The sequence below is a fragment of the Pseudoalteromonas sp. SG43-1 genome, from assembly GCF_014164415.1.
Lineage (GTDB): Bacteria > Pseudomonadota > Gammaproteobacteria > Enterobacterales > Alteromonadaceae > Pseudoalteromonas > Pseudoalteromonas distincta.
The window spans coordinates 115,343-155,850 of sequence record NZ_JACJFD010000006.1 but is presented as its reverse complement, the minus strand read 5'-3'; the positions used below and the strand labels follow the sequence as shown (position 1 = coordinate 155,850).

Annotated in this window: 37 protein-coding genes and 1 pseudogene (1 of these 38 cut by a window edge); 16 read left to right on the top strand and 22 right to left on the bottom strand. The window is 40.3% G+C overall.

What is annotated here, in order from left to right; all coding sequences use genetic code 11:
• The 5 genes and pseudogenes from H5159_RS07145 to H5159_RS07120 all read right to left on the bottom strand — a co-directional run.
• Positions 1 to 300: pseudogene (locus H5159_RS07145) on the bottom strand (transposase); the annotation flags it as partial.
• A 61-nt stretch (positions 301 to 361) separates the two neighbouring features.
• On the bottom strand, positions 362 to 670 hold the full coding sequence (locus tag H5159_RS07140) for an AAA family ATPase (RefSeq protein ID WP_182737735.1): 309 nt from the start codon (positions 668 to 670) through the stop codon (positions 362 to 364).
• Between the two features lie 632 nt (positions 671 to 1,302).
• Entirely contained in the window at positions 1,303 to 1,536 is a 234-nt protein-coding gene (locus tag H5159_RS07135) for a hypothetical protein (protein WP_007379016.1), read from the bottom strand.
• 344 nt (positions 1,537 to 1,880) lie between these two features.
• A protein-coding gene (locus H5159_RS07125) for an IS3 family transposase (RefSeq protein WP_182780082.1) occupies positions 1,881 to 3,426 on the bottom strand; the annotation gives its coding sequence in 2 pieces (ribosomal slippage) (positions 1,881 to 2,946 and positions 2,945 to 3,426; 1,548 coding nt in all).
• A 474-nt stretch (positions 3,427 to 3,900) separates the two neighbouring features.
• Positions 3,901 to 5,421 (bottom strand): aldehyde dehydrogenase family protein, encoded by a 1,521-nt coding sequence (locus H5159_RS07120; protein WP_182695372.1) that lies wholly within the window; start codon positions 5,419 to 5,421, stop codon positions 3,901 to 3,903.
• A 171-nt stretch (positions 5,422 to 5,592) separates the two neighbouring features.
• On the opposite strand from H5159_RS07120, the gene H5159_RS07115 reads away from it, so the two are divergent.
• Positions 5,593 to 6,486, top strand: coding sequence for an AraC family transcriptional regulator (locus H5159_RS07115; RefSeq protein WP_024596981.1), 894 nt, complete (start codon positions 5,593 to 5,595; stop codon positions 6,484 to 6,486).
• 80 nt (positions 6,487 to 6,566) lie between these two features.
• Entirely contained in the window at positions 6,567 to 7,598 is a 1,032-nt protein-coding gene (locus tag H5159_RS07110) for a LacI family DNA-binding transcriptional regulator (protein ID WP_182695370.1), read from the top strand.
• A 95-nt stretch (positions 7,599 to 7,693) separates the two neighbouring features.
• Here H5159_RS07110 and gtfA read toward each other — a convergent pair whose 3' ends face one another.
• Entirely contained in the window at positions 7,694 to 9,166 is a 1,473-nt protein-coding gene (gene gtfA, locus H5159_RS07105) for a sucrose phosphorylase (protein ID WP_002960098.1), read from the bottom strand.
• Between the two features lie 176 nt (positions 9,167 to 9,342).
• Between gtfA and H5159_RS07100 the strand changes: the two genes are divergently transcribed.
• The 3 genes from H5159_RS07100 to H5159_RS07090 all read left to right on the top strand — a co-directional run bounded on the left by H5159_RS07100 (position 9,343) and on the right by H5159_RS07090 (position 14,198).
• Entirely contained in the window at positions 9,343 to 10,569 is a 1,227-nt protein-coding gene (locus H5159_RS07100) for a sugar MFS transporter (RefSeq protein ID WP_039488390.1), read from the top strand.
• Between the two features lie 171 nt (positions 10,570 to 10,740).
• The gene (locus tag H5159_RS07095; protein WP_182692364.1) at positions 10,741 to 13,137 is read left to right on the top strand and encodes a TonB-dependent siderophore receptor; all 2,397 of its coding nucleotides are present in this window, start codon (positions 10,741 to 10,743) and stop codon (positions 13,135 to 13,137) included.
• A 113-nt stretch (positions 13,138 to 13,250) separates the two neighbouring features.
• On the top strand, positions 13,251 to 14,198 hold the full coding sequence (locus H5159_RS07090; RefSeq protein ID WP_039488389.1) for a carbohydrate kinase: 948 nt from the start codon (positions 13,251 to 13,253) through the stop codon (positions 14,196 to 14,198).
• Between the two features lie 45 nt (positions 14,199 to 14,243).
• Here H5159_RS07090 and H5159_RS07085 read toward each other — a convergent pair whose 3' ends face one another.
• The 3 genes from H5159_RS07085 to H5159_RS07075 form a co-directional block, all read right to left on the bottom strand.
• The gene (locus tag H5159_RS07085) at positions 14,244 to 14,633 is read right to left on the bottom strand and encodes a nuclear transport factor 2 family protein (RefSeq protein ID WP_182780081.1); all 390 of its coding nucleotides are present in this window, start codon (positions 14,631 to 14,633) and stop codon (positions 14,244 to 14,246) included.
• 82 nt (positions 14,634 to 14,715) lie between these two features.
• Positions 14,716 to 15,366 carry a DsbA family protein gene (locus H5159_RS07080; protein ID WP_182695368.1) on the bottom strand — a complete coding sequence of 217 codons (651 nt, stop codon included), beginning with the start codon at positions 15,364 to 15,366 and terminating at the stop codon, positions 14,716 to 14,718.
• 40 nt (positions 15,367 to 15,406) lie between these two features.
• Positions 15,407 to 16,285, bottom strand: a complete 879-nt coding sequence (locus H5159_RS07075) for an MBL fold metallo-hydrolase (RefSeq protein ID WP_024595728.1) — start codon at positions 16,283 to 16,285, stop codon at positions 15,407 to 15,409.
• Between the two features lie 119 nt (positions 16,286 to 16,404).
• On the opposite strand from H5159_RS07075, the gene H5159_RS07070 reads away from it, so the two are divergent.
• Positions 16,405 to 17,292, top strand: coding sequence for a LysR family transcriptional regulator (locus H5159_RS07070; RefSeq protein ID WP_024595729.1), 888 nt, complete (start codon positions 16,405 to 16,407; stop codon positions 17,290 to 17,292).
• 95 nt (positions 17,293 to 17,387) lie between these two features.
• Here the strand turns inward: H5159_RS07070 and H5159_RS07065 are convergent, their stop codons facing one another.
• From H5159_RS07065 to H5159_RS07055, 3 genes are all read right to left on the bottom strand, one after another.
• Positions 17,388 to 17,768: an STAS/SEC14 domain-containing protein gene (locus H5159_RS07065; RefSeq protein WP_002960091.1), complete on the bottom strand. Its 381-nt coding sequence runs from the start codon at positions 17,766 to 17,768 to the stop codon at positions 17,388 to 17,390.
• A 144-nt stretch (positions 17,769 to 17,912) separates the two neighbouring features.
• A complete protein-coding gene (locus H5159_RS07060) occupies positions 17,913 to 18,605 on the bottom strand; it encodes a cupin domain-containing protein (protein WP_182780080.1) in 693 nt (230 codons plus the stop codon).
• A 49-nt stretch (positions 18,606 to 18,654) separates the two neighbouring features.
• Complete coding sequence (locus tag H5159_RS07055; RefSeq protein WP_182695367.1) at positions 18,655 to 19,275, bottom strand: glutathione S-transferase family protein; 621 nt, start codon at positions 19,273 to 19,275, stop codon at positions 18,655 to 18,657.
• 389 nt (positions 19,276 to 19,664) lie between these two features.
• Between H5159_RS07055 and H5159_RS07050 the strand changes: the two genes are divergently transcribed.
• Positions 19,665 to 20,183, top strand: coding sequence for a TetR/AcrR family transcriptional regulator (locus tag H5159_RS07050; protein WP_182694099.1), 519 nt, complete (start codon positions 19,665 to 19,667; stop codon positions 20,181 to 20,183).
• A gap of 84 nt (positions 20,184 to 20,267) precedes the next feature.
• Here H5159_RS07050 and H5159_RS07045 read toward each other — a convergent pair whose 3' ends face one another.
• The 5 genes from H5159_RS07045 to H5159_RS07025 form a co-directional block, all read right to left on the bottom strand.
• A complete protein-coding gene (locus H5159_RS07045; RefSeq protein WP_004334688.1) occupies positions 20,268 to 21,737 on the bottom strand; it encodes a carbon starvation protein A in 1,470 nt (489 codons plus the stop codon).
• Positions 21,738 to 21,996: 259 nt separating this feature from the next.
• On the bottom strand, positions 21,997 to 22,914 hold the full coding sequence (locus H5159_RS07040) for a carbohydrate kinase (RefSeq protein WP_182780079.1): 918 nt from the start codon (positions 22,912 to 22,914) through the stop codon (positions 21,997 to 21,999).
• Positions 22,915 to 22,916: 2 nt separating this feature from the next.
• Positions 22,917 to 24,440, bottom strand: a complete 1,524-nt coding sequence (locus H5159_RS07035) for a mannitol dehydrogenase family protein (RefSeq protein WP_182780078.1) — start codon at positions 24,438 to 24,440, stop codon at positions 22,917 to 22,919.
• Positions 24,441 to 24,500: 60 nt separating this feature from the next.
• Positions 24,501 to 26,222, bottom strand: a complete 1,722-nt coding sequence (locus tag H5159_RS07030; protein WP_004334683.1) for a cytosine permease — start codon at positions 26,220 to 26,222, stop codon at positions 24,501 to 24,503.
• 372 nt (positions 26,223 to 26,594) lie between these two features.
• Positions 26,595 to 27,269, bottom strand: coding sequence for an HAD family phosphatase (locus tag H5159_RS07025; RefSeq protein ID WP_149593207.1), 675 nt, complete (start codon positions 27,267 to 27,269; stop codon positions 26,595 to 26,597).
• Between the two features lie 427 nt (positions 27,270 to 27,696).
• Here H5159_RS07025 and H5159_RS07020 point away from each other — a divergent pair, with 427 nt between their 5' ends.
• Positions 27,697 to 29,223: a catalase gene (locus H5159_RS07020; RefSeq protein ID WP_182716834.1), complete on the top strand. Its 1,527-nt coding sequence runs from the start codon at positions 27,697 to 27,699 to the stop codon at positions 29,221 to 29,223.
• A 98-nt stretch (positions 29,224 to 29,321) separates the two neighbouring features.
• Positions 29,322 to 29,837, top strand: coding sequence for an ankyrin repeat domain-containing protein (locus H5159_RS07015; RefSeq protein ID WP_004334678.1), 516 nt, complete (start codon positions 29,322 to 29,324; stop codon positions 29,835 to 29,837).
• Between the two features lie 56 nt (positions 29,838 to 29,893).
• Here H5159_RS07015 and yddG read toward each other — a convergent pair whose 3' ends face one another.
• A complete protein-coding gene (gene yddG, locus H5159_RS07010) occupies positions 29,894 to 30,814 on the bottom strand; it encodes an aromatic amino acid DMT transporter YddG (RefSeq protein ID WP_182724086.1) in 921 nt (306 codons plus the stop codon).
• A 447-nt stretch (positions 30,815 to 31,261) separates the two neighbouring features.
• On the opposite strand from yddG, the gene H5159_RS07005 reads away from it, so the two are divergent.
• The 7 genes from H5159_RS07005 to H5159_RS06975 all read left to right on the top strand — a co-directional run bounded on the left by H5159_RS07005 (position 31,262) and on the right by H5159_RS06975 (position 38,936).
• On the top strand, positions 31,262 to 31,915 hold the full coding sequence (locus H5159_RS07005) for a TetR/AcrR family transcriptional regulator (protein ID WP_004334664.1): 654 nt from the start codon (positions 31,262 to 31,264) through the stop codon (positions 31,913 to 31,915).
• 3 nt (positions 31,916 to 31,918) lie between these two features.
• On the top strand, positions 31,919 to 32,401 hold the full coding sequence (locus tag H5159_RS07000; RefSeq protein WP_024591947.1) for a putative 4-hydroxy-4-methyl-2-oxoglutarate aldolase: 483 nt from the start codon (positions 31,919 to 31,921) through the stop codon (positions 32,399 to 32,401).
• 409 nt (positions 32,402 to 32,810) lie between these two features.
• Positions 32,811 to 34,013 carry an amidase family protein gene (locus tag H5159_RS06995; protein WP_182780077.1) on the top strand — a complete coding sequence of 401 codons (1,203 nt, stop codon included), beginning with the start codon at positions 32,811 to 32,813 and terminating at the stop codon, positions 34,011 to 34,013.
• On the top strand, positions 34,010 to 35,593 hold the full coding sequence (locus H5159_RS06990) for a gamma-glutamyltransferase family protein (protein ID WP_182737718.1): 1,584 nt from the start codon (positions 34,010 to 34,012) through the stop codon (positions 35,591 to 35,593). Before H5159_RS06995 ends, H5159_RS06990 begins: the two co-directional genes overlap by 4 nt.
• A complete protein-coding gene (locus H5159_RS06985) occupies positions 35,581 to 36,405 on the top strand; it encodes a sulfite exporter TauE/SafE family protein (RefSeq protein ID WP_007378545.1) in 825 nt (274 codons plus the stop codon). The genes H5159_RS06990 and H5159_RS06985 overlap by 13 nt, the downstream gene beginning before the upstream one ends.
• A 3-nt stretch (positions 36,406 to 36,408) precedes the next feature.
• Positions 36,409 to 37,638, top strand: a complete 1,230-nt coding sequence (locus H5159_RS06980) for an alanine--glyoxylate aminotransferase family protein (RefSeq protein WP_182780076.1) — start codon at positions 36,409 to 36,411, stop codon at positions 37,636 to 37,638.
• A gap of 14 nt (positions 37,639 to 37,652) precedes the next feature.
• Positions 37,653 to 38,936, top strand: a complete 1,284-nt coding sequence (locus H5159_RS06975; protein ID WP_182780075.1) for an allantoate amidohydrolase — start codon at positions 37,653 to 37,655, stop codon at positions 38,934 to 38,936.
• 138 nt (positions 38,937 to 39,074) lie between these two features.
• On the opposite strand, the gene H5159_RS06970 is transcribed toward H5159_RS06975, so the two are convergent.
• The 4 genes from H5159_RS06970 to H5159_RS06955 all read right to left on the bottom strand — a co-directional run.
• Positions 39,075 to 39,377, bottom strand: a complete 303-nt coding sequence (locus tag H5159_RS06970) for a hypothetical protein (protein ID WP_007584337.1) — start codon at positions 39,375 to 39,377, stop codon at positions 39,075 to 39,077.
• A 43-nt stretch (positions 39,378 to 39,420) separates the two neighbouring features.
• Complete coding sequence (locus H5159_RS06965; protein WP_182780074.1) at positions 39,421 to 39,669, bottom strand: DUF1272 domain-containing protein; 249 nt, start codon at positions 39,667 to 39,669, stop codon at positions 39,421 to 39,423.
• Positions 39,663 to 39,962 (bottom strand): 2OG-Fe(II) oxygenase, encoded by a 300-nt coding sequence (locus H5159_RS06960; RefSeq protein ID WP_259399099.1) that lies wholly within the window; start codon positions 39,960 to 39,962, stop codon positions 39,663 to 39,665. Before H5159_RS06960 ends, H5159_RS06965 begins: the two co-directional genes overlap by 7 nt.
• A 300-nt stretch (positions 39,963 to 40,262) precedes the next feature.
• A protein-coding gene (locus tag H5159_RS06955; RefSeq protein WP_182780073.1) for a glucan biosynthesis protein crosses the window boundary here: on the bottom strand, positions 40,263 to 40,508 show its final stretch. The gene runs 1,293 nt beyond the window's last position; only the last 246 of its 1,539 coding nucleotides appear in the window; its start codon lies off the right edge, out of view; its stop codon occupies positions 40,263 to 40,265.

Sequence of the window (40,508 nt, the reverse complement as noted above, 5' to 3'; positions counted from 1 at the left end):
GTTCAGGGAGTCGGACATCAAGAGAGCGGTAGCCTTTTTTAATATATCCTTTTCTAATTCGATGCGTTGGATTTGCTTTTTAAGTTCGCGGATTTCAATTTGTTCGGGCGTCATTGGCGAAGCAGTTGGTGTCTGGCCACTCCGCTCTTGCTTTAATTGAGTAACCCACTTACTGACGGTTGATTTACCCACCCCCATTGCTTTGGCTGCTTCTTCTTGAGTATAACTTTGGTCAACTACAAGCTGAGCTGTTTCTAATTTTATTGCCGCAGAATACGATGCGCGTTTTAATTTCGTCATTTTTTCACCCAAATTTGTATGCTTATCAGCATAACATTTCTTTCTTAATGGGTGGCTAAAATCACTGTACCACTACAGTAATAATACGACCTTTAAAGCCAAGCCAACTGCTAGCTTCAATTGGCACATTATGATATTCAGCAATAACTTCTACTTCACTTTCATAGGAATAACTTTCTTCTTCCTCATTATATTCTTTAGAATAATCTTCTCTATCAAGGTTTGAGTTTTTGTGAAGGTGGTTTAATGCAGCAAAAACGCTGGATTTACCTGCATTATTTGGTCCGATAAGAAATGTTGTGTCTCTAAATTTAATGCAGCAATTTTTTAGTTTTCTGAAATTATTTATGTGTAACTCATGTAGTCTCATTTAAACATCCATATTTTAAGTCGGCTGAAGCCCTTTAACGAGCCTGTAGATTAACTCGTTTTTTATTTGTTTTTATTGATAAATAGACCATAGCTGAGTTCCTATTTTGATTCAATCGATCACTGTATTTTTCATAGAATATAAAAGCTGGTTTGGTATTGTTTTAACTGGCGTTTTGGAAGGATTTACGGGTGTTTGAGTGGCTTTTATTTAGAGTAAAAGGGCTTTCCCTTCTTAATGCATCGTATTTTGCAGTTTTTCTATATTATGAACAAGGCAATACAGTTGCCATTGGGCGTTCACTTTCGCTTGGCTGTGTCATGCCTTTGTTGACTGTAATATTGCACTTTTAACCTAAAGAAAAGCCGGTTCAATACAGCAAAATCGCTTGCCATTCTTTAATAAACAGCTGTCGTCGCCCTATTGGGCAGTCTATTTTTACTTTCATTTTGTCTACATTGCTCAGCTTTTTGCGTAGGGTGGGTGTGTTGCTTATTGTGCTTTGTGATTTATTTATCATTGCGTTCATACGAAAGCTGGTAGCGATCATGAATTTAATGGTGAGAGATGGTGTCATCTGGAACCCTAAATTGGTTTAAAATTAGGTATTGACACCAAACTTACTTTTTAACTTATAACTCATCCCGCGAAAAATCAGTTATACTATCTCCGAACTGACTGATGGCTCTCTCCTTCAAAGGATTTAGTAACAAGCGCAGCTCAATCAAATCATTGCCTACATCAGCAATCTCATCTGAGTCATCTGACGTTTCACATATTTTTGCCATTTCTTGTTCAAGTGCTATGAGACCCTCTAGCACGTATTTTAGCTCTGATCCTGCAAGTTCAAGCTTGAACTGACTCATACAATCTTTCCTTCTTTCTTAAATACTCGAGATGCTTTTAGGGCCATTTCCTCAAGAAGTCCCTTGAACTTGTCAACCGGCATATTCCGAGTGGGCGAAATACAGTAATGGTGTGGCTTATCCTGAACCATCTTCAATCCATGAGGCGGCTGGGTATTCGGTGGAAACCTCCAAACCCAACCAGTCATTGGTGCATTGTTGATACCTTCTATATCGAAAACGCTGATCCCTTTTCCGTTTGCGATAATAACCTTAATTCCATTTACGGTTGTAACATCAACATCACGAGCTCGAACATTCGATAGACGGAGTTTTTCAAGTTAGTTGTCGCATCAAATTAAATTTTATGCCGCCCGCATTGCTTCTTTTTTCTCTGGATTTAAATTTACTTCATTGATCATCGTCCAATCTCGAGACTTTCCTGACCAACGACTTGGGTTCTGTAATTTCGCCATCTCATTTACCTGATGACGTTTCGCTAGTATCGCTTCATCTAATCCTAAATGACGCTGGTTTGGCGTGACAAATTTAATACCGCTGTGCAAGTGCTCATCGTTGTACCAATCAACAAATCCGCTAACCCACTTTCTTGCGCTACCCATGCTTTCAAAGGCTTTCTCAGGGTATTCCGGGCGATACTTTGACGTCTTAAATAGCGATTCAGAATAAGGATTATCATTACTCACAGACGGTCGGCTAAATGAAGGAACAATACCTAACTCCTGCAATGTCGCTAATAACGTTGCCCCTTTCATTGGACTACCATTATCCGAGTGCAGCGTGACTTGCTCAGGCTTTACCTGCTCTCGCCTGCAAATATCTACCATTAAATCAGCCGCCAGTGTGCTTAGTTGTGTGTCATGAACCTGCCAACCAACTATTTTTCGACTATAAATATCCATCACTAAATATAAGTATAAAAACTGACCTTTAACAGCTGTTGGCAAATACGTGATATCCCATGTATAAATTTCGTTTACACGTGTTGCCCTGAGTGCTTTTGGCTTTTTTATCTTTTTATTTGGTTTAACTTTTTCTCTGTGTGTTAATAATTTATGCGATTTCATAACACGATAGAACGAACTTTCTGATGCTATCCACACACCTTTATCCAATAGTTTAGGGACTATCTTGCTAGGTGGTAAATGCCCATATTCTATTGAATTAACAGTCTTAATTATACGCTGTTGCTCTAATTCAGTTAGCCTGTTAGGTGGTCGCTTTATCGTACTTGTTCGCTTATCTGTCATATCATCAGCTTCAATCCAGCGTTGAATTGTTCTTGCCGTTAGACCAAGTAACTCACATGCTTTTTCTTGCCTTGCCCCTGATTTCTGCGCGTCGGTAATGAGCTTTATCAATTCATGACGCTCAGTTGAGCTGGTTAATCGTCCTCGTTGAAACCCCAGAGCGCATCGGCTTTTTTTTGAGTACGAGTAAGGCGGCTGTTTCTGCTAACGCTTTGTCTTTACGATTAAGCTCTTTTTGAAGCTGCTTAATTTCTTGTTTGAGCTGTTTACTGTCTGATTTTACGGGCTTCGTTGAAGACCCTTTAGCAAAATCTTGCTTCCATTGTTTAATATGATGCGGGTAAAGCCCCTTTGCACGGCAAAATTCATTAAGAGCTGCTTCATCTAAACTCGCACATTCAATAATGGCGTTAAGCCTTTCTTCTAAGCTCCAGTCATGAGGGCGTTTTTCTGTTGTCATGTGACTACCATTATTTTTAGTTTCAAGTTCATGGTTTTTAGCAAGCGCGATCCATCGTTGCAAGGTTAAATAACCGATGCTTAAATCAAGCGCAATATCTTCTAGGCGAACATCATCACATTGAGATAATGCTTTTTCAACAGCTTGAACTTTAAATTCTTGTGTAAATCGACGTCTCATTTTATCTGCCTCTATTAAAAGTTAGAGGCGACAACTATCCTGACACAGGGGGTAGACGAGGACTTGAAGCATTTCCGAGGCGGAAAAGCTCTTCGGGTAGGATGTAAAATTCTTTTGGGTACATAATGATCTCCATATCGTTGACAAAAAGTTAGTTACTCTCTCTGAGGCCTTTATCGTTTTATAGACCGTAAAGTTTCATAAATTACGATGTATTTATCTTAGCCATCAAATAATCTTATGTAAACAACTAGCTAACTATGAATCAGCTTTTTATAAAACTCATATTATTAAATCACTTTTTTAACGCAGTTAATGAATTATTTAAAGCCCTGAAGTTTCAACATTTTAATTCAATTAGTATCCTATTTATGTATTACAACAAGCAGTAAGTGGTGCAATGGACCCCTTAAAATGAAAAAGCGCCGCAAATATGCAGCGCTCATTACTGAGTGATTGTTGTATTAAAATTTTTTAAAAGAAGCCAAGCGGATCTTCGCTGTAGCTCACTAATAAATTTTTAGTTTGTTGGTAGTGATCAAGTGCCAGTTTGTGCGTTTCGCGCCCTATTCCTGATTTTTTATAACCACCGAATGCAGCATGTGCTGGGTACATGTGATAGCAGTTGGTCCACACTCGCCCTGCTTCTATTTTACGACCCATGCGATAAGCACGGTTCATGTTTCTGCTCCATACACCGGCGCCTAAACCAAACTCAGAGCTGTTGGCAAGCTCGAGTGCTTCGGCTTCATCTTTAAAGGTCGACATAGAAATAACAGGGCCAAAAATTTCTTCTTGGAACACACGCATGTCATTTGTGCCCTTTAATAACGTAGGTTGTATGTAGTAACCACCGTTTAAATCGCCACTTAGTTGCTCTACGTTTCCGCCAGTGAGCACTTCTGCACCTTCTTTTTTACCTATTTCAATGTAGCTGAGTATTTTATCAAACTGTGCTTTTGAGGCTTGTGCGCCAACCATAGTTTCGCTGTCGAGTGGGTTTCCGCGTTTAATTTGTTGGGTACGTTCGAGTATGCGCTCAATAAACTGCTCGTATATATCTTCTTGAATAAACAACCTTGATGGGCACGTACACACCTCGCCTTGGTTGAAGTAAGCAAGCACGGCGCCTTCAATAGCTTTGGATAAAAACGCATCGTCTTTTTCCATTACATCATTAAAAAATATATTAGGTGATTTACCACCGAGCTCGACCGTTGAAGGAATAATATTTTCAGCAGCGCATTTCAAAATATGTGAGCCCACAGGCGTTGAACCCGTAAATGCAATTTTAGCGATACGCTTGCTTGTTGCCAGTGCTTCACCCGCTTCTTTACCAAAGCCGTTTACTATATTTAATACGCCTGCAGGGAGTAAATCGCCAATTATCTCCATTAAAACTAAAATAGAAGCTGGTGTTTGCTCAGCCGGTTTTAAAATTACACAGTTACCTGCAGCAAGTGCTGGCGCTAGTTTCCAGGCGGCCATTAAAATAGGGAAATTCCACGGAATAATTTGCCCAACCACACCTAGTGGCTCGTGAAAATGATACGCAACGGTGGTTGCGTCTATTTCACCTATAGTGCCGTCTTGCGATCGTAGGCACCCTGCAAAGTAGCGAAAGTGATCTGCCGCTAGCGGAATATCAGCAGCGAGTGTTTCACGAATTGCTTTACCGTTATCCCATGTTTCGGCAACAGCTAGTAACTCTAGGTTTTGCTCAATTCGGTCGGCTATTTTTAGCAGTATGTTACTTCGGTCGGTCACCGACGTTGTGCCCCATTGCTCTCGCACTGCATGCGCTTTATCGAGAGCCAGCTCTATGTCGTCTTTGTCTGAACGCGGTATTTGGCAAAATACCTTACCGTTTACTGGGCTTATATTATCAAAATATTGGCCATTAACTGGCTTCACCCACTCTCCGCCAATGTAGTTCCCGTATTGTTGTTTAAAGTTTACGAGTGCGCCATCGCTACCTGGATTTGCATATATCATGTGTGTGCTCTCTTTATTGTTGTTAGCTAAAGGTCGAACATTTATATAAAACAAAATGCTTTATATTTAATCAATGTTGATTGACATTAAACTAACAAGTACCTAAAAACTTGATTAGCTGTCCACAAAAGTTGTCTGTGAGTCCAAACTAATAAAACCTAAAGGATTGATATGCACACATCTCAGTTAAACAAAAAACGCCAACAACTTGATGTATTAATAGAAAATAAAGTCACATTCGCTGCAGATAGCAGTGAGTTGAGTATTTACGACACGTATCAAAGCGCGCAAAAGGTAGCACTGCACTCAAACGAGCTGCTGTTTTGTGCCATGCTAAGCGGCAAAAAGGTAATGCACGTAGAAAGGAGCCAATACCATAAAGTATTTTTACCACACGAGTCGTTTGTATTAGCGCCAGAGCAAGGTGTTTTAATTGATTTTCCACAAGCATCAATGCACGCCCCAACCACCTGTTTAGCCATTGAAATTAGCACAGATAAAATAACGAGCGTGGCGAATGCACTAAACATGCAGCAAAATTTTGCACACGATGGCTTATTTGAATATGTACCTCAGTTAGTGCATACCCAACATAATATTCAAACGCAGCAATTATTAGAGCGCATGGTGCATTTATTTAGTGAGCAAGGCGCACAGCGACATTACTTGATTGATTTGTCGTTGAACGAATTGATCACCCGTTTATTACAACAACAAAGCCGCGAGCTATTGCTAGCTAGCTGCGATAAGCCACGCCTTAAAACAAAAGTGAGCGATGCCCTGCTTTATATTGAAGAACACTTAAGTGAAACGCTCGACATAAATACCTTATGCAAAATAGCATGTATGAGCCGAAGTAAGTTTTATCATCAATTTAAACTCGCATTTGGCACTACCCCAGCTCTTTGGCAGCAACAGTTAAGACTAAAAAAAGCGCGTACTCAATTACTACAAGGCCATGCAATTAGCCAAGTGTGCTTTGATGTTGGATTTAATAGCGCGAGCCACTTTAGTCGCCTATTTAAACAAACCTTTGGCATTGCGCCTAAAGAATGCCGACATTAGCCCTAAAATCTTATTTTTTTACTTTGCTAACGCCCTGAATATGTTAGTTTATTAACATGTGTATTGAGTAAAGAATTGGTATGAGTAAGCAAACCCGCTGGACCCTTAAAAGTATTGCTAAAGAGTTAGGTGTGTCTAACGCGACAGTATCTAATGCGTTTAATCGCCCTGATCAGCTATCGGCTAAACGCCGAGACGATATTCTTGCAGCGTGTAAAACTTTGGGCTATTACGGGCCCAATAAGGCCGCGCAATCTTTGCGTAATGGCACATTTAATATTGTCGCTTTAGTGCTGCCCGATAGTGTGGAATACATGGTGTCGGACCCTGTGGCTAGCAGCTTTATGCGCGGTGTTACCTCGGTGCTTGAAAAAAACGGCATTAATGTTTTATTGTTTTCAGGTAATAGCGGTAACCTTAACAACGTGGTCGACTTGGTAGATGGCTTTATTTGTTATGGCCGCCCTCGTAATAACGCGTTAGTTGAGCAGTTAAAAACAGTGTCTAAACATGTAGTGACAATTGATTTTGATATTGCTCGCAATGCCTCTGTAAATATTAATAACGAGCAAGCAAGTTACGAAATTGCTAAACACGTACTGCATAATCAAAGCGATAAAGTGGCTATATTAGGGCTTAGATTACTTGATGAAAACGTATTATGCCGCGTGTATGAACACCACGAATTTGAAACCGGACAATCTATTTCGCATCAACGTTTACGTGGTTATCAACGCGCTTTAAGCGAGGCAAATATTACGGTAGCTGACGATCGTATTTGGAACATTCCTGAAAGTAGCGAGCGTTTTGCTAATATTGCTGCTAAAGAGGTTTTAAGTGCCTCCCCTCGTCCTAACGTTATTATTTGTATGAGTGATTTAATTGCGCTTGCCACAATGCGAGAAGCAATAAAACAAGGCATAAAAATAGGTGAAGAACTGCGTATTGTGGGCTTTGATGGTATTGATGAAGCAGCCCGGTTTGTGCCTCGCCTCACCACCATTCATCAAAACAGCCAAGAAAAAGGCGTTATAGCCGCTGAATTATTTATTTCTAAAGAAGAAAAAACTCAGGAAGTCAGTTACGAATTAGAGATTGGTGCGAGTAGTTAGCTTACAAACCTTGTAATAGTTTTATGTGTTAAAAAGCCAAGCTACTTAAGCTTGGCTTTTGCTTTACATGGCGTTTGTAAATTACTTTTATAACATTAAGCTAAAAATGAATTTAAGTTAATCGTTGTTTCTTCATCACCATTTACCTGCGTAATAAGTGCATGGCGTAATTTAAAATCAACAGTAAGTGAAATAGTTTGCTCATCTAGTTGCCACGATAAACAACACATACTGCCTTCACCTTGGGCGCTAAATTCACCTGCAAATGCAGGGTGTGAATTGCGAATTTTAATTAATTCAATTAAACCTTTTACTACAGGCTTATTTAAGGCTTTGTCGATTATATTTGCATCTAAATATGGGCGGTTAATATCACGGCCTACATTTGTATTTGTCAGTAATTCCATGTCGTTTTCGCAAGCAAATAGGCCGCCGTAATAAACTTGTGGTACACCTGGAGCAAAAAATTGAATTGCACGCGACAGTAAGTAATCAAAGTCTTTAGCGCCTAATGCGTTGTAGTACGTACAGTTAACTTGATATAAGTCGACATTACTCGCCGCAGCGCCCGTAGCTTGGCGGCTTTGGTTGTTGCTGTTGGCGTGCATTGTTTCTACTAGGTTATCAATCTGCTGTGCATTTAATAGCCCTGGTTTGTCGCCCATTGGACCTGCGTCAATAATGCCAATACCGTCATGTGTATCAAGTACAGTTAAGCAATTACGTGGCGAAATTTGTAACCATTTGAGCAGTGCATCTACATCGTTGTTAAATAAGCTGTGTAAAATAAGCGGTGGTAACGCAAAGTCGTAAACCATATTTACGCGTTTTGCCACTTCTACCTGAGTTTGATAATGGCTATGAATTTCTGCAATGGTTTCCATGCCTAAATCGTTTGCTTGCTTAGATAAGTTATCTAGGTAGCCAAACGTTTCATCAAGCATAAAGCAGTTAGTGCCAGCTTGCTTAATAGCGTAACCCGCCGCATCTAAACGAATAATATTTACATTGTTAGCCGAAAATTTAGTGAGTACGTTATTTAAATACGCAACACCGGCTTCTACTTTTACGTTTATATCAATTTGGTTATCGGTAAAAGTGGTCCAGAAGTCATACGTTTTACCATCACCACATTTCATTGGGGTAAAGCAACTACCAGGACGTGGGCGGTAAATTGCTTTTTGCTCAGCTTCGCTCATACCATTTGGAAATACATCATCTTTGGTTAAAAACAAATCCCAAAATTCTGATTGCTTACCTTTAGCTAATACATCTTGAAACTGAAAAGACTGCGCCGATACATGGTTAACAATTAGGTCAGCCATTAAGTCGAGATCTTTACCTAATACTTGTATGTCTTCCCAAGTGCCTATTCTAGAATCAACTTCACTATGGTCAATAGGGTCAAAGCCAGCATCGCTGCCATCAATAGGATTGTAAAATGGCAATAAGTGCACACCACCAAATACGCCTTTTAAAGGGCCGTTTAAAAGTGTGGTTAGCGCGCCTATATTTTGGCCAGTGATTCGATCAGCATATGTGATCAATTGAACTTTATTCTTCATCATTGTGTGATTACCATGTTGAAACTTAATCGATTAAGATATATCTTTAACTAGCGAGTAAGAATTTACAAGTAATTTTTAATAATTTTACATACAAATTTCGTGTCTCACGTAATACTACAGTAAGCAACTGACTGACTTACGAAGTATTAATAGAGAATTTAACGAGGAATAAACACATGACAAAATCACACACTCACGTAAGCAGCGACCCACTGCAACAAATACGCTGGCTTACATACATGATGTTTTTTATGTTTGCCATGACCTCTGACGCAGTCGGCATGATAATCCCCGAACTTATAAAAGATTTCGGTTTGAGCATGACTCAAGCTAGTGCATTTCATTACGCTCCTATGGCACTCATTGCCTTTAGTGGATTATTTTTAGGCTTTTTAGCTGACAGCCTTGGCCGTAAAAAAACCATTATGCTAGGTCTATTAATATTTTCCGCGAGTTGTTTTTTATTTGCATTTAGCACCAGTTTTACTTTCTTTTTAGTATTGCTTTGCTGCATAGGCCTGGCCATTGGTTTATTTAAAACCGGCGCACTGGCATTGCTTGGCGATATTTCACATAGTAACGACGACCATACTAAAACTATGAACAAGGTTGAGGGCTTTTTTGGCATTGGCGCTATTGTAGGCCCTGCCCTAGTTGGTGTTTTATTAGTGCAAAACGTTAGTTGGACATACCTGTATATTACTGCGGGCGTAATGTGTTTAATCCTTGCTTTATTAGCATGGCGCGCAGACTACCCTGACGTAGTTAAAACAACTGAAAAGCCAGCCTCTTTGGCCACGACCATGAAAATGGTAAAAAACCCTTATGCACTTGGCTTTTCTTTAGCTATTGCACTTTATGTAGCGACTGAAGTGGCTATTTATGTATGGATGCCAACGCTATTAAAGGACTACACAGGCTCTTGGCCACTCCTTGCCACTTATGCACTTACTATATTTTTTATACTACGTGCTGCAGGTCGTTTTATTGCTGTATGGTTACTAAATCGTTATAGCTGGCAAGGTGTTATGGCTTATTTAAGCTTAGGTATTGCGCTTTGTTATGTGGGTACACTTATTGGTGGCGTTGACTGGGCTGTAGGGTTACTACCTCTTTCAGGTTTATTTATGTCTATGGTTTATCCAACTTTAAACTCTAAAGGTATATCGTGTTTTCCTGCTGAGCGCCATGGAGCCGTAGCCGGCGTTATATTATTTTTTACCGCATTATCGGCTGCTTTAGCTCCTTTATTTATGGGTATGATCAGCGATTACTTTGGCCATGTGCGCTATGGCTTTTACTTAGCAACAGGGTTTGCCGTGATTTTATTTGTAGCCATGTTGTTCAATTATTTACGCGACCCATCAATGAGTGCTTTACAAGAAAATAACCCAACAGCTTAATAAATTTGTATCTCAATACAATAAAAAATACTTTTAAAATCAACATATGAATAATAAAAGAGCAAATTAAACACAAAATAATTTGCTTATTGTAAAATATTTGTTATTTTTACTTAATCGATTAAGTGAAAATAACAAATCCTACTGGGTTCAACACAACGAGGCGTTCACATGACAACACACAATACACCTTTATATTTAATCAGCGCTTTAGCACTTGCCGTAAGTCAAGGCGTTAACGCACAAGAAACAGACCAAGCAACACCTGAAGCATCACAAAACAAAGGTCTTGAAACAATTGTTGTAACCGGCGTACCACGTCGAACAACAATCATGGCTTCAAGCGTTTCAGTTAGTAGCGTATCACTTGAACAAGTTCAGGTGTCTACTCCTCGCTCAACAGCCGAGGCTTTTAGAATCATTCCTGGTATTCGTGCAGAATCGACAGGTGGCGAAGGTAATGCAAATATTGCTGTTCGTGGCCTGCCAGTTGCTTCAGGCGGTGCAAAATTTTTACAATTACAAGAAGATGGTTTACCTGTACTGCAATACGGTGATATCGCTTTTGGTAATTCAGATATTTTTATGCGATTAGATAACACTGTGCAAACTATCGAATCGATTCGTGGTGGCTCAGCATCTACTGCAGCAAGTAATGCACCTGGTGGCATTATTAACTTTATCTCTAAAAATGGCGAAAACGAATCTGGCAGTGTATCTACAACACTTGGCTTAGATTACGACAGCGTTCGTACAGACTTTGAATACGGCACTTACTTAACCGATAGCGTGCGTTTTCATGTTGGTGGCTTTGTTCGACAAGGCGAAGGCCCGCGCGAAACAGGTTACACGTCTAATAAAGGTGGCCAAATAAAAGCTAATCTTACAAAAGATTTCGACAACGGTTACGTTCGCCTTTACTACAAACACTTAGACGATAAGAGTGTTGGCTACCTTCCAATGCCAATGTACTCAAATGGTGACTCTATTGCTGGCTTTGATGCGCAATCAGACACACCTCACTCAGCGTTATTTACTAAAACAGTACGTTTAAATGGTGAAAACCAAATCAGTAGCGGCGATATTCGCGATGGTATGAATCCAAAGGTTGACTCTGTTGGTTTTGAAGCTGTATTTGATTTAGATAACGATTGGCGTATCGAAAACCGTTTTCGTAAATCATCAATAAGCGGCAACTTTAACTCGCTTATTCCTGCAGAGGTTGGCAGCGCATCATCTATTGCACAGAGCATTGGTGGTGTAGGCGCAACACTCAGTAACGCAAACACGGGCGCTGCATTTAACGACGACCTTGCTATGCGAATTCATACGTTTGACGTAACAATGAACGACTTCGATTCATTAGTTAACGACTTTAAACTAACTAAATCGTTTGATGATGACACCAGCATTACCTTTGGTTATTACGCGTCAACACAAAACATTGCTATGTCGTGGTTATGGAATTCATACCTTATGGAGCTTAAAGGCGACAATGCTGCATTATTAAATGTTACTGCAGCTGACGGTACTGAATTTTCAGAAAATGGTTTATATGCATATGGCACACCTTACTGGGGAAACTGTTGCCAACGTGATTACGACACAGAGTACGACACCCGTGCACCATACGTTGCATTCTCTACTAAATTAGGCGACGTAAGCATTGATGCAAGTGCCCGTTACGACAGTGGCGAAGCTCGCGGTAACTATGCAGGTGCCGTAACATCAACTGTAGATATGAACCGCGACGGAGAAATATCAATCCCTGAGCAAAACGTTGCAGGTATTGATATTGCCAACGCCAGCCCAGTAAACTATGACTGGAACTATTCTTCTTATTCAATTGGTGCTAATTATCAAATTGACCCAAGCCTTGCTACGTTTGCACGTATTAGTAAAGGTGGGCGTGCAAATGCTGACCGTCTTTTATTTGGTAAAGTACGCGCCGACGGCTCTGTTGCAAAAGAAGACGCTGTTGATGAAGTAAACCAGTTTGAGTTTGGTGTTAAAAAGCGCTTTGATTCATTATCAGTGTTTGCTACTGCGTTTTTTGCCGAAACTGAAGAGCAAAATTTTGAAGCAACATCACAAACGTTTTTTGACCGTGAATACGAAGCAAAAGGGATTGAAATAGAATCTACTTACTTTATTGATGCATGGGATTTTCGCGGTAATTTAACTTGGACCGATGCAGAAATAGCAAAAGATGCGCTTAACCCAGATGTTGTAGGTAATACACCACGTCGTCAAGCCGATTTAATTTACTCATTAATGGCACGTTACAACTATGAAAAAGGCGCTGCAGGGGTAAGTTTCATTGGTACTACCGATGCATACGCTCAAGATAATAACGATCTACAATTTGACGGCTACACACAGGTAAATGGCTTTGTAAGCTATGACTTATCTGAAAACCTTAATATTGCGCTTAATGTGAATAACCTCTTCGATACAGTAGGTATTACAGAAGCAGAAGAAGGTTCAGTACCTGAAAATAACATTATTCGTGCCCGTACTATTAACGGCCGCACAACGTCGGTAACTTTAAAATACGCTTTTAACTAAATGTGTGTATTGCGCTGCGGTGAGTAGTCACTGTAGCGCCTTTTAAAGTATGAATAAATAACACCCTTCACGTTTTTTAGCCTAGCCTTGCTAGGCTTTTTAGGATATTCCAAATGACTAAACTCCTGTGCTTAGGCGAGCTATTAATTGATATGCTGCCACAAGATGCTAATAACTCAGCCTATTTACCTATACCAGGTGGCGCGCCTGCCAATGTAGCTGTTGGCTACGCAAAACTCGGCGCAGAGGCTGCATTTTGTGGTGGTAAAGGGGACGATCATTTTGCCAATCAATTAAGTAATGCATTAGCGCAATACAATGTAAATACAGACTATTTATTTACCATTGCAGGCTCACAAACCGCCATGGTTATAGTAAGCCTTGATGAAACCGGCGAGCGTAGTTTTGGCTTTTATCGCCATAACACAGCCGATGTACTATTAACGCAGGCGCATTTAGCGCATATAAATTGGCAAGAAATAAGCACACTACACTTTTGTTCAAACACATTAACCGAATCAGCAATTGCCAACACAACGGTTAAAGCGCTAGAACTTGCAAAAGCGAATAATAAGCTCGTCAGTTTTGATGTGAATTTACGCTACAGCTTGTGGGAAAACACAAACGATATAGCAAGCAATGTAAAAGCCTGTTACACCTATTGTGACATAGTAAAACTCTCGCGTGACGAACTTAATTTTTTAGCTCAGCATAGCGATACAACGAGCGATGATTACATTCAAATGCTATTAAATACCGGAGTAAAACTGGTGTTTTTAACCGATGGACCAGAGCCTGCCACGGTTTACCACAGCGCATTTACACTTAACGAATCGGCACCAAAAATAAACGCCGTAGATACAACAAGCGCAGGTGATGCATTTATAGCGGGGGTTTTATACTACTTAAATAACTTAGGAAGTGATTTACCACTAGCAGATAAACTAAATGATAAAGCGAGCGTAAAAGGCGCCCTGCACTTCGCTCTTAAATGTGGCTCTAAAGCGTGTTTAGCTAAAGGGGCATTTCCGGCATTACCTGTGCTGGCTGATGTACTTTAATAGACCTAATGTTTTTTAAGTTCAAATATATGCAGTAACGCGTAGTTACTGCATAGCATCAAACACCATTTTACTATCCACTATTTGTTCAAAGTGCGTTATTTTTTGATTTTTAAGCTGCCAAATATGCGCGACCCTAGCTTGCATTTTTTTACCCGTTTTAATATAAGTACCAGAGTACGTGCCATACACTACAACAGTATCATCTTGGGATAAGTAGTTTTGTGGCGTAAACGTGTAGTTATACCACTCGCTTGCAAGCTTTTGAAAAACATGTTCAGTAATGTCATTCATACCATGGTATGTACCAGCATAAGCAAAACCGTCAGCCTCTTTCCAAGTAATAGTATCATTTGCATGAGCAACTAAATTTTGCCCATTCTCTTGTGATGTTTTGCCTTCATACGTACTTTTAATTATGTCTATGTTGTTCATTTTTGCACACCCTTGCACTATAAAAAGGAAGCTCAATAAAGCTGTAATATAAACAGCTTTATTATTTAGAAATTTCATCACACTATACTAGCGCAACTGATTGCTGTAAGTAGGTAACCCACTGCTCAGTTTTTCCATAATAATGGGCTATATCGGCTTTTTGCCACTTACCTGTGTTAAATTCAAATGCTGCACTAGGAAAGCCTTGCCCATGAATATCGTGCAATAAGCCTCGGCTTTGTGCTATATGTTGATCTGTTGCACCGCCTTCTAGCGCATTAAAGTGGGTTTCAAATAAGGCCTTGTTTAAACCCAGCTCCAATGCAATATCAGTCAGTACATGCAGCTGCATAATGTTTTTACCCTGAGCATAATAAGCATGTTGAATACTATTAAGCATTTCCCCACCTGATATACCAAGCTCTTGCGCTGCCAATATAGCGGTAATAGCCGGAGCCGAGTTGAGTATAATATCGTTGGTTTTTAAAAGCCCATCAGTATAGTTACTACCAAATACCTGACCGGTTTTCTTCGCTATGACACTGTCGTTTTTAAGTGCAAATTCACGCCATGCAGGAGTCACAGGTTTGACATTATCACCTGTTAGCATACCTCCACTGTGTACTTTTACAATTAAACCATCAATATTTTCAGCAGCGGTGATCAAGGGCACGCTGCCGTAAGTCCAACCACATAAAGGGTCAACAATTATATGTAACGTTACGTTTTTCATTAATATTTCCTATCTAAATAATTGCTTAACGCAAGGGCACTTAGTGCCATTGCATCTCACCCATAACCACTTTTGAGCCCAACTCTAAAATGCTTCTTGCACCTAAATCAGGGTAAGCTTGAGTCATTATCTCTACAAATTCAGTTGAGTTTTTTGCATTTTTTGCAGCGCTATCCGCTTTATTTAAGTATCCTTTCATGAATGACACACCAGAAAGGTCTTGTTTACTGCCCTGTAAAAAATGACCTGGAATAACAGTCTGTGGTTTTAAATTCTCGATGTTATCTAATGTTGACTGCCAAGTTTGACGCTCTGCAGCAGTGCTCGAATCGGCCAACCACACATGCATTTGATCAAATACTACAACCCCACCCAGCACTGTTTTTATAGAAGGGATCCAAAGGTAAGTATGCTTTGGATCATGCTGTAAATTTTTAATAATAATTTCTTTCCCATCTATAGTTAAGCTATTAGATAGCATTACTTCTGGCAAAATAAGTTCTTTAGGTGCATTGCTCTTTAAAATAGGCCCCCAATAATTTAACTTTCCTTGCATTGAGCGCTTAATATTCTCTACTGTTGATTTAGTCGCTAATAACTTTGCTTTTGGAAAAGCAGCTTTAATTACATCTAAACCAAAGTAAAAATCAGGGTCGCTGTGACTAATATAAACAGCTGTTAATGTTTTACCGCTCGCTTTTATTTTTTCAACCAATGCTTGTGCATCATTACGCTGAAATTGGGCATCCACTAATAACACTTCGTTATCACCACTTATAATGCTTGATGAAACAGCAAAAATACTTTTGTCTTGTGGGTTATATACATCAACAACTAATTCACTTTGCGCTAATACCGGTTGCATTAATGTGCTTGCTAATAAAGCTGTTGCTGCTAATACGTGTTTAACTTTTTTCATTCTCAGTAGCCTGTTTGTTATTTCGTTAAGATGAGGCTATTGTATGTTGCAATTTAAGAATGAAAAACTAGGCAGAATGCAACTATCTGTTGCATAAATCGAACATATAGGCAAAGTGAATGGATAGAATTATTGCAGCTGATGTATTTATAAAAATTGTAGAGCAGAAAAGTCTAGCCGGTGCTGCCCGTGCTTTAGATATGTCTAGATCTATGGTTACACGGTATTTGAATCAAATGGAAAAGTGGGCAAATACCCAACTACTCCATCGGTCAACAAGAAAAATAACACTCACGTCAGAGGGTGAAAAAGTACTTAATCATAGCCGAGAGCTCATTGCCATCGCCCAAAACATCAGTGCGCCAATAGAAAGTAATAACAGACTAAACGGGCAAATTAGGTTGTCGTGCTCGCCTTTTTTAGCACATGATGTACTACCAGATATGTTGCAACAATTCTTGCACGCTCATCCCGAAGTCAGTATTGATGTACAAATTAGTAATCACGTTACAAATTTGGTAGAAGAGCGAATAGATTTAGCAATTAGAATTACCAATGACTTAGATCCTAATATAATTGCTCGCCCACTTGGGAAATGCCATTCAGTATTATGTGCAAGCCCAGAATATTTAGAAAAAAACTCTAAGCCTATAACTACGGATGATTTGAGTCGCCATAACTGTTTGAACTATTCACGGTTTGAAAAAAGTATGTGGCATTTTTCACACCCTGAAAAACCCGTATCTGTAGCGATTGCTGGTAACTTCAGTGCTAATGATTCGAGCTTACTGTTAAAAGCTGCTCTTAATAATCAAGGAATAACTCTACAACCTAAGTTTGCTGCGCAGAAATATATAAATAATGGAACGTTAATACATTTACTACCACACCTTAAACCACAAACTTTGAACATATACGGTATTTACCGCTCTAGGAAACATCAGTCACTTGCACTTCGTTCATTTATTGATAGCTTAGTAACGTATTTTGATAAAATTGATACTTAACAATAAGCGAAAACTATTAAACGTTCGCTATAAGTCCTTTATTTAAGAGTTGAAATAGCGCTTTGTAAGCGCTATTTTTTGAAAGAAGGGATTTATTATTCGTCTAGCCAATCTATGGCTGCGGTAGCATTTTCAAAGTATTGAACCTCACCCGATATAAACCAGTTACCTATTTTGGCCATTCGAGCTTGCCACTCTTTATTACCGTAAATAGCTACTTTTTTAAATTCTTTAGAGTGCTTAACACCTAACTTGAGGTCGTCCCACGCTGCGCGTAATTCCCAACCTTCAAGCTCGCTACCATCTATTAAGGCGTTTACAACTGGGTGCTTAACTTCGCCAAGAGCTGAATTTATCATTGGGGTAATTATTTTGTAGTCGTCGTGAGTAAGCGTACCAACGGCTTTAAGTTTTAAAAAAAACTCTCTTCCTGCACGTTCAAGACCAATCGATAAACCATGTGTTGTGTGTACCATTACTGCTCTCCTTAAATAGGCTGAGTGGTAAAAGTACACCTTCTAAAATTAATTAGTCCTGAACTAAATCAATAAATAGTCCTGAACTAAATCAATAAATAGTTCTGAGCTAGATCATTAAATAGTCTCAAATAAACGACTCAATTACGCATTTTGTACGCGAGATATCTGGTTTTCTACATCAGTTAAATGGCCCGTTTTAAGCCATACTTTTGCACCATTACTTCCCGCTTTAACGTTAACAGAGCTATTAATAGGCACTCTTAACCAACTGTTTTTTACAAGGGTATCGGCTTGCTCATCAAATGAGCCTTCAAGTACTAGCAGCTCAGCTCCGCCTTTTGCGCTTATAACCATGCAGGCGTTGGGCTTAAAGTGCAACAAGCTTACGTCTTCAAAATCGTCTTTGTATAAAGGGGTTACGGCTACATTTTTAAAACTAGGGTGCGCCGTACTTTGCATCAAGTCCGTTTGTAAACGCACGTGGGTTCGATCATCTGGCTGAAACTGCCATAACTTTACAAATATAACGCAGCCATTTTCAGACCCCGGTTTGTGCTTTGATTGCGGTGGGTTACGGATATAAGAACCTGCCGCAAAGTCACCATGTTCATCTTGAAATACCCCTTCAAGCACAACAAACTCTTCACCGCCTGTATGTACATGCGGCGAAAATTCACTCCCAGGTGCATAACGAACAATGGTCGTTGCGCGAGCAACTTCGTCGCCCACTCTATCGAGCGCTCGCCTATCAACGCCCGCCATTGGCGATGCAACCCACGGAAGTGATTCGCTATGTACCACAACTCGTTTACTAAAATCGGCAGCAATTTTCATATTTGGCTCCTAAGCGTAACTTCACTTAAATTTTAAACTAATAACCTAATTAAGCTGCAACACTTGGGCGTTTTGCTACTTTTTCTTGCCATGCAACTAAATGGGTTAACTCATTCGGGATTGCTATTTGTGCAAATCCAGCAAATACCATCCCAGCATACAATGTAATATCAGCAATACTAAACTGCTCACCTGCAACAAACGCCGATTGCGCTAGTACATCATTAAAATAGCTAAACCCTTGGCGTGCTTTTTCGCCTTGTTTTTCACCCCAAGCCACATTTTGATACGTTTCAAGCTCTGGACCTAAGCCATCAGTTGCATGATGAAAGTAAGTTGCCACAGCGTCAAGCACCATAGATTCTGCGCGTTTTTGCATCATGTTAATTACTGCACGCTCTTTTGCGGTTTCACCCATTAAAGATGGGCCTTCAAATGCGGTATCAATATACTCAGTAATAGCGGTACTTTCTGATATAAACGTGCCGTCATCTAGCTCTAATACGGGTACACCTGCTAATGGATTTTTAGCTAAAAAGGCTTTTGTTCTGTGTTCACCATTTAATAAATCAACAGGTACAAACTCAACATTTGAAGTGGCATTTTTTTCAGCTAAAGCGATACGAACACGAAGTGGATTTGGAAAGTTTTCTACATCATAAATTTTCATAGCAATCTCTATCTTTATTGTTTAAAAGTGAGCCAATGGCGGAGCCTATCTATCGATAGGTAATTTATAATATTAAACTAAATTTAAGTCAACGTTTAAATTTTTCTGGTTTATGGGATTTAACTTAATTCATAATAAAATTATGGAGTTGCTTAAAAGTAAAAACACTTGTAAATAACTACCTACTGGTCGATAATTTTGCTGTACCAATTGCATTAAATAAGTGATCTATTATTGCGCTAGGAAAATAGCGCAATAACGAGGCGAGAATCATGACATCTAGTTATTCTGTATAAATAATTTTTAACGCAGTTAGTGTGTTATTTAATGCGATACAATGATCATGTTTTTAATAAAACTGGTGTTACTGCAGATAGGAAATATTAAAAATGAGTAAAAAAGAAGCTTTATTAAAAGCCGCTGAAAACAAGGTGCGCCTTGGCGGATACAGTAATTTTAGTTTTAGAGAGCTAGCCTGCGAAGTCGGCATTAAAAGCGCCAGTGTGCACTATCACTTTGCGACTAAGGCCGATTTAGGTGCTGAGCTTGCTCATCAATATACTAATTCTTTTTTAGCTGCGTTAGGCGAGCCAAGCGAGCTTAAAGCAAGCGGTAAAAATCCTATTGATGTGTACACTCAGCTTTTTAGACGTGCATTAGTAACCGATAAAAAAATGTGTTTATGTGGGTTACTAGGAGCCGAAAGCGATAGCCTTCCAGATAAAGTACGCCTTGAAGTAAAACGCTTTTTTAATCAAAACCTAACATGGCTTAGCGCTGCACACTTAACTAATGGTGAGCCTAACCCCGCTCAAGCAGCTATTCAAACAGTGAGCCTGCTTGAGGGCGCTATGATGATAAGCAAAACGCTCGACGATAATAGTTACTTTGAACTTGCAACTCAGTAATACCTAAATTTAGTACACAAAAAAAGCGAGCTATTGATTATCAATAGCTCGCTTTTTTAATGCTTGAAATAACTTATGTGATTATTAAACCGCTGTTGGTTTAACTTTATGCTTAGAGTGCACAATTGCTAAAACAATTAAGCCAATCACTGTTACTACAGCGCCAATAGGTTTACCTAAATCGCTTGATAAGTTAAGACCAATTGCTGCAGTGCCAATATAAGAAACCGTTACCGCTGTTGCTATAACAGCAGGAACACTGGCAATCCAATGGAATGTACCACGGTCAAACAAGTACTTAGTGGCAAGCCATAATACGCTTGTAGAAAGCAGCATGTTTGAAAATGCAAAGTAGCGCCAAATTAACGAGAAATCGAGCTTCGTCATAAAGTACGCTATAGCAAGTATAGGCACCGCCACTAGTAAGCGATTACGTAAGCTTTGTGGAATATTAAACGCATCAACAACAGTTAAACGTAATGAGCGGAACGCTGTATCGCCAGAAGTAATTGGGAATACGGCTACTGCAATAATTGCCATTATACCGCCAAATACGCCTAAGTAACTGTTAGCTACATGGTTAACAACTAAGCCTGGACCACCTTGGTCAAGCAATGCTTTTAAGCCTGCGTAACCATCTGGGAACGCTGCAATACCAGCAAGTGCCCATACACAACCTACAATACCTTCACACATCATAGCGCCGTAATAAACTGGACGTACGTATTTTTCGTTAGTTAAACAGCGCGCAATAATAGGCGCTTGAGTAGAGTGAAAACCACTAATAGCACCACAGGTAATTGTTATAAATAACAATGGCCATGTTGGTAATCCATCTGGGTTTGGCTCTAAAAAGTCATGTGCGTGGTCAGCTTCAAAGTAAGCTAAAAAGTCACTTGGTACAGGTAAGTGCGGCGCATTAATAAGTAATGAAATAGCAATTGCCACTGTCATTACAATCATTAGCGCACCAAAAATTGGGTAAAACTTAGTGATAATTTTATCAATTGGTAGCAAGGTCGCTAAAAAGTAATACGCTAAAATGGCAAGTACCCAAAAGGTATTATTTGCCAGTATTGTACCTTCAAAAAAATCAAGGTTACTTAGCAAACCTGCAGGGCTCATAATAAATACTACACCTACAAAAAACAGTAGCATGGCAGTAAATACAAGCATAAAGCCTTTAAATACGACGTTGTAATAATGGCCTGCGATTTCTGGTAGGCTTTTACCGTCTTCTTTTATACTCATTACACCTGAGAAGAAGTCGTGTACAGCGCCACCTAACACATTACCAAGTACAATCCATACTAGTGCAACGGGTCCGTATAAAGCACCTAAAATTGGGCCAAATATTGGACCTACTCCAGCAATGTTTAAAAACTGAATTAAAAATGCTCGTACAGGGTGAATAGCTACGTAATCAACACCTTCGCTAAAGCGTTTTTGTGGTGTGTCAGCAGTTGAATCCAAACCGGCTTGTTTTTCAACAAATGGGCTGTAAAACTTATAGCCCAGTATTAAAATAGTGAGGCAGATAAAAAAGATGATCATAAAGCACGTTTCTCTTTTTGTATTTTAGTTATAGAGCGCATTGTGTGTCGCCCCGCCTTTTCAATCCGTGAATAATCGACGAACGATAACAAAGCTTTAACCCTCAAACAATAAGACGTTTAGCTAATACAATAATCGATATAAGCCACTATTTACGCAACCTGCGCACTTAACACTCACTTATCGCCTATGTCTTATTTTAGGCACAAAAAAAGCGGTTAAACTTTTACGTATAACCGCTTTCACACACAATGTTTTTTTAAAGTGGGTTCATAAACTCACTAATTTGTTGATGCGTTAAAGTAGGTGTTGCACCAGAACTTTCGGCGACCATTGCTCCAACGGCACATGCAAAGTCAACGGCATATTGCGCGTCGTCGTTGCTACAAAGCTGATAAATTAACGAACCTAAAAACGAATCCCCTGCGCCAACAGTGTCAATTACGCTAATTAAATAACCTGAATTATAAAAATTCTCGCCTTTGATTGTTAATAAAGCACCGTGGCTACCTTTAGTTACACATAAGTAATCGGTATTTGTTTGCTGTGCTATAAACGCTAAATTTTGTTCAAGCGAATGAAACTTACAACCCATCGCTTTTGCTATTTCGTATAGCTCTTCATCGTTTAATTTAATAAAGTCTGCTTTATTCATTAAATCTACAAGTGTTTCTAGCTTGTAATGCGGTGCACGTAGGTTTACGTCAAATACTTTAAAGTTTGCTACATCAACTAGTTGATTTAACGTTGCTAAAGACGCTTCGCTTCGCCCAATTAGGCTGCCAAATACAAATACATCGCTACTTTTAACTTTACTAAGTAACTCATCGGTAAGCGCTATATTATCCCACGCAGTATCTGCCACTATTTCATAACTTGCAGAGCCACCACTGTCGAGCGTTACCTCAACCGTGCTAGTTTTTTTATCACTATTGATAGCAATGTATTCGCAGCTTACGCCTTTGCTAGTAATTTCGCCTAGTAGCTCAGCGCCTAACTCGTCGTTACCAACAGCGCTGATCATATCGGTTTTAATGCCTAGTGAGTTAATACGTACACACATGTTAAGTGGCGCGCCACCTAAGCGCTTACCTGAATCAAAACAATCCCACAGCACTTCGCCAAAGCAGCTAACACTTACGTTTTCGCCTGATTTATGATTAATTAAAATGCTCATAATTAGTTACTCTTTTGCTCAAGTACAGCCTGCATAATGGCTTTAATTTTACTATTAGGTGCATACAACGCAGCAATCGACTTTTTATATTCAGCAGTAAACGTTTCGTTATGCTCAAGCTTACCAAACAAGCTCGTTAACTTTAAAAATGCAATCGGGCTAGTTTGAGTCTCTTGCGCGTAAGAATTAAGCTCTTTGTGCATAGCATCTTGAATTTCAAGTTGCTCGCCGTTTTCACTTAAACCTTTATCGCTGTACAAACACCAAGTAGCAATAACAAGCGTTGCCAGTGATACATCTCGACCTTGTACTAGGTTTTCGTTAATTGTGGCAATTAAAAACTTAGGCAGTTTAGCTGAGCTTTCACTACAGATACGCGCTAGGCTGTCTTTAATATTAGGATTAGCAAAACGCTCTATTAACGTATCTTTGTAGCTTTCAAGGTCAATGCCTTCAAGTGGTTCAAGATTTGGGGTTACTTCTTTATCCATAAAAGCACGTAGGTATGTGGCAAATAATTCATCCGATACCGTTTCGTCAATAGTGCCGTAGCCATGGATTGAACCTAATAAACCAAGTACAGAATGCCCTGCATTAAGTAAACGTATTTTCATGGTTTCATAAGGCGTTACATCAGTAACAAACTGAGCACCAACAACATCCCAATTTGGACGAGAGTCACTAAATGTGTCCTCTATTACCCATTGTGTAAACGACTCACAGGTAATTGGCCACTCGTCGCTAACACCATATGCATCAACCACGTAATCAATATCACTCTTTTTAGATACCGGTGTAATACGGTCAACCATCGCATTTGGAAACGATACGTTTTGCTCAATCCACTCACTTAGGTCTTTGTCTTGCTCTGTAGCAAAGGCTAAAAGCATTTTGCGTGTTACGTTACCGTTGTGCTGAATGTTATCGCACGACTGTACTGTAAACGCGCCTAGGCCTTGCTCTTTACGAAGTTTTAACGCAGCAGTAATGTAACCAAACGCTGTAATTGGGTAGTTTGGGTTATTAATGTCGTTAATAATATCTGGATTACTGTAATCAAACTCGCCCGTTGCAGGGTTAAAGTTGTAACCGCCTTCAGTAATAGTAAGCGACACAATTTTAGTATCGCTGTGCGCTAGCTTATTAATTACCGCTTGTTTGTCCTCTGGAGCAAACAAAAAGTCGATCATTGAGCCAATTACTTTGTTATCTATTGTACCGTCTGGGTGTCTAACAGTAAGCGTGTAAAGGTAATCTTGCTGCTTTAAAATATCACGCAGACCACGGTTACCCTCTAAAAGGCCAACACCACATATACCCCATTGCTCAGAGCCCGGAGTTTTTAAAAGCTCGTTGACATACACTGCTTGGTGAGCACGATGAAAACCGCCCACACCAATATGTACAATACCGGCTTTAACTGCGCTACGGTCGTAGGTTGGTGTATCAACATGGCTTGGTAATTGAGCCAAGCTCTGTTGGTTTAGCCCTGTAACTAGAGCGTCAGTGTGTTGGTATTGTGTCATGGTGTGACCTTACTAAACAAAGATAAAATATAAATTACGATACTGTATTACGATAAGTAATTACGATGCTGTATTGAGTACTTTATGGCGTTTTAACGACCAGTACGCAGTAACAAAATAAATAACAGTACAAATAAAACAGGCTATTTCGAATTGCGATTTATTAGCGCTGTACATACTCATAGTTTCACTGAAAAACATCACTTGGCTGGCAAATATAAAAATAATAACCAACGAAACAGTAGAAACCGCGTTAAGTACTTTGGTAAATACAGAGCTGTCAATTACTGGCTTTGGAATGTCTTTAGCCTCAGCTGCTTGATATTCTTTAATATCACGTTGCTCTTGTTTTTCTGCTGCAATTTCTTGTGTGTAGTCGTCACCAGCGCCGTATTTTTTAGCTAAAAGCGTGTAAACAACAATGGTGAAAATCCATGTAGGAATAAACAAGTAGTAAAACGACATTACATCAATTGCGTTTAAGCCAAAGCCAAACACAAGTGCTAACGCCCAAGATGCTATAGCCGGTACGCTGCGGGTAATATTTTTATATTTAGCCCAGTAACGTGTTAGGCCAATTTTAGGAAATAACACATGCTCAGCAAACACAATGCCGCCTACTGGTACAACTAATAAGCCTGCGTATGTAAGTAGCGGAAGCATTTGAGAAAATACAAACGGGAAACACGCAATAATTACGGTTACAACACCTACAATAGCGGTGGTGCGTTCACGTGATTGATTAACAAATATAGATTGCGCTGCAAGGCCTGCACGGTAAAGGTTTGCGTTAGCTGTAGTCCAACCGGCAATAATTACAATAACAAAACCAGTCCAACCTAATGCATGGTATGCAACATCGCCCGGATCAAGTGATGAAATAGTTGTTTTAAGTAATACCGCAACACCTGCGCCCATAATACCGGCAGAGATCCACGCTAAGTAATGACCAAAAAACATGCCCACACCAGAAAACAAACCATAGCTTTTGCGTTTAGCAAATCTAAAAATAGCCATGTCGATTAAACCAAAGTGAGTTATTGAGTTAGCAGCCCATGCAAAGCCAATCACTTCTAATAGGCCAATGCCCTTTTCACCATCGGCATTGGTGCCCGTCCATATGGAGGAGTCGCCTATGGTCATAAAGTCGCTGAAGCTAGTTAAAGAGGTAGAACCTAATACGTGATTTGAAAGCTCAGGGAATAACGCAAACGAGCCTGCAATAAATATAACAAATAGCCACGGCGCACACAGCTTTGAAAAGTCAGCAACCGTAGAAAAGCCATACATCGCAACAAATACAACAATGGAGCCAACAGCTAAAACAATGGCTACAAACCAAAAGCTATTTGGATACCAATCAAGTTGCGCAGGTATATCAAACAAAAACCGCACGGCGGTGGAGGATACCGTGATCATCGCGGCCGATATAACACTAAAAATAACCACGTTAGCCCAGTTATAGAGCTTGGTCATTGAGTTACCAGCAATTTTGTTTAAGTAGTTATATAAACTTAAGCGGGTTTCTACTGCAATGGGTGCAGTAATCAGCCACCAAGAACACATTGCTAACAGGTTACCTATTAATAAACCCAGTAGAATGTCGATGGTTGAAGCGCCTAATGCAACAAACGTTGCACCAATAACAAATTCAGTAGCCGCAACATGTTCGCCGGCGTATAGCCCTGCAAAATGCTTCCAGCCGTGAAGCTTATTATTAGCAACAGGAAGTTGCTCTTCGTTTACATCTTTAAATGTTTGTGTGTGTGGACTCGTTGCCATGGTATTTCCTATTGTTAACAGCAAAGCATTTGATACCAATCTGCATAACTATTTGAATAATTTAACGAGTTAAATTACCCCATAACGTCGTTAAAAATTTTATATTTAGAACAACTAGATATAAAAATTTTTGCCTAGTTACAGTGCAATTTTCTTATCGTTAAATAAACCCCATATTCAAGCAGATTGGTATAGTACCTAAATACTTTGCCTTTTATAATTTGGCTTATAAACGCATGATCTTTTGCCATGTTTTGTTTTATTTTTAGTAAAGCAAAACCATCTACATTTATATTTTGCGTTTGCTTGCCTGTCAGTGTGTAAGGCGAGCAAATCGCGTTTAAAACTTTGTTTATTTAAAAAGCTGCGTGTTTACTGCTTTTTAAGTGCAGGGTATGCACTAAAAAAATCTTGCCAATGCGTTAAATGATCAACATTTGGGTAAGCACTGTGTACATGATTAACAGAGCCTTGCATATGTTGCCCACCGCTGTAATGCAGTACTTGCATATTGGCGTCAATTCCTGCATTTACGCCGGCTTTACTGTCTTCAATTACTAAGCAATGCTCTGGCTTTACACCCATTTGCTTAGCTGCATGTAAAAATAAATCAGGCGCCGGTTTACCACGCTTAACTTCGCTGCTGGTAAAAACCGTATCGCTAAAGTACTTACTTAAACTCACTACGCTTAACGCTTTTGCGGTGCGTGCTGGGCTACTGCTTGTAGCTATACAAATAGGCACAGCTAAATTGTTAAGTACGTCTTCTATACCATCAGTCGTGGTTAGTCCGGTTTCAAATTCGTTTAATAGTGCCTCGCGGTAGTCACCTTCAAAGCTTTCAGGAAGAGTGACATTAAATGCATCCGCTATTTTTTGGCTTACTGTTTTAAAGTTGCAGCCTAAAAAGTGTTGCTGTACATAAGCGCGGTCAATCTCAACGCCTTTTTCAACAAGCATATTAATGAGTACTTGTGCGCTTAAAATTTCGCTATCAATAACAACGCCATCACAATCAAATATCACTAGCTCAATATTAGTATTCATCTTGTCACCTTATTAACACTGTTTGGTTTAGCTAATTTAAGTATAACGAGTTAAGCGCGATTAATATTGTGCAACTTTTTAGTGCAACTCAGTAATGGGCATAAGCTCACTGGTTGAGCATATTCCCTTTATTGTGCGAATATGTCAACACACTGTAAGTATAAAACGCACCAGCTTGGTGAAAATACCGCCAGATAAAACTAAAAACCTTTGTATTTAATAAATTTTATAAAAGCATATTGCGACTAAGGTCGTAGTAAAAAAATTACATTAATGTAAAAAGTGTATCTGCAAATTCATCTCATCTGTTTTACAAATTACATCAATCTAATTAATCAGTTTTACCGAAGTTAATAAAATTAATACTATCGTTAACAGATTAACAGCCTGCACCACTGCCGGCACTTTTAAATAGATGAGGTCGACAATGAATACTCAAATAAACAAAACAAAATTAACACTAACTGCACTGGCACTTGCAATGGCATTACCGGCAAGCGCAGCAACAACTCTTACTAAAGATAACGGCGCAGCTGTTGGCGATAACCAAAATTCAATTACTGCTGGCGAACGTGGCAGTGTATTACTAGAAGACGTGCAACTAATTCAAAAACTGCAACGCTTTGCACGTGAGCGTATTCCTGAGCGTGTTGTGCATGCTCGTGGTACTGGCGCACACGGTGTGTTTGTAGCATCAAAAGAGCTAGATGATTTAACAATTGCAGCACCGTTTGCAAAAGCTGGTAAAGAAACAGACGTATTTGTTCGTTTTTCATCGGTAATTCACTCAAAAGGCAGCCCAGAAACACTGCGTGACCCACGTGGCTTTGCAACTAAGTTTTACACAGACCAAGGTAACTGGGATTTAGTAGGTAACAACTTACCGGTGTTCTTTATTCGCGATGCGATTAAATTTCCAGACATGGTTCACTCTTTAAAACCATCTCCGGTTGATAATATTCAAGATCCTAACCGCGTATTTGACTTTTTCTCGCACGAACCAGGTTCTACACAAATGCTAACGTGGGTTTACAGCGACTACGGTACACCAGCAAGTCTTCGTAAAATGGACGGTTGGGGTGTACATGCATACAAAATGATTAACAAATCGGGCGATGTTAAATACGTTAAGTTTCATTGGGTAAGCCAACAAGGTATTGATAACCTTGACGCAAAAGAAGTAGCTAAAGTGCAAAGCCAAGACTTCCAACACTTAACACGCGACCTTTACAGCGAAATTGGCAAAGGCAATTTCCCTAAATGGGATCTGTACATTAAAACGCTTGATCCATCGCAGCTTGATGACTTTGATTACAACCCGTTAGATGCAACAAAAATGTGGTTAGACATTAAAGAAACTAAAGTAGGAACAATGACCCTAAACCGTATGCCAACTAACTTCTTCCAATCTACGGAACAAGTAGCAATGGCACCGGCAAACATTATTCCAGGTATTGAGCCATCAGAAGACAGACTATTACAAGGTCGTATGTTTTCTTACGCTGATACACAAATGTACCGCCTAGGTGCTAACCACCAGCAACTGCCAATTAACCGTGCAAAAGTTGAAGTGGTTAACTACAACCAAGACGGCGCAATGAATATTGGTAACACTACAAGCAATGTGAACTACCAGCCAAGCCAAGAAAACGTAGCTGAAAACCCAATTGCACGTAGAAGTAACACAGAGCTAAAAGGCTTTGTACAACAAGCTGCGATTAAAAAGCAGCAAAACTTCGCGCAAGCTGGTGTTATATACCGTGGTTTTAGCAAGCAAGAACGTACAAACCTAATTAATAACCTAGCAGGCGATTTAGGCAAAGTGCAAAACAGCAGTGTTAAACACAAAATGCTTAGCCACTTTTACAAAGCTGATAGTGAGTACGGTACACGCTTAACTAAAGCTGTAAACGGCGACCTTAAAATGGTTAAACAACTAGCCGCTAACTTATAGGCAACTAGTTAAAAGCAATTAGTCCCAACTAAATAGCTATTTAAACCACAATCATGAGGAAGGAATAAACCCTTCCTCTTTTATAAGAGACAATTGTTATGCGTAATTTATTAATTATAGTCGCTCTATTTCTGAGCTTTACCAGTAGCGTTTACGCTCAAAATACATCAGATACACAAACACCCAGTACGCAATCTGAAACCCAACATTCTGCAAAAACTCAATACGATAGTTTATTTGCTTATTACTTTGCCGCAGCACGCACAAACGACACAGCTGTAATAGAGCAATTTGTAGATGCCGGTATTCCTATCGACAGCTACAACAATAAAGGCTACACCGCGTTAATGATTGCTACTTACCATGGTAATAAAAACACGGTTAACACACTTTTACACTTAGGCGCTAATGCCTGTCTAGAAGATAACCGTGGCAACACAGCGCTAATGGCCGCTATTTTTAGAGGTGAATTTAGTATAGCTAAAACACTCGTATCACTTGATTGCGACAACGCGCATCAAAACAAAGCCGGTCAAACAGCAGAGCAATTTGCACAAACATTTGGTCAACAAAAAGTTATAGAGTTACTAGCGCAGGTAAATAATGCAAAATAATCTGCACGCAACAAAAAGCCCTAAAATAATAGGGCTTATTTTTAATAAAATTAGTCTTATGTTGCAGACGCTATTTGAGGTTGTTTAGGCTTTTCTCGCGTTACAAAGTAGCAAATTAGCGAGCCCACTGTTACCAGTACAACCCCCTGCCAAAACGAAGCACTCAGCGTAATAGATAAATACAACGCCGAAATAATAGTAGAAAACACCGGTGTAAAGTACGAAAGTGTTCCCAAAAGCATTAAGTTACCGCCAATAATAGCTTGATTCCACAGTGCATAACCGCTCCCCACTACTACACCAGCTAATAGCAACGTTATGCTTGAGCCCAGTGAAAACGTTAATGGTGCTTCATTACTAAAACCATATTGCGCCCACAAACTCATTGCCGTGACAGTAAAAAATAACGTAATAGCATTTTTACCATTACTCAGCTTTTGCGTAACTACGCAATAAATAGCCCATATAAACGCTGCAGCTAATGCCATTAAATAAGTAGCAGGATTATCAGCAAAGTTAGTAACAAGCGTATCGACCGACATTTTTTGATCGCCCGTAATACACCAAGCAACGCCTAAAAAAGCAATGATCATGCTTGGGTAAACCCAGAAACTTACTTTTTTACGACCAATAATAATAGAGAGCAGTATAGTCAGCGTGGGCCATAAATAATTAATAACCGCCATTTCCATTGCCTGATGACGGCTATTTGCCATACCAATAGAAAGCGCCAAGCAAATTTCGTACGATACAAATAATAAAGTACCTATTACCAAGTAACGTTTCGAAAAACCACTAAACTTGGGCACTCCCATAACCAAAATTAAAAATATCGCACTGACAGAATACATAGCCGCCGCACCACCAATGGGGCTAAACAACTCAGAAATATCCCGTAGTAATGCAACTAAGCAACTCCACAGTAATATGGCCGCGACTCCATAAAGCGTGTATTTATTTTTGCTTATAAAATCCATTTGCCAATCCAAAAGTACTACTCGTAAATTTGAAACTAAACTAACAGTAATTATTTAATTAAACAATAAGGGTCTGTTGTTCTTTCAAGGTTGAATTTGCAGCAGTCTGTTTGGTATTTAGGCAAGGCAGAGCCTATATAGTGTGGTTATTCCCCATTAATGGGCGATAACGTAGCATTAATGCCAAACAGGCGCTGCCCAAAGGGTTCTTCCTAGGGGCTACTTACTCTTTGTTGCTCGGTTTTTACTTAGCCCACTAGGTTACAAATCTCGCGCCGCGATTAAATAGCCCCTAGTTTGAACAAATTTTAATCCGCAAAGATCAACAGACCCTAAAGTTAATAGCTTAAACCTCTCATTTGTTTTTAGCATTCACCCTTTTTAGTAATTGACCTTTTGGTCAGTAAAGCTACAATCAATCAATACGTTAAACACGCAAACTTTATAATGACCACACAAATAAAGCCAAATAAAAAAGAAGTCACACGCGAGAAAAACCAAAAACTAATTTTAGATGCCGCCGAGCAATTGTTTTCGCAATTAGGTTACGACGGAGCAAGTATGAGCATGGTTGCTAAAGAAGCGCAGGTGCCAAAAGCTAATATTTTGTATTACTTTAAAAGTAAGGATGGTCTGTACGAGTCTGTGATTGACCGCATAATAGCTAATTGGAACTTAGGGCTCGATAACGTCACAATTAACGACGATCCAGCTACCGTGCTTTATAACTATATTAAAAGCAAAGTAATACTGGCCGTAAATCAGCCAATGCAATCTCGCTTATTTGCCAGTGAAATACTGCGCGGTGCACCCTATTTACAAAACTACTTTAGAACCAATACCCGCCCTTGGGTTAAACAAAAGGTTGATGTACTTCAAGCATGGATGGACGCTGATAAAATGGATAAGGTTGATCCCTACCATTTGCTCTTTACTATTTGGTCTACCACGCAATATTACGCCGACTTTCAGGCTGAGGTTTTACTCGTAATGAACAAATTAGAGTACGACGAAACCGATGTGGCACAAATTACGCAATCAATTGCCCACATAATTTTAAAAGGTATTGGTCTTAAAATACCTGAGCAAAGTGAGACTTAACCCATGACATCCTTTACTACACCCGATTTATTTGACGATCATCGCGATAACGTGCAAGTAGCAGACAGCGGCCTTTATCACTTTGGTAAAAAAACCACGTTTTATGGCAAAGTAGTTACCGTTACCTGCCCAGAAGACAACTCTTTTGCCGCCGATATATTGCATGAAAATGGTGAAGGTAAAGTATTGGTTATAAACGGGTTTGCGAGCAAACGCTTTGCGTTTATAGGCGATATTATGGCTGAGCGTGCCCTAAATAATGGCTGGGAAGGCGTAATAATAAATGGCTGTTGCCGAGATATAGAAATACTCGCCACGATGAACTTACCTGTAATGGCGCTAGGCTCTACACCGCGTAGTACCTTAAAGCGCGGCTTTGGTGATAAAAACCAAGCAGTTACTATGCTTAGCACTACTATTGAACCTAACGATTGGGTTTACGCCGATATTAATGGTTTAATCATCAGTAAAACGCCCCTTATTTAGCACTCAAAACCATATAAATAGAGACCAACTTGGTGCATCTGCGCACCAAGTTGGTTTGTTTTAGCTCATTTTAATCTCACTATTTCTACAGCCCACATTTACAAATCTCATACAACCCAACAAAACCTGACCAGTTGGACAGGATTTTAATTTATGGCATTCCTCTTGCTTAGTCTAAGCACTATAAAATCAAAACTACCGATTAAAAAGCGGAGCCTTAGCAATTGCATTAAATTAGTGATCTATTATAACGCGAAGAAAATGACGCAGTGAGTGCGCTATTTAATCCGATAAAATGATCATGTTTTTAATAAAATTGGTATTCATAATAATAATAACCAGCCCGCTTTTTAATCACTCTTAACTTAATAAGTAAGTACTTGGTCAGTTTTATAATAATGAGCTGCAAATGAGTGATAAAAAAAACAACAAAGGTATATTTTGCAATCACGGTCCTACCCTGTGGCAAACAAACCACTCTGGAGTGCTTGCAAACAATCGCTTAGCTGTAAAAGATGTATTTGCAGTAAAGGGCGAGCGTAACAGCGCAGGCAACCCACACTGGTTTAAAACAGCTAAACCGGCTCAAAATACGGCAAGCTCGGTTAATAAGCTCATGACCGCTGGTTGTAACCTTATAGGCTTTACCCATACTGACGAGCTGGCTTATAGCTTAGAGGGTAATAATATACATTATGGCGCTGCGCAAAATCCTAAATTAAAAGGGCATGCTTGCGGTGGTTCGAGTATGGGGTCTGCTGCTGCAGTTGCTGCTAACTTAGCTGATATTGGCTTAGGCACCGACACCGGCGGCTCAATTAGAATACCCGCCAGCTACTGTGGTTTATATGGCATAAGGCCAAGCCATAACGTGATTGAAAAAGACGGCCTAATACCGTTGGCTCCGCCTTTTGATACCATAGGTTGGCTTACCCAAAGCGCCGAGCTATTAAGCGATGTAGGTAATGTACTGCTACCAAATCAAGCTATTAATAACGTTGATACCTTAGTTATTTGCGAGCCGTTATTTGAACTCGTTGACCCTGTTTTACAAGCCCCACTTAAACAATTGCTTGAAAAAACCAAGCCTAATTTTAAGCACCATAAAGAATTTGAACTACCTAACAGCAGCTTATTAAATGAACTTGCTGATAGTTTTAGAGTACTGCAAGGGCGAGCAATCGCAAAAACGCATAAAGACTGGCTTCAATTGCCGGGGCAACTTCCCCAGTTTGCTCCAGCAATTGCGGCACGTTTTAATATGGCGCTTGCCCTAACTGTTCAAGAAGAACAAGAAGCACTAAAAGTACAAACCCAATGGCAAACACTAATAGCTAAAAACCTAAATACAAACAGCTGTTTATTTTTGCCAACCACCCCCACAACCGCACCTAAATTAGGCGCCGACACAAGCGCCTTACGCATGCAAATTATTACGCTTTCGGCAATTGCAGGGCTTAGTGGCTCAGCGCAAGTGCATTTACCGCTGGCTGATTTAGCAAATGATCATCCGTATGGTTTTTCATTAATGATGAGCCACGGTAACGATAAAAGCCTACTTGCTTGCGTTAAGCACCTAGCTGCACACTTTAAACAGGACACACCGGCATGACCACACACAACATTGCATTTACCGCGTCTCATTTTTCGGCCACTGAGGCGGGTATAAATATACTAAAACAAGGCGGTACAGCTACCGAGGCTATGGTAGCGGCTGCCGCTGCTATTAGCGTTGTATATCCACATATGAACTCAATTGGTGGCGACAGCTTTTGGCTTATCGATAACCCAAACCAAAAAACGCCTACCGCTATTGACGCCTGCGGCCGTGCAGCAACTAATACAACGCCCTATAACTCGCTCGCGCAAATACCAGAGCGCGGCGGGTTAAGCGCACTGACTCAAGCGGGTACAATTCGCGGTTGGCAAAAGGCGCTTGAACTAGATGAGCACGCAGCACTACCACTGTCACAAATTTTAGCACCCGCTATTGAGCTTGCGCGCGAGGGCTTTACAGTTACAAAAAGCTTGCAAGCAGGCTGCGAAAAACTAGCCACTGCTAACAATACCAATGAGGCGTTTAAAAGCCTCTACATACCCAATGGCAAGCCCTTACAAGCAGGCCAGCATTTTAAAAACCCTAAACTTGCAGCAACGTTTGAATACCTAGCAAAACATGGCTTAAACGCATTTTATGAAGGCGCACTTGCCAACTCATTTGCCGCCGACTTAGCAAAAGCAGGCAGCTCAATTACCGCAGGTGACATTGCAAATACTAAAGCCGAGGTAGTTACTGCGCTAAATGCAAACCTCAGTGGTATTGATTGCTACAACTTACCCGCGCCAACACAGGGCGTGCATTCACTACAAATAATTGGTGCCGTAAATAAGTTAAAGCATTTAGCTAAAACCGATGCCGACTGGACACATTTAATTGTTGAGGCAACTAAACAAAGCTTTACCCATCGCCCTACCCTTTGGGCTGACCCTGAAGCATTAGGAGACGATTATAAAAACGCACTAACCGATAATCGCTTAAGCGAACTTGCTAACAATATTGATATGGCCAAAGCCAAAAAATGGCCATTTAACGCAGAGCCTGGCGATACTGTGTGGATGGCAGCCAGAGATAAAAACGGGCAATTAGTCAGCTTTATTCAAAGCATTTACTGGGAATTTGGCAGCGGAATATTAATGAGTGAAGGCGGCTTTGTGTGGAATAACCGTGGTTTAAGCTTTAGTTTAAACAATCAAGATACCAACGCCCTTGCCCCAAATAAAAAGCCCGCTCATACACTTAACCCAGCACTGGCAAAGTTTAGCGATGGTCGTCGACTTGCTTACGGAACAATGGGCGGTGAAGGGCAGCCACAAACTCAAGCCGCTGTTTTTGCAGGCTACGCGTGGCGAAATAAATCTATAAAACAAGCAATTAGCGACCCTCGTTGGTTACTTGGACGAACATGGGGCGATACGAGTACAAATTTAAAAATTGAAAAAGAGTTAGTTTTTCATATAGAACATGAATTAAATCAACGTGACCACGATTGGGTAAGCGTTGATAATAATAACGAAATGATGGGGCACGCTGGGGCTATTTTAGATACACCTACAAGCCTTGAAGCTGCAACAGATCCTCGTTCAGATGGACGTGCAACAGTAACTACAGCAGGAACACAATGTCAGAAATAATAAATCAATGGCCAATTATAGTAGCCTTAATAGCAACCGGTATTTTTGCCGGTATTTTAGCAGGACTTTTTGGTGTAGGCGGCGGTATTGTTATCGTCCCTGTGCTGTATTTTTTACTGCAAGGTTTTGGCGTAAGCCCAGAGTCGGCAATGATGATAGCCACCGCTACATCACTTGCAACCATAGTACCTACTTCGCTTTCATCTATTCGCTCGCATCATAGCAAAGGGAATATTGACCTTGCGCTAATAAAATACTGGGCACCATTTATTTTAGTTATGGCCGTTGTAGGCAGCTACTTAGCGCACTCAATACGCGGTAATGCACTGGTACTTATGTTTGCCTGTATTGCTATTTTAGTCAGTTTAAACATGCTATTTAGAGCCGGCGCACCCGCGCTTGTAAAACAACTGCCAGGAAAATTTGGTCAAGGGGTTATGGCAAGTATTGTAGGTGGTTTGTCGGTAATGATTGGCATAGGTGGCGGCACTATTGGCGTACCTATGCTAAACGCATTTAATGTACGCGCCCATGTTGCAGTAGGTACTGCGGCCGTTTTTGGTTTATTGATTGCACTACCTGGCGTTATTACCTTATTAAGTATTGGCACAACGCCAACCGATGCTCCCCTAGGTACGTGGGGGTTGGTTAACCTCCCTGCCTTTTTTCTTATTATTCCGTTGACTATTTTATTTGCGCCTATTGGCGTAAAAATTGGTAGCAAGCTGGATCAAAAACAACTAAAACGCGCCTTTGCCGTTGTCTTAATGATAACCGGCATACGCATGCTTATTCAGACTCTGGGAGCCTAAAATATGTTTAATAACACGCAAGTTCAAACCTTAAACCCACCACAGCGTTTATTAATGGGACCAGGCCCAATTAATGCCGACCCTCGTGTTTTACGTGCTATGTCGGCGCAGCTTATAGGCCAATACGACCCAGTAATGACCGGTTTTATGAACGAAACCATGGCACGTTACCGCGAAATTTTTAAAACTAAAAACGAATGGACCATGCTAATAGATGGCACATCGCGCGCAGGGATTGAAGCCGTATTATGCTCAATTTTACGCCCAGGCGATAAAGTACTTGTGCCAATTATGGGGCGCTTTGGCCACCTACTTGCTGAAATAGCAGAACGCGTTGGCGCAAAGGTGCACACAATAGAAGTACCGTGGGGCGAAGTGTTTACGCCAGAACAAATCGAAAAAGCCATTGTTGATGTAAAACCCCATGTACTTGCTATGGTACAAGGCGATACATCCACCACCATGAACCAACCTCTTGAGCATATTGGCGATATTTGCCAAAAGCACGATGTACTATTTTATTGTGATGCTACCGCCTCCATTGTGGGTAACGAACTTCCTGCCGATGAGTGGAAACTCGATGCACTTTCTGTTGGTCTGCAAAAGTGTTTAGGCGGTCCGTCTGGGTCTGCGCCATTAACGCTTAGCGATAAATGCGCCGATTGGATCCAAAAACGCAAAAAGGTAGAAGCAGGTATTCGCACGGCCGACCATACCGACGGCACAGAGCCCTTTGTACGCTCTAACTATTTTGATTTAGGCATGATCATGAATTACTGGGGAGAGGAGCGCCTCAACCATCATACCGAAGCCACCAGCATGCTGTACTGCGCCTCAGAATGCGCCCGCATAGTCATTGAAGAAGGCGTGGATAACTGCGTAGCGCGCCACAAGTTACATGGCGATGCCATGCTAACAGGCATTGAAGCGCTCGGCTTAAATGTATTTGGTGATTTAACACATAAAATGAACAACGTACTGGGTGTGTATATACCCGAGGGCATTAATGCCGATCACGTACGCGGACAAATGCTAACCGATTTTGGAATAGAAATTGGCACCTCGTTTGGCCCGCTGCATGGCAAAATTTGGCGTATTGGCACTATGGGCTACAACGCCCGCAAAGATGCTGTATTACAAACACTCGCAAGCTTAGACGCTTGCTTACATGCCAACGGTTACAAAGGCCCTAAAGGCGAAGCCGCTATTGCCGCCCTCGCTCACTATAAATAAAAAAAGGATTTAGCATGACGATTGTAAGCCCACAACACAGCCCTTTATTAGATAAAGAACTTGCTGATGAATACGCAACACGCGCTTTATCTCGCTGTAAAACCCTCAGCGCACTATCGCAAATGCAAGGCGGTATTCACCGCGTGTACTTATCAAAAGAGCACAAAGACTGTAACGCCGTTACTGCATCGTGGATGGTTGAGGCAGGCATGCAATCGTGGCAAGACGAAGTGGGCAACCTTTGGGGGCGACTAAAATCATCAAACCCACATGCTAAACGTTTAATTATAGGATCGCACCTCGACACCGTTCCAAATGCAGGTGCGTTTGATGGTATTTTAGGTGTACTACTGGGGATAGAAATTGCAGCGCTTGCACATAAGTTAAAGCTCGACCTGCCCTTTCATTTAGATGTAGTGGGCTTTTGCGATGAAGAAGGCACCCGCTTTGCCACCACTTTAATTGGCTCAAAAGCCCTCGCTAACGAATTTGACCCACAGTGGCTAAACATTGAAGACACAAGCGGCATAACTATGCGCCAAGCCATGCTCGACTTTGGTTTAAACCCCAACGACTATGCAAAGGCCGCACTAAACAAAAACGAATTACTAGGTTACTGGGAAACTCATATTGAACAAGGTCCTGTACTCGAATCGGTTAATCAGGCGTTAGGCGTTGTAACTGCAATCGCAGGAGCAAAGCGCGCCATGCTTACCCTAACAGGCCAAAGCGGTCATGCGGGTACAACCCCAATGAACTTGAGGCAGGATTCACTAGCAGGCTGCGCTGAATTAGTAACCGAAATTGAAAAACTAGCAAGTAATGCTAAAAATGGCGAAGTTGCCACCGTAGGGCAAATACAGTCTCGCCCTGGGGCTACAAACGTGATTGCAGGCAAAACAACCATAAGCCTAGACGCACGCGCACAAAGCGACACAGATCTCGCTAACTTACTAAGCGCCATACAAAGCAGTGCACAATCTATAGCAAGCAAACGCAATTTAACGCTTGATTGGCAATGGACGCATGCCGCCGATGCCGTAGCGTGCGACACCACTATTCAGCATTTGTTTTCAAGCGCATGTAAACTCAATAACCAAGCATCGCCTTCACTTGCCTCAGGCGCAGGGCACGATGCAATGGCAATCGCTCCAATTTGCCCCGTTGGCATGTTGTTTATACGCAGCCCTGGCGGTATAAGCCATCACCCAGCAGAAGCGGTTATCGACAGCGATGTAACAAAGGCACTCAGTGTAATGTACAGCGCGCTTTTACTTTATGTGAAAGAGTTTGAGTGATTTTAAGGTAATCGAGTAAACCAAGTATATTAACTTGGTATGCTTAGGGGCTTAAACCTCCTCAAAGTCATTTGGAGGTTATTACTGAAGGCAGGTAAATGCAGGAAAACACAGGAATATACGTTATTTAAAGTAGCTTTATCGAGCTGCCCTTTGCTCTTTTAGGCTAAGGCGTTTATGTGAGCTATATACATGTTGAATGTTTGTACCATTGACCAAATATGCATCCATTTCAACGGTAATTAGCCCCGATAATGGCTTGATTTCTAGAACACCCAACTCACCTAAATTTGCAGATAGTAAAGTATTATTCCTAATAGCTAACAAAGTTTTGTCAGTATCTCGTAAGTCACCATTCACATATAATTTAGCACCACTAAACCAAGAGTTAATTATTTTAACTTTGATTGATTTAACGGTAAATTCAAAGGATTTTCTCATCAGATCTCCATACCCAGAAATGTAATTATTATACTTTATGTTTTTATGTGTTTGGCGCACAACCACTTTCGTTTAACACCCGCTTAGTCGATGCTGGGTAATTTTTTAGTGCAGCCAAAGGGCGAATTGGCCGCTGAACCAAATTACCTGAGCAGTTTGGGCACACGTTATTTAACAGCGTTTGGGCACAGCCAGAACAAAATGTGCATTCAAATGAACAAATAAAAGCCTCTGTGGACTGTGCAGGTAGATTCTTATCACAACATTCACAATTAGGTCTTAAATCTAGCATTTAGAGCTCCCTTTTATCCACCCAATGCTGAGTAAATATCTATTACCTTTTATAACTTTTGATACCTGATGCTCACTTACATCAGGCCGGAATAGCTTAACCCGCTTTGTTTCAAATATCGGATCACTGCAAATAAACTCACCACCCAAATCTGCTTTTTTAAGCACTATATTCAATCGATAGTGTTTACCAGATTCAACTTTGTCTGTGTGTGGTGCTATTTCACTTCCTTGTGGGAATTTAAGCAAATATGTATCAAATTTAATTGGCCACGTAGCACCACAAATCAACATTTTATCGTAGCCTGATTTTTGTCGGCCTCGCTCCCAACAAAATAATTTACTCAAAAAAAAACATACAATCCCTCGAAACAGCTAATAAGCTGCAGGTTAACTCGTTTTTTTATATTTATTGATAAACAAACCATAGCCGAGTTCATATTTTGATTCAATCGATTACTGTATTTTACGTGGGATATAAAAGGGAGTTTTAATGGTGTTTTGATTGGCGTTTTAATAGACATTATGGTGGCTATAATTACCTAGCAAATCAAAATATAGCCACCCGTTTTACTTTAATGCTTATTTAAGGTCTTATTTAATCGTTACCTTTGCATCACTTACCCATGTTTCAGTTATAGCTTCATCATTTTTATCAACTAAATACGCGCGTATGTTCACCGGATTGTTGTTAGCTTGTTTGTAGTCAAACGCTAATCGCCATTGGTTTGTACCAACTACCGGATAAACTCCAATAGGTTCTAATATTTCACCGTTGCTGGCTTCAACAATCGGCTTTATACCACTTTTGTTATCTAAGCCTTTAAATACTGGACCTTC

Coding starts and splice junctions, on each gene's coding strand:
- H5159_RS06960 (WP_259399099.1), bottom strand. CDS start 39,962: ATGTTGATTTGTGGTGCTACGTGGCCAATTAAATTTGATACATATTTG.
- H5159_RS07090 (WP_039488389.1), top strand. CDS start 13,251: ATGACTAAACTCCTGTGCTTAGGCGAGCTATTAATTGATATGCTGCCA.
- H5159_RS06975 (WP_182780075.1), top strand. CDS start 37,653: ATGACGATTGTAAGCCCACAACACAGCCCTTTATTAGATAAAGAACTT.
- H5159_RS07100 (WP_039488390.1), top strand. CDS start 9,343: ATGACAAAATCACACACTCACGTAAGCAGCGACCCACTGCAACAAATA.
- H5159_RS07080 (WP_182695368.1), bottom strand. CDS start 15,366: ATGAAAAACGTAACGTTACATATAATTGTTGACCCTTTATGTGGTTGG.
- H5159_RS06995 (WP_182780077.1), top strand. CDS start 32,811: ATGAGTGATAAAAAAAACAACAAAGGTATATTTTGCAATCACGGTCCT.
- H5159_RS07040 (WP_182780079.1), bottom strand. CDS start 22,914: ATGAGCATTTTAATTAATCATAAATCAGGCGAAAACGTAAGTGTTAGC.
- H5159_RS07085 (WP_182780081.1), bottom strand. CDS start 14,633: ATGAACAACATAGACATAATTAAAAGTACGTATGAAGGCAAAACATCA.
- H5159_RS07050 (WP_182694099.1), top strand. CDS start 19,665: ATGAGTAAAAAAGAAGCTTTATTAAAAGCCGCTGAAAACAAGGTGCGC.
- H5159_RS06980 (WP_182780076.1), top strand. CDS start 36,409: ATGTTTAATAACACGCAAGTTCAAACCTTAAACCCACCACAGCGTTTA.
- H5159_RS07075 (WP_024595728.1), bottom strand. CDS start 16,285: ATGAAAAAAGTTAAACACGTATTAGCAGCAACAGCTTTATTAGCAAGC.
- yddG (WP_182724086.1), bottom strand. CDS start 30,814: ATGGATTTTATAAGCAAAAATAAATACACGCTTTATGGAGTCGCGGCC.
- H5159_RS07020 (WP_182716834.1), top strand. CDS start 27,697: ATGAATACTCAAATAAACAAAACAAAATTAACACTAACTGCACTGGCA.
- H5159_RS07025 (WP_149593207.1), bottom strand. CDS start 27,269: ATGAATACTAATATTGAGCTAGTGATATTTGATTGTGATGGCGTTGTT.
- H5159_RS07030 (WP_004334683.1), bottom strand. CDS start 26,222: ATGGCAACGAGTCCACACACACAAACATTTAAAGATGTAAACGAAGAG.
- H5159_RS07140 (WP_182737735.1), bottom strand. CDS start 670: ATGAGACTACATGAGTTACACATAAATAATTTCAGAAAACTAAAAAAT.
- H5159_RS07000 (WP_024591947.1), top strand. CDS start 31,919: ATGACATCCTTTACTACACCCGATTTATTTGACGATCATCGCGATAAC.
- H5159_RS07055 (WP_182695367.1), bottom strand. CDS start 19,275: ATGAAAATTTATGATGTAGAAAACTTTCCAAATCCACTTCGTGTTCGT.
- H5159_RS07115 (WP_024596981.1), top strand. CDS start 5,593: ATGCACACATCTCAGTTAAACAAAAAACGCCAACAACTTGATGTATTA.
- H5159_RS06970 (WP_007584337.1), bottom strand. CDS start 39,377: ATGAGAAAATCCTTTGAATTTACCGTTAAATCAATCAAAGTTAAAATA.
- H5159_RS07120 (WP_182695372.1), bottom strand. CDS start 5,421: ATGATATATGCAAATCCAGGTAGCGATGGCGCACTCGTAAACTTTAAA.
- H5159_RS07035 (WP_182780078.1), bottom strand. CDS start 24,440: ATGACACAATACCAACACACTGACGCTCTAGTTACAGGGCTAAACCAA.
- H5159_RS07015 (WP_004334678.1), top strand. CDS start 29,322: ATGCGTAATTTATTAATTATAGTCGCTCTATTTCTGAGCTTTACCAGT.
- H5159_RS06965 (WP_182780074.1), bottom strand. CDS start 39,669: ATGCTAGATTTAAGACCTAATTGTGAATGTTGTGATAAGAATCTACCT.
- H5159_RS07135 (WP_007379016.1), bottom strand. CDS start 1,536: ATGAGTCAGTTCAAGCTTGAACTTGCAGGATCAGAGCTAAAATACGTG.
- H5159_RS06990 (WP_182737718.1), top strand. CDS start 34,010: ATGACCACACACAACATTGCATTTACCGCGTCTCATTTTTCGGCCACT.
- H5159_RS07060 (WP_182780080.1), bottom strand. CDS start 18,605: ATGAAAATTGCTGCCGATTTTAGTAAACGAGTTGTGGTACATAGCGAA.
- H5159_RS06985 (WP_007378545.1), top strand. CDS start 35,581: ATGTCAGAAATAATAAATCAATGGCCAATTATAGTAGCCTTAATAGCA.
- H5159_RS07095 (WP_182692364.1), top strand. CDS start 10,741: ATGACAACACACAATACACCTTTATATTTAATCAGCGCTTTAGCACTT.
- gtfA (WP_002960098.1), bottom strand. CDS start 9,166: ATGATGAAGAATAAAGTTCAATTGATCACATATGCTGATCGAATCACT.
- H5159_RS07070 (WP_024595729.1), top strand. CDS start 16,405: ATGGATAGAATTATTGCAGCTGATGTATTTATAAAAATTGTAGAGCAG.
- H5159_RS07065 (WP_002960091.1), bottom strand. CDS start 17,768: ATGGTACACACAACACATGGTTTATCGATTGGTCTTGAACGTGCAGGA.
- H5159_RS07045 (WP_004334688.1), bottom strand. CDS start 21,737: ATGATCATCTTTTTTATCTGCCTCACTATTTTAATACTGGGCTATAAG.
- H5159_RS07005 (WP_004334664.1), top strand. CDS start 31,262: ATGACCACACAAATAAAGCCAAATAAAAAAGAAGTCACACGCGAGAAA.
- H5159_RS07110 (WP_182695370.1), top strand. CDS start 6,567: ATGAGTAAGCAAACCCGCTGGACCCTTAAAAGTATTGCTAAAGAGTTA.